General features: G+C 66.4%; 62 protein-coding genes (1 of these 62 only partly in view). 35 read left to right on the forward strand and 27 right to left on the reverse strand.

Annotated features, from left to right (window positions below):
- Positions 1–366 carry the beginning of an exodeoxyribonuclease VII large subunit gene (xseA, locus tag JOF57_RS02550; RefSeq protein WP_209913338.1) on the reverse strand. The gene continues 864 nt to the left of window position 1, outside the view, so 366 of the gene's 1,230 nt are visible here — the first part of the coding sequence; its start codon is at positions 364–366; its stop codon lies beyond the left edge, outside the window.
- Positions 363–923, reverse strand: a complete 561-nt coding sequence (locus tag JOF57_RS02555) for a lipid droplet-associated protein (RefSeq protein ID WP_209913340.1) — start codon at positions 921–923, stop codon at positions 363–365. The genes xseA and JOF57_RS02555 overlap by 4 nt, the downstream gene beginning before the upstream one ends.
- A gap of 54 nt (positions 924–977) precedes the next feature.
- On the opposite strand from JOF57_RS02555, the gene JOF57_RS02560 reads away from it, so the two are divergent.
- Positions 978–1,988: a 4-hydroxy-3-methylbut-2-enyl diphosphate reductase gene (locus tag JOF57_RS02560; protein WP_209913342.1), complete on the forward strand. Its 1,011-nt coding sequence runs from the start codon at positions 978–980 to the stop codon at positions 1,986–1,988.
- A gap of 36 nt (positions 1,989–2,024) precedes the next feature.
- Here the strand turns inward: JOF57_RS02560 and JOF57_RS02565 are convergent, their stop codons facing one another.
- The gene (locus tag JOF57_RS02565; RefSeq protein WP_209913344.1) at positions 2,025–3,215 is read right to left on the reverse strand and encodes a DUF6542 domain-containing protein; all 1,191 of its coding nucleotides are present in this window, start codon (positions 3,213–3,215) and stop codon (positions 2,025–2,027) included.
- Between the two features lie 84 nt (positions 3,216–3,299).
- On the opposite strand from JOF57_RS02565, the gene ychF reads away from it, so the two are divergent.
- The 4 genes from ychF (at position 3,300) to JOF57_RS02585 (ending at position 6,198) form a co-directional block, all read left to right on the forward strand.
- On the forward strand, positions 3,300–4,373 hold the full coding sequence (ychF, locus tag JOF57_RS02570; protein ID WP_209913346.1) for a redox-regulated ATPase YchF: 1,074 nt from the start codon (positions 3,300–3,302) through the stop codon (positions 4,371–4,373).
- A gap of 99 nt (positions 4,374–4,472) precedes the next feature.
- On the forward strand, positions 4,473–4,985 hold the full coding sequence (locus JOF57_RS02575) for an OsmC family protein (protein WP_407666529.1): 513 nt from the start codon (positions 4,473–4,475) through the stop codon (positions 4,983–4,985).
- A 270-nt stretch (positions 4,986–5,255) separates the two neighbouring features.
- Positions 5,256–5,615, forward strand: coding sequence for a DUF1801 domain-containing protein (locus JOF57_RS02580; RefSeq protein WP_209913350.1), 360 nt, complete (start codon positions 5,256–5,258; stop codon positions 5,613–5,615).
- Between the two features lie 88 nt (positions 5,616–5,703).
- Positions 5,704–6,198 carry a DUF2716 domain-containing protein gene (locus JOF57_RS02585; protein WP_209913352.1) on the forward strand — a complete coding sequence of 165 codons (495 nt, stop codon included), beginning with the start codon at positions 5,704–5,706 and terminating at the stop codon, positions 6,196–6,198.
- Positions 6,199–6,227: 29 nt separating this feature from the next.
- Here the strand turns inward: JOF57_RS02585 and JOF57_RS02590 are convergent, their stop codons facing one another.
- Complete coding sequence (locus JOF57_RS02590; protein ID WP_307869947.1) at positions 6,228–6,635, reverse strand: VOC family protein; 408 nt, start codon at positions 6,633–6,635, stop codon at positions 6,228–6,230.
- Positions 6,636–6,646: 11 nt separating this feature from the next.
- On the reverse strand, positions 6,647–7,054 hold the full coding sequence (arr, locus tag JOF57_RS02595; protein ID WP_209913354.1) for an NAD(+)--rifampin ADP-ribosyltransferase: 408 nt from the start codon (positions 7,052–7,054) through the stop codon (positions 6,647–6,649).
- A gap of 77 nt (positions 7,055–7,131) precedes the next feature.
- Here arr and JOF57_RS02600 point away from each other — a divergent pair, with 77 nt between their 5' ends.
- Complete coding sequence (locus tag JOF57_RS02600; protein ID WP_209913356.1) at positions 7,132–7,878, forward strand: class I SAM-dependent methyltransferase; 747 nt, start codon at positions 7,132–7,134, stop codon at positions 7,876–7,878.
- Positions 7,879–7,893: 15 nt separating this feature from the next.
- On the opposite strand, the gene JOF57_RS02605 is transcribed toward JOF57_RS02600, so the two are convergent.
- Positions 7,894–8,574 carry a guanylate cyclase gene (locus JOF57_RS02605; RefSeq protein ID WP_407666552.1) on the reverse strand — a complete coding sequence of 227 codons (681 nt, stop codon included), beginning with the start codon at positions 8,572–8,574 and terminating at the stop codon, positions 7,894–7,896.
- A 41-nt stretch (positions 8,575–8,615) separates the two neighbouring features.
- On the opposite strand from JOF57_RS02605, the gene JOF57_RS02610 reads away from it, so the two are divergent.
- Positions 8,616–8,786, forward strand: a complete 171-nt coding sequence (locus tag JOF57_RS02610; RefSeq protein WP_209913359.1) for a hypothetical protein — start codon at positions 8,616–8,618, stop codon at positions 8,784–8,786.
- A gap of 21 nt (positions 8,787–8,807) precedes the next feature.
- Here JOF57_RS02610 and JOF57_RS02615 read toward each other — a convergent pair whose 3' ends face one another.
- Positions 8,808–9,680 (reverse strand): alpha/beta fold hydrolase, encoded by an 873-nt coding sequence (locus tag JOF57_RS02615; RefSeq protein WP_307869948.1) that lies wholly within the window; start codon positions 9,678–9,680, stop codon positions 8,808–8,810.
- Between the two features lie 100 nt (positions 9,681–9,780).
- Here JOF57_RS02615 and JOF57_RS02620 point away from each other — a divergent pair, with 100 nt between their 5' ends.
- From JOF57_RS02620 to JOF57_RS02640, 5 genes are all read left to right on the forward strand, one after another.
- Complete coding sequence (locus tag JOF57_RS02620; protein WP_307869949.1) at positions 9,781–10,416, forward strand: TetR/AcrR family transcriptional regulator; 636 nt, start codon at positions 9,781–9,783, stop codon at positions 10,414–10,416.
- 123 nt (positions 10,417–10,539) lie between these two features.
- On the forward strand, positions 10,540–11,193 hold the full coding sequence (locus tag JOF57_RS02625) for an Rv1363c family protein (RefSeq protein ID WP_209913363.1): 654 nt from the start codon (positions 10,540–10,542) through the stop codon (positions 11,191–11,193).
- Positions 11,190–11,918 (forward strand): hypothetical protein, encoded by a 729-nt coding sequence (locus JOF57_RS02630; RefSeq protein WP_209913365.1) that lies wholly within the window; start codon positions 11,190–11,192, stop codon positions 11,916–11,918. Before JOF57_RS02625 ends, JOF57_RS02630 begins: the two co-directional genes overlap by 4 nt.
- Positions 11,915–12,820: an alpha/beta fold hydrolase gene (locus tag JOF57_RS02635; RefSeq protein WP_209913367.1), complete on the forward strand. Its 906-nt coding sequence runs from the start codon at positions 11,915–11,917 to the stop codon at positions 12,818–12,820. Before JOF57_RS02630 ends, JOF57_RS02635 begins: the two co-directional genes overlap by 4 nt.
- Positions 12,810–14,066 carry a WS/DGAT domain-containing protein gene (locus JOF57_RS02640; RefSeq protein WP_209913369.1) on the forward strand — a complete coding sequence of 419 codons (1,257 nt, stop codon included), beginning with the start codon at positions 12,810–12,812 and terminating at the stop codon, positions 14,064–14,066. Before JOF57_RS02635 ends, JOF57_RS02640 begins: the two co-directional genes overlap by 11 nt.
- A gap of 13 nt (positions 14,067–14,079) precedes the next feature.
- On the opposite strand, the gene JOF57_RS02645 is transcribed toward JOF57_RS02640, so the two are convergent.
- Positions 14,080–14,679 carry a TetR/AcrR family transcriptional regulator gene (locus JOF57_RS02645; protein WP_209913372.1) on the reverse strand — a complete coding sequence of 200 codons (600 nt, stop codon included), beginning with the start codon at positions 14,677–14,679 and terminating at the stop codon, positions 14,080–14,082.
- 24 nt (positions 14,680–14,703) lie between these two features.
- Between JOF57_RS02645 and JOF57_RS02650 the strand changes: the two genes are divergently transcribed.
- From JOF57_RS02650 to JOF57_RS02660, 3 genes are all read left to right on the forward strand, one after another.
- On the forward strand, positions 14,704–15,477 hold the full coding sequence (locus JOF57_RS02650; RefSeq protein ID WP_209913374.1) for an SDR family NAD(P)-dependent oxidoreductase: 774 nt from the start codon (positions 14,704–14,706) through the stop codon (positions 15,475–15,477).
- Positions 15,478–15,499: 22 nt separating this feature from the next.
- Positions 15,500–16,021, forward strand: a complete 522-nt coding sequence (locus tag JOF57_RS02655; RefSeq protein WP_209913376.1) for a DoxX family protein — start codon at positions 15,500–15,502, stop codon at positions 16,019–16,021.
- Between the two features lie 102 nt (positions 16,022–16,123).
- The gene (locus JOF57_RS02660; protein WP_209913378.1) at positions 16,124–17,863 is read left to right on the forward strand and encodes a DUF3556 domain-containing protein; all 1,740 of its coding nucleotides are present in this window, start codon (positions 16,124–16,126) and stop codon (positions 17,861–17,863) included.
- A gap of 12 nt (positions 17,864–17,875) precedes the next feature.
- Here JOF57_RS02660 and JOF57_RS02665 read toward each other — a convergent pair whose 3' ends face one another.
- Positions 17,876–18,667, reverse strand: coding sequence for a FadR/GntR family transcriptional regulator (locus tag JOF57_RS02665; protein ID WP_209913380.1), 792 nt, complete (start codon positions 18,665–18,667; stop codon positions 17,876–17,878).
- A 201-nt stretch (positions 18,668–18,868) separates the two neighbouring features.
- Between JOF57_RS02665 and JOF57_RS02670 the strand changes: the two genes are divergently transcribed.
- The 4 genes from JOF57_RS02670 (at position 18,869) to JOF57_RS02685 (ending at position 22,974) form a co-directional block, all read left to right on the forward strand.
- Entirely contained in the window at positions 18,869–20,029 is a 1,161-nt protein-coding gene (locus JOF57_RS02670) for a thiolase family protein (protein WP_209913381.1), read from the forward strand.
- A complete protein-coding gene (locus JOF57_RS02675) occupies positions 20,026–20,820 on the forward strand; it encodes a crotonase/enoyl-CoA hydratase family protein (RefSeq protein ID WP_209913383.1) in 795 nt (264 codons plus the stop codon). Before JOF57_RS02670 ends, JOF57_RS02675 begins: the two co-directional genes overlap by 4 nt.
- A gap of 3 nt (positions 20,821–20,823) precedes the next feature.
- The gene (locus JOF57_RS02680; RefSeq protein WP_209913385.1) at positions 20,824–21,966 is read left to right on the forward strand and encodes an acyl-CoA dehydrogenase family protein; all 1,143 of its coding nucleotides are present in this window, start codon (positions 20,824–20,826) and stop codon (positions 21,964–21,966) included.
- 135 nt (positions 21,967–22,101) lie between these two features.
- The gene (locus tag JOF57_RS02685) at positions 22,102–22,974 is read left to right on the forward strand and encodes a type IV toxin-antitoxin system AbiEi family antitoxin domain-containing protein (protein WP_209913387.1); all 873 of its coding nucleotides are present in this window, start codon (positions 22,102–22,104) and stop codon (positions 22,972–22,974) included.
- Positions 22,975–23,050: 76 nt separating this feature from the next.
- Here JOF57_RS02685 and JOF57_RS02690 read toward each other — a convergent pair whose 3' ends face one another.
- Positions 23,051–23,770, reverse strand: a complete 720-nt coding sequence (locus tag JOF57_RS02690) for a fasciclin domain-containing protein (RefSeq protein WP_209913389.1) — start codon at positions 23,768–23,770, stop codon at positions 23,051–23,053.
- A 280-nt stretch (positions 23,771–24,050) separates the two neighbouring features.
- Between JOF57_RS02690 and JOF57_RS02695 the strand changes: the two genes are divergently transcribed.
- Positions 24,051–24,572, forward strand: a complete 522-nt coding sequence (locus JOF57_RS02695; RefSeq protein WP_209913391.1) for a gamma carbonic anhydrase family protein — start codon at positions 24,051–24,053, stop codon at positions 24,570–24,572.
- Between the two features lie 20 nt (positions 24,573–24,592).
- Here the strand turns inward: JOF57_RS02695 and tet(V) are convergent, their stop codons facing one another.
- Complete coding sequence (gene tet(V) / locus JOF57_RS02700; protein WP_209915738.1) at positions 24,593–25,873, reverse strand: tetracycline efflux MFS transporter Tet(V); 1,281 nt, start codon at positions 25,871–25,873, stop codon at positions 24,593–24,595.
- Between the two features lie 77 nt (positions 25,874–25,950).
- Positions 25,951–26,754 (reverse strand): enoyl-CoA hydratase, encoded by an 804-nt coding sequence (locus JOF57_RS02705; protein ID WP_209913393.1) that lies wholly within the window; start codon positions 26,752–26,754, stop codon positions 25,951–25,953.
- A gap of 112 nt (positions 26,755–26,866) precedes the next feature.
- On the opposite strand from JOF57_RS02705, the gene JOF57_RS02710 reads away from it, so the two are divergent.
- Genes JOF57_RS02710 through JOF57_RS02720 form a run of 3 tightly spaced genes read left to right on the forward strand, consistent with a single transcriptional unit; the run spans position 26,867 to position 29,787 of the window.
- Positions 26,867–27,952 (forward strand): CaiB/BaiF CoA transferase family protein, encoded by a 1,086-nt coding sequence (locus tag JOF57_RS02710; RefSeq protein WP_209913395.1) that lies wholly within the window; start codon positions 26,867–26,869, stop codon positions 27,950–27,952.
- 53 nt (positions 27,953–28,005) lie between these two features.
- Positions 28,006–28,761, forward strand: coding sequence for a 3-hydroxyacyl-CoA dehydrogenase (locus tag JOF57_RS02715; protein WP_209913397.1), 756 nt, complete (start codon positions 28,006–28,008; stop codon positions 28,759–28,761).
- 12 nt (positions 28,762–28,773) lie between these two features.
- The gene (locus JOF57_RS02720; RefSeq protein WP_209913399.1) at positions 28,774–29,787 is read left to right on the forward strand and encodes an NAD(P)H-dependent flavin oxidoreductase; all 1,014 of its coding nucleotides are present in this window, start codon (positions 28,774–28,776) and stop codon (positions 29,785–29,787) included.
- Between the two features lie 69 nt (positions 29,788–29,856).
- Here the strand turns inward: JOF57_RS02720 and JOF57_RS31175 are convergent, their stop codons facing one another.
- Together JOF57_RS31175 and JOF57_RS02725 are read right to left on the reverse strand one after the other, a co-directional pair.
- On the reverse strand, positions 29,857–29,988 hold the full coding sequence (locus JOF57_RS31175; RefSeq protein ID WP_155915856.1) for a hypothetical protein: 132 nt from the start codon (positions 29,986–29,988) through the stop codon (positions 29,857–29,859).
- Positions 29,989–30,071: 83 nt separating this feature from the next.
- Positions 30,072–30,608, reverse strand: coding sequence for a DoxX family protein (locus JOF57_RS02725; RefSeq protein ID WP_209913401.1), 537 nt, complete (start codon positions 30,606–30,608; stop codon positions 30,072–30,074).
- A 156-nt stretch (positions 30,609–30,764) separates the two neighbouring features.
- Between JOF57_RS02725 and JOF57_RS02730 the strand changes: the two genes are divergently transcribed.
- Genes JOF57_RS02730 through JOF57_RS02740 form a run of 3 tightly spaced genes read left to right on the forward strand, consistent with a single transcriptional unit; the run spans position 30,765 to position 34,451 of the window.
- Positions 30,765–33,098: an MMPL family transporter gene (locus JOF57_RS02730; protein ID WP_209913403.1), complete on the forward strand. Its 2,334-nt coding sequence runs from the start codon at positions 30,765–30,767 to the stop codon at positions 33,096–33,098.
- 1 nt (position 33,099) lies between these two features.
- Positions 33,100–33,819, forward strand: a complete 720-nt coding sequence (locus JOF57_RS02735) for a TetR/AcrR family transcriptional regulator (protein ID WP_209913405.1) — start codon at positions 33,100–33,102, stop codon at positions 33,817–33,819.
- The gene (locus tag JOF57_RS02740) at positions 33,816–34,451 is read left to right on the forward strand and encodes a class I SAM-dependent methyltransferase (protein ID WP_209913407.1); all 636 of its coding nucleotides are present in this window, start codon (positions 33,816–33,818) and stop codon (positions 34,449–34,451) included. Before JOF57_RS02735 ends, JOF57_RS02740 begins: the two co-directional genes overlap by 4 nt.
- Here the strand turns inward: JOF57_RS02740 and JOF57_RS02745 are convergent.
- Positions 34,448–35,176, reverse strand: a complete 729-nt coding sequence (locus JOF57_RS02745; protein WP_209913409.1) for an NAD-dependent deacylase — start codon at positions 35,174–35,176, stop codon at positions 34,448–34,450. The genes JOF57_RS02740 and JOF57_RS02745 overlap by 4 nt on opposite strands.
- 36 nt (positions 35,177–35,212) lie before the next feature.
- On the opposite strand from JOF57_RS02745, the gene JOF57_RS02750 reads away from it, so the two are divergent.
- Positions 35,213–35,578, forward strand: coding sequence for an Rv1152 family transcriptional regulator (locus JOF57_RS02750; RefSeq protein ID WP_209915740.1), 366 nt, complete (start codon positions 35,213–35,215; stop codon positions 35,576–35,578).
- Positions 35,579–35,584: 6 nt separating this feature from the next.
- Here JOF57_RS02750 and JOF57_RS02755 read toward each other — a convergent pair whose 3' ends face one another.
- Positions 35,585–36,814, reverse strand: coding sequence for an Rv1453 family transcriptional regulator (locus tag JOF57_RS02755; protein ID WP_209913411.1), 1,230 nt, complete (start codon positions 36,812–36,814; stop codon positions 35,585–35,587).
- 100 nt (positions 36,815–36,914) lie between these two features.
- Here JOF57_RS02755 and JOF57_RS02760 point away from each other — a divergent pair, with 100 nt between their 5' ends.
- Both JOF57_RS02760 and JOF57_RS02765 read left to right on the forward strand, forming a co-directional pair.
- Positions 36,915–38,423 (forward strand): flavin-containing monooxygenase, encoded by a 1,509-nt coding sequence (locus JOF57_RS02760; protein WP_209913413.1) that lies wholly within the window; start codon positions 36,915–36,917, stop codon positions 38,421–38,423.
- A gap of 47 nt (positions 38,424–38,470) precedes the next feature.
- On the forward strand, positions 38,471–41,620 hold the full coding sequence (locus tag JOF57_RS02765) for a bifunctional cytochrome P450/NADPH--P450 reductase (protein WP_209913415.1): 3,150 nt from the start codon (positions 38,471–38,473) through the stop codon (positions 41,618–41,620).
- Positions 41,621–41,634: 14 nt separating this feature from the next.
- Here the strand turns inward: JOF57_RS02765 and JOF57_RS02770 are convergent, their stop codons facing one another.
- Positions 41,635–42,468, reverse strand: a complete 834-nt coding sequence (locus tag JOF57_RS02770) for a class I SAM-dependent methyltransferase (RefSeq protein WP_209913417.1) — start codon at positions 42,466–42,468, stop codon at positions 41,635–41,637.
- A gap of 84 nt (positions 42,469–42,552) precedes the next feature.
- Here JOF57_RS02770 and otnI point away from each other — a divergent pair, with 84 nt between their 5' ends.
- A complete protein-coding gene (gene otnI, locus JOF57_RS02775) occupies positions 42,553–43,338 on the forward strand; it encodes a 2-oxo-tetronate isomerase (protein ID WP_209913419.1) in 786 nt (261 codons plus the stop codon).
- 4 nt (positions 43,339–43,342) lie between these two features.
- Here otnI and JOF57_RS02780 read toward each other — a convergent pair whose 3' ends face one another.
- The 3 genes from JOF57_RS02780 to JOF57_RS02790 are packed head-to-tail and all read right to left on the reverse strand — an operon-like array spanning position 43,343 to position 45,706.
- Positions 43,343–43,858 (reverse strand): DUF1697 domain-containing protein, encoded by a 516-nt coding sequence (locus JOF57_RS02780; protein WP_209913421.1) that lies wholly within the window; start codon positions 43,856–43,858, stop codon positions 43,343–43,345.
- A 17-nt stretch (positions 43,859–43,875) separates the two neighbouring features.
- The gene (locus tag JOF57_RS02785) at positions 43,876–44,856 is read right to left on the reverse strand and encodes an alpha/beta hydrolase family protein (RefSeq protein ID WP_209913423.1); all 981 of its coding nucleotides are present in this window, start codon (positions 44,854–44,856) and stop codon (positions 43,876–43,878) included.
- Positions 44,857–44,875: 19 nt separating this feature from the next.
- Positions 44,876–45,706: a class I SAM-dependent methyltransferase gene (locus JOF57_RS02790; protein WP_209913425.1), complete on the reverse strand. Its 831-nt coding sequence runs from the start codon at positions 45,704–45,706 to the stop codon at positions 44,876–44,878.
- Between the two features lie 31 nt (positions 45,707–45,737).
- Here JOF57_RS02790 and JOF57_RS02795 point away from each other — a divergent pair, with 31 nt between their 5' ends.
- Positions 45,738–46,181 (forward strand): PPOX class F420-dependent oxidoreductase, encoded by a 444-nt coding sequence (locus JOF57_RS02795; protein ID WP_209913427.1) that lies wholly within the window; start codon positions 45,738–45,740, stop codon positions 46,179–46,181.
- Between the two features lie 46 nt (positions 46,182–46,227).
- Positions 46,228–46,401 carry a DUF5302 domain-containing protein gene (locus JOF57_RS02800; RefSeq protein ID WP_209913429.1) on the forward strand — a complete coding sequence of 58 codons (174 nt, stop codon included), beginning with the start codon at positions 46,228–46,230 and terminating at the stop codon, positions 46,399–46,401.
- Between the two features lie 98 nt (positions 46,402–46,499).
- Here JOF57_RS02800 and JOF57_RS02805 read toward each other — a convergent pair whose 3' ends face one another.
- From JOF57_RS02805 to JOF57_RS02820, 4 genes are all read right to left on the reverse strand, one after another.
- A complete protein-coding gene (locus tag JOF57_RS02805; RefSeq protein ID WP_209913431.1) occupies positions 46,500–47,822 on the reverse strand; it encodes an acyltransferase family protein in 1,323 nt (440 codons plus the stop codon).
- A gap of 82 nt (positions 47,823–47,904) precedes the next feature.
- Complete coding sequence (locus JOF57_RS02810; protein ID WP_209913433.1) at positions 47,905–49,536, reverse strand: monocarboxylic acid transporter; 1,632 nt, start codon at positions 49,534–49,536, stop codon at positions 47,905–47,907.
- Complete coding sequence (locus JOF57_RS02815) at positions 49,536–49,877, reverse strand: DUF485 domain-containing protein (protein WP_209913435.1); 342 nt, start codon at positions 49,875–49,877, stop codon at positions 49,536–49,538. The genes JOF57_RS02810 and JOF57_RS02815 overlap by 1 nt, the downstream gene beginning before the upstream one ends.
- A gap of 147 nt (positions 49,878–50,024) precedes the next feature.
- Complete coding sequence (locus JOF57_RS02820; RefSeq protein ID WP_209913437.1) at positions 50,025–50,321, reverse strand: DUF732 domain-containing protein; 297 nt, start codon at positions 50,319–50,321, stop codon at positions 50,025–50,027.
- Positions 50,322–50,419: 98 nt separating this feature from the next.
- Between JOF57_RS02820 and JOF57_RS02825 the strand changes: the two genes are divergently transcribed.
- Both JOF57_RS02825 and JOF57_RS02830 read left to right on the forward strand, forming a co-directional pair.
- Positions 50,420–51,001 carry an HhH-GPD-type base excision DNA repair protein gene (locus JOF57_RS02825; protein ID WP_209913439.1) on the forward strand — a complete coding sequence of 194 codons (582 nt, stop codon included), beginning with the start codon at positions 50,420–50,422 and terminating at the stop codon, positions 50,999–51,001.
- A gap of 110 nt (positions 51,002–51,111) precedes the next feature.
- The gene (locus tag JOF57_RS02830) at positions 51,112–51,261 is read left to right on the forward strand and encodes a DUF1059 domain-containing protein (protein ID WP_084622040.1); all 150 of its coding nucleotides are present in this window, start codon (positions 51,112–51,114) and stop codon (positions 51,259–51,261) included.
- 89 nt (positions 51,262–51,350) lie between these two features.
- Here JOF57_RS02830 and JOF57_RS02835 read toward each other — a convergent pair whose 3' ends face one another.
- Positions 51,351–52,325: an Rv1157c family protein gene (locus tag JOF57_RS02835; protein WP_209913441.1), complete on the reverse strand. Its 975-nt coding sequence runs from the start codon at positions 52,323–52,325 to the stop codon at positions 51,351–51,353.
- Positions 52,326–52,378: 53 nt separating this feature from the next.
- The gene (locus tag JOF57_RS02840) at positions 52,379–53,035 is read right to left on the reverse strand and encodes a hypothetical protein (protein ID WP_209913443.1); all 657 of its coding nucleotides are present in this window, start codon (positions 53,033–53,035) and stop codon (positions 52,379–52,381) included.
- Between the two features lie 296 nt (positions 53,036–53,331).
- On the opposite strand from JOF57_RS02840, the gene JOF57_RS02845 reads away from it, so the two are divergent.
- The gene (locus tag JOF57_RS02845) at positions 53,332–54,486 is read left to right on the forward strand and encodes a mannosyltransferase (protein WP_209915742.1); all 1,155 of its coding nucleotides are present in this window, start codon (positions 53,332–53,334) and stop codon (positions 54,484–54,486) included.
- Here the strand turns inward: JOF57_RS02845 and JOF57_RS02850 are convergent.
- Complete coding sequence (locus JOF57_RS02850; protein ID WP_209913445.1) at positions 54,455–54,748, reverse strand: 4a-hydroxytetrahydrobiopterin dehydratase; 294 nt, start codon at positions 54,746–54,748, stop codon at positions 54,455–54,457. The two genes, JOF57_RS02845 and JOF57_RS02850, sit on opposite strands and share 32 nt — an antisense overlap.
- Positions 54,749–54,766 lie beyond the last annotated feature (18 nt).

Raw genomic sequence — 54,766 nt, forward strand, 5'->3', positions numbered from 1 at the left:
ACGCAGCCGCTCGATCCGGGCCAGCAGCTCGCCGACGCCGACCGCGCGAATCTCACTGACCCGCAACGAGAATGTGCCGCGGCCCGTGTAGAAATTGGGCTTGCCGCAGATGATCACCTGGGTGCCCTCGGACAGCTTGACCGGGGCGTTGCGCACGAGATCGCGTGGGCAGGTCAGCGTCAGGGACATATCGGCCGCCGGATCCCGCAGCACCATGAAAACGGTTTTGGAATCCGGACGGATCTTGAGTTCGGTCAGCTGGCCCTCGACCCACACCGGGCCGAGCCGGTCGATCCACTTGGCGACGCGGGTCGCCACGGCGCGGACCGGCCAGGGGTTCTCCGGCGACTGGCCCGGTTCGGTCACTTCGCGGTCGCGCGGGTGATCCTGTTGGCGAGCAACGTGACGTACGGTGCACGGGCCCGGCCGGCCTCCTCAAAGGCCAGCAGCGTCTCAAGATCAGCCACGCGCAGCGAGGTCAACCGGGCGCGAAGCTGCGCCAGCGTCAGCGCGTCGTACCCGAGTTCGGCCGCGATGTCCGGCGCCGCTCCCGAGCCGGAGGCACGTGCGGCCTTGCCGTTCGTCGCAGCGGCGGCCTCGGGCTCCCCGGTGCTGTACAGCGCGAACCGCCCCTCGGTGCGCCGCTCGTCGTCGGCGTCGTCAGTGAGGCCGGAGTCGATGTCTTCGTCGAAGGTGGCCCACTCGGGCTGCTCGTCCTTGGGCGGAAAAATCTGTTCGAGCGTTTCGTCGCCCTTGACGACCAGTTCGGCGAGGTTCTGCTGGACGTGCATGAAAATGTTGGCCGCCTGGCTGGCCACCGTCATGGGGTACGTCAGGATGGTTTGGGGCAGCTTGCGCGTTTCCTCGATCGCGGTCGCAGCCGCGCCCACCAGCAGCCGGACCCCGTACGGTGCAGTTCCCATGGCCCACAGCCTACGGCTGGCTGGGTGCCGCGGTGGCCCCGTACCCTTGGAGACATGCCGCCGACAATCAACATGGGTATCCCGGGTGCCACGAGCTCGGTGAGGTCAGGCGGTTCGCAAGCCTCGGGCAAGCGAGTCCTGCTGGCCGAACCGCGCGGATACTGCGCCGGGGTCGACCGCGCCGTCGAGACCGTCGAGCGCGCCCTGGAGAAGCACGGCGCGCCGGTCTACGTCCGGCACGAGATCGTGCACAACCGGCACGTGGTGGAGACATTGGCCAAGGCCGGCGCCGTATTCGTCGACGAGACCGACCAGGTCCCCGAAGGTGCCATCGTGGTGTTCTCGGCACACGGCGTGGCACCGACGGTTCACGTCGAGGCGGCCGCCCGCAATCTCAAAACGATCGACGCCACCTGCCCGCTGGTCACCAAGGTGCACAACGAGGCCAAGCGGTTCGCCCGTGACGACTACGACATCCTGTTGGTCGGCCACACCGGGCACGAGGAGGTCGTCGGTACCGCCGGCGAGGCGCCCGATCACGTGCAGGTCGTCGACAATCCGGACGCGGTCGACAAGGTCACGGTGCGGGACCCGAACAAGGTCATCTGGCTGTCGCAGACCACGCTGAGCGTCGACGAGACCATGGAGACGGTGCGCCGGCTGCGGGAGAAGTTCCCGACGCTGCAGGATCCGCCGAGTGACGACATCTGCTACGCCACCCAGAACCGCCAGGTCGCGGTCAAGGCGATGGCGCCCGAATGCGAGCTGGTGATCGTGGTCGGCTCGAACAACTCATCCAACTCGGTTCGGCTGGTCGAGGTGGCTCTCGGTGCAGGATCCGATGCGGCTCACCTGGTCGACTACGCCGAGGACATCGATCCGGCCTGGCTGGAGGGCGTCACCACGGTGGGCGTCACCTCCGGGGCATCGGTGCCCGAGGTGCTGGTGCGCGGTGTGCTCGAACGGCTTGCCGAGTACGGCTACGGGACCGTGCAGCCCGTGACCACCGCCAACGAAACGTTGGTGTTCGCGCTGCCGCGTGAGATCCGTCCGCCGCGCGCCTGATCCGCGCTGCCCCGGTCGGGGGTCGGTGACCCGGTTTCAGTCGTCGTAGTCCCGGGAGTGACGTCCCCGGGACGCTGCGCCCTTTGGTGAGCGCGGGCGGGTCCGGTGCTCCACCCGGTGATCCTCGTCGTCAGAACCGCGGTACCGCACCCGCGACACCGGATGGTGCGTCGAACGGCCGGAACCGGTCGGCGGATCGAACGAGTCCTCGAACGGCTGATAGTCGTCGAATCGGCGGCGCTGCCGCTGCGGGCGCTCACGCGGCGAATCGAACGCGCCGGCCTCACGTCGCTCGGGCGGTGGTTGCTTGCGCGGCTCACGCGGCTGGGTGCGCACCCGGCGGGGCGGCTCACCGGCCCCGGGCTCGGCCGAGCGCGGGGGCCTGGGCCGCCGTGGCCGCTCGGGAATCCCACGGTCGAGTTCACTGTCGAGATCGCCGGCGGCTGCCCGGCTGGGGCGGGGGCGCGGCGGTGCGGTGCGTTTGGTCGGCCTGCGCTCGCCCCGGGCCCGTCCGGCGCCCGCTCCGGCCGCCGCAGCGGCGCCCGTACCCGGTTCTTCGGCCGGACGTCGCCGTGGCGGTCGTTCGGAGGGACGACGGCGCGGCGGGCCGTCCGCGGCAGGATCCTGCGCGGCGGTCCGGTCCCGGCGCGTCGATGCCACGGCGGGTTTGCGGAGCACCAGCCCGGAAAGTTTTGCTGTGACTGATGACACAATTCCCGCGACGGGTGTCGCCGTGGCCGTTTTGGCGCCCTTGGCCGTCCCGGACGCGTCGTCCACTTCGGTTTCGTTGCGCGACGTCAGGCCGATGTACCACCGGCCGAGGCCGATCAGCAACACCGTGGCCGAGAGGAACAGCATCAGCGGAAAACGTTCGATCAGGGGATATCCGCAGTTGATGGCCAGGTCTTTGACGCCCTGCAGCTCGCCCCCGTGGAACAGGAAATAAGACCCGGGTACCGCGACGAACAAAATCAGTGGGGGCTGGATCACCGCGGTGAACAGCCCGGCCTGCTGAACGGCCAGCACCGACCCGATGCAACCGAGGGAATAGCAGATCGCGAACACCGAACTGAGCTCTCGATCGCCCGAACCGGCGTCGAAAGCAAACCCGATCGCGGTAGCCGTGACCGCCAAAATGACAGCTCCCCACCACGGCACACCGGCGAATCGCGGGTGTACAGAGCGATGGTCAGCCGGCACTGCCGACTGTGCGCGCTGTCCTGACACACGTAGACCGTACCGGCTCTTTCTGGCCGCGTGCTGCCAGCTCGCGCGGGCGTGCCGGTCACACCGGCCTAGACTCTCTTCCCTGTGAGCCTGAACCTGGGAATCGTCGGTTTGCCGAATGTCGGAAAGTCGACTCTGTTCAATGCCCTGACACGTAACGACGTGTTGGCGGCCAACTACCCGTTTGCGACCATCGAGCCCAATGAGGGCGTGGTGCCGTTGCCCGATCCCCGGCTCGACAAGCTCGCCGAGATTTTCGGGTCGGAGAAGACCGTGCCGGCCCCGGTGACGTTCGTCGACATCGCCGGGATCGTCAAAGGCGCGTCCGAAGGCGCCGGCCTCGGCAACAAGTTCCTCGCCAACATCCGTGAATGCGATGCCATCTGTCAGGTGGTGCGGGTGTTCGCCGACGACGACGTGATCCATGTCGACGGACGGGTGGATCCGCGTTCGGACATCGAGGTGATCGAGACCGAGCTGATCCTGGCCGACATGCAGACGCTCGAGAAGGCGGTGCCGCGGCTGGAGAAGGAAGCCCGCACCAACAAGGAGCGCAAGTCGGTGCTGGATGCCGCGGTCGCGGCCCAGGCGGTGTTCGACGATGGGAAGACGCTGTTCTCCACCGGCAAGGACTGGTCGGTGCTGCGCGAGCTGAACCTGATGACCACCAAGCCGTTCCTGTACGTCTTCAACGCCGACGAATCGGTGCTGACCGATCAGGCCAAGCAGGCCGAGCTGCGGGAGTTGGTGGCCCCCGCGGACGCGGTGTTCCTGGACGCCAAGATCGAATCGGAGTTGATCGAGCTCGACGACGAGTCCGCCAACGAGTTGCTGGAGTCCATCGGGCAGACCGAGCGGGGCCTGGATGCGTTGGCGCGGGCGGGTTTCCACACCCTGCGGCTGCAGACCTACCTGACGGCCGGGCCGAAGGAATCGCGGGCCTGGACCATCCACCAGGGTGATACCGCGCCCAAGGCGGCCGGCGTGATCCACACCGACTTCGAGAAGGGCTTCATCAAGGCCGAGGTGGTGTCGTTCGACGATCTCGTCGAGGCCGGCTCGATGGCCGCCGCCAAAGCCGCGGGCAAGGTCCGGATCGAAGGCAAGGACTACGTGATGGTCGACGGGGACGTGGTGGAGTTCCGCTTCAACGTGTAGCGGGGCATGCGTCGAACTGCACGCAGTCCGCGCGGATTTCGTGCGCAAGCCACACGCCCGGTCCTAATGCCGTTTGCCGGTCGTTACTATCGCCTCCTTGTGGAGACATCGACCAATCAGCTCGCCGGGATAATCGCCGCCACCGCCGATGCGGTCACGGCAAACGAAGCCAATGCGAAGGTGGTTTTCCGGGCAGCCGCGCAGGCGCATGACGCGGTGGCCAGCACGGTCACGTTGGGGAAGTACCGCGTTGAGGTGGACGAGCCGCCGGCGCTGGGCGGGGAGAACAAGGCCCCGAATCCGGTTGAGTTCTACCTGGCCTCGCTGTTGTCCTGCCATGTCGTGACGTGGCGGTTCTGGTCGGAGAAGCTGGGTATCGCTGTGGACGACATTTCCGCGCGCGCCGAAGGTGACCTCGATGTCCGGGGCTTCTTCGGACTGGACGAGGGTGTGCGACCGGGTTTCGGCGAGGTCCGGGTGATGGTGACGGTGACCGGGCCGGAAACCGAGGAACGCTACCGCGAGCTGCATGAGGCCGTCGAGGCGCACTGCCCGGTGCTGGATCTGACCCGGAATACGACGCCGGTGCGCGCGACGTTGGAAGTCGGGTAGTCCTCGATCACCGACGGTTGTCGGTGCTCCGCCGAGCAATGAGCGGCTCCAAGGGCTTCGGTGAGGTGCGGGCCAAATTCGGGTGATGGCCCGTGTAGCGTGCGTGGGGTGGCGGCGATGTCTGCCACGTCTGCACTTCCAGGTGAACGATCACCTGAATCATTGCGGAGAGGCCTGAGCCGATCAGGACATGTCCGAAATGGGGTGCTGCGCCTTCTGGCGCACCAACTCCATTGCGCCGGTACAGCGATAACCGGCCGACGAAGGGACATGACAGTGGCTACGAAGGACGACAAGAACCTCAAGCAGGTCCTCGACAAGATCGCGGCGATGGATGAGCCTGCGCGGGGTGTCATGCTGCGCATGCACAACGTGATCCTCGCCGCCGCACCCGAACTCAAGCCGCGCATCTGGTATGGCATGCCGGGCTATGCCAAGTCGGCGAGCAGTCCGGTCCTCGTCTTCGTCCGGAACGACGAATTGATGAGCCTCGGGGTGAGCGAGAAAGCTACGCTCAAGCCCACCGGGGGCGAGGACGGACTGTTGATTCCCGCGGCCTGGTACTTCGATGGCCTCGACGACGTCACCGAGCGGCGCGTTGCCGAGATCGTCCGCGCCGCAACCGAGTAACCGATTGCGATCGCGTCGGCCCCGTTCGTCCCGCGCGATCGCTCGGGGTTCGGCGAGTTGTTCGCAGGGGAGTCGTTACGGTCATCACGTGGAAGACGACGTCTGGCGTGAGGTCGACTACGGCTCAGCGTGGAAGTCGTTCAACCAACGGTTCGCGTTCGAACCCGACTACTACGAACGCGACCGGCCGGCGATCCAGCTTCCACCGGGTGCTCTGGTCATCGATCTGGGGCCGATCTCCGGCCGCGGGGGTGCCCGGTGGACTGCCGGCGTGGCGGCGGTCAATGCCGCCGCATTGCGTTCATTCGTTTGGCTTGCAGAGGACGAGGAACTGGTGGCTCTCGACTGGCAGCACCCCGCCTACCGCTACTCAGCGGCACGTCAGGTCGTTGCGGATGCCCTTCCGGCCATTCCCGTGTATCCCGATGGCGACTACTACGCGCACATGACCTCGGACCTTCGCTGGGGAACGTTCGGACACCCCTGGCAGCAGACGCTGACCATCTGGGGTGACGAGCTGATCGCCAGTCTCGGTGCTGAACTCCTCACCTGGCTGCCACGGCACCGACAGAGCGTGGCGTAGGCCTGCGTGAGTGCGGTAGGAGTTCCGGTTCAACCTAGAGGGGCGGCACTGTCGAAGTACTGCACCAGACAGAACTCATGCCCCTCGGGATCCAGCATGTTCAGCACGACCCCCTCGTCGTAGTCATGCCGGAAGCCGGAGAAGCGTCCGCCCAGTTCCTCGACCTGATGACGTCCGGTGTCGATGTCATCGACCTCGACGTCCAGGTGGATGCGTACCTTTCCGGCTTTGGGTTCAGCGACGCGCTGGAAGGTGAGGCGGGGAAACCGGCCCGAGCGTGAGCCTACGGTCGCCCAGGCCGGATCGTCTCCGTGTTCGCTCGACGCGGGAATGCCGAGCACGGCGGCCCAGAAGGTTGACATCCGAATGGGATCGGCGCAATCGATGGTTATTCCGGACCAACGGTTGGCCATCGTCTCTCCCGGTGTTGTCGGCATTGCAGGGCGTCCTAGTTGATGATTTCGCCGCGCTCGGCGTGGATTTCGGCAAGCCGGGCTCGCCATGTCTGGAGAGCGTCGGGTGTCAGCCGCGTCCAGTCGGTGACCTCGCCGACGATCTGGAGTGGCTCGGTGCTGCGATAGGACCGGGTGGGGTTGCCGGGGAACTTCTTGTCGGTGACGTTGGGATCGTTCTCGAATTCCCCGGTCGGTTCCACGGCATAGACCCGCGGGGCCCCGTCGCCCGCGGCGAGTTCGGCGGCGAGGCCTGCGCCGTCGCGCAACGCGGTGAAGTAGATGTGGTTCATCACGATTTCGGGCCGGTAGTTGGAACGGAAGCCGGCGGTGAGGAGGTCACCCACCCGCAGTTCGGCCTTCGTGCCGTGGAAGAAAGGCCCGCCATCCAATGCCCCGTCCATCTCGACAGGTTACCGACGGTCGTGACGTTCATCCCCGAATCGGTCTCCTGAAGGAGCCGCCGACATACCATTTTCTGGTGGGTTTTCTCGTCCCGCCGGATGCCTATGCGCGCTTCATGGGCCGATACGCGGAGCCTCTTGCGGAGGTCTTCGCGGCGTTCTCCGGTGTGGGCGCGGGTGACAAGGTGCTCGACGTTGGATGCGGGCCGGGTGCGCTGACGGCGCATCTGCTGTCGGTCGGAGCTCGGGTCGCAGCGATCGATCCGTCGCCGCCGTTCGTCGACGCGATCTGTAAGCGATTCCCCGAGCTCGACGTGCGTCAGGGTGTGGCAGAGGAATTGCCTTATGACACGGCCGATTTCGATGCTGCCCTGGCGCAGTTGGTGGTGCACTTCATGGCGGATCCGGTGGGTGGCATCAGGCAGATGGCGCGGGTGACCCGGCCAGGCGGCGTCGTGGCCGCATGTGTTTGGGACGGGCCGACCGGTGCACTGGCGCCGTTCTGGGAAGCCGTTCACCGGATCGACGCTGACGCTGAAGATGAAGCGCTGCTCTCGGGGGCGCATCGGGGGCACCTGACCGAGATATTCGAAGCCGCCGGCCTGCACGATGTGGACGAGCATCCCCTTGAGGTGGACGTCGTGCATCCCAGCTTCGAGGAATGGTGGGAGCCGTACACATTCGGTGTCGGCCCAGCCGGTGACTACGTTCACGGCCTCGACGATGACGGTCGTGTGCATCTCAAATCAGTTGCCCGGAAACATTTGGGCGATGGCCCCTTCACGGTGACCGCCACCGCGTGGGCAGCCCGCGGGACGGTCTGATGCCGCTTGCCGGGATCAGTCGATGAGCACGGAGATCTCGTCCCCCAACTCGTATCCGGCGGCCAGCGGCAATTCGTCGCCACTCCAGAACGAGCCGGGATCGAACCAGTTGTAGTGCTTCTCGGTGGTCAGCAGGCCCATCTCCTCGAACGTGATGGCCACGGTCTCCGCGCAGTAGGCGGTCTCCAGCCCGACCTGACGGTTGCGTACCTTCTTGCGTTCGGCTGACTCACGAACCTTGTTGTGTACAAAGGGAATTCCCCGAGTGAAATCGCTGACGATCGGCACCCGTCCGCGCAGCCAGCGCCCGGTCAGCCGGGCCGTGGTGGGGAAAGCGGTGCCGTTCATGCGGGCGATCACCTTGAGGAGTTCGTCCTCCTGCTCGCGCGACGCGAACGGGGTGAGCTGACGCAACCAACAACGCTGCCCGTAGCTCTGTGCCCAGCGTTCGACGACCTGGCGGGCGTCGTTGAGTTGCACGCCCCGGTGGTTGGTGCCGGTCCACATGTCGAGCAGCTTGTCGCCGAGTTCGGCATGCCAGATCAGCGGTGGCAGGTCCTCGATTGCCACGGTCATCCCGACGTGATTGACGGGGCTGTTGGTCAGGGTCTGGATGGCCCGGTCGGGCCCGGAGCCGCCGCGGAACAGCCAGATGTCACCGGTGCGGGTGTCCTCCAGCGCCTTGGTCAACGACACCGTGTTCGCTTTCACGCCCGAAGCTTAGGCACACTGAGTGCATGCGGAGTGTCTGGAAGTGGATCGGACTGGCAGGTGTCGCAGGTGTCGTCGCGGGTGGCGTCATGGTCGCTCGCGATCAACGCCGCCGAAACGCCTACACTCCGCAGGACATCCGGGACCGACTCCACCAGCGGCTGGCCCAGGCCGAGCAAGCCGAATCGACGTCGTAGCCACGGCGTCGGGGTCGGGGCTCACCGCCCGACGAACTCCACGACGACCTCGGTGAACGCATCGTTGTCGTCCCCGGCCGCGGTGTGCCCCGCGTCGGACAACTCGACGAACTCGACGGCGGGCACCTTCTCCAGGAAGTCCTGCACGCCCTCGGGGCTGACCACGTCGGAGAGCTTGCCGCGGATCAGCAGGATCGGGATGGTCAGGTTTATCGCGGCCTGCTCGAGCTTCTCCACGCGGACGAAGGGGTCGTCCTCAGGCTTGGTGAGGAACGCCGGATCCCAATGCCAGTACCAGCGCCCGTCGCGCAGTCGCAGGTTCTTCTTCAGCCCCTCCGGGCTGCGCGGTTTGGTGCGATAGGGCAGGTAGGCCGCGACCGCCTCGGCGGCCTCGTCAAGAGAATCGAAGCCGTTCACGTTGGTGAACATGAAATCGCGGATCCGGGCGCTGCCGCTCTTCTCGAACCGGGGCACCACATCGACGAGCACCAGTTTGGTGACCAGTTCCGGTCCGGCCTCATGGGCGGCAAGGATGCTGGTCAGCCCACCCATGCTGGCCCCGATCAGCACCACCGGGCGGCCGATTTGGTACAGCACGTGCTGCACGTCCGCACAGAGCACTTCCACCGAATAGTTCGCGCTGGGTGAGCGGTCGCTGTCGCCGTGACCACGCGCGTCGAGCGCGATCACGTGCAGGCCGTCGTCGGCCAGGACCTGTCCGGTGTTCTTCCAGGAGAACCGGTTCTGCCCGCCGCCATGCAGGAGCAGGACGGTGGGGCGATCGGCAGCCGATGCCGCGTCCCGGTTCCATTCGTCGCCGACCAGACTCAGGTCATCGACTCCCCGGAACGTGATGGTGCGCGATTCGTTGTGCTCGGTTTTCCCGGTGCTCACGAACATTCCTCTCGGCAGGCCCCGGGAGGTCACGTTACCCAGGCGGGTTTTCGCCTCATCTGCGACCCGCTGTGGCGCGTTTTTCATAGAATCGTCAATCGTGCAGAGCGAGCCAGGTGAGGTGACGGGTGACTCCCGGGATCGCGACGCGATCATCGAGGCCGCCTTCAGTTGCCTGTCCGAGCCGCATACCGGTGCGGTGCCGGTTGCCGCGGTGTTGGCCAGGGCGGGACTGTCCACCCGGGCGTTCTACCGGCACTTCGCATCCAAGGACGCGCTCTTCCTGGCCATGATGCGGGGTGAAGGCGACTCGCTGGCCCGCCGCCTTGACCAGATCGCGGAGCACTACGACGGTCCTGCCGCCGATCAGTTGCGCGTCTGGCTGAGCCAGATTTTCGGCCTGCTGCAGGATGCGCGGTTGAACATGCACATGACGGTGCTCGATTCGGACGAGGTCCGCGCGGCCAAGGGTTATCGCGCCGCCCGCGAGCAATGGCATGACGACCGTGAGCAGTCGCTGGCGGTGATCTTGGGTCGGGGCCTGGCCGACGGGTCGTTCCCACTGGCCAAACCGGAACAGGACGCGGTCGCCATCGGTGCGGTCGTCAGCCATGCAATGTCGCGACTGTGTTCCGACGGCGAGTGCGAGGTCGCGCAGGCCGAGGTGGTGGACTTCGCGCTGCGTGCCGTCGGGGCGCCACCAGCCGTCAACGGGTCCCGCGGCGCCGAGACATAGCGATGAGCGTGGGCCGACGCGCCCCTTCCGGTACCGCTGATGATGGTGTGACCGGTGCCACGTACGTTGGACCGCACGCGTGCCTTCACACGCAATACTGCAGTGCCACCGAGGAGCAGATGTATGGCAGACGACAGCGCCGACGCCGAGCCGACCGAGGCCGAGGAGTCGAGCCCGTCCGCCCCAGAACCGGAGGCTGTCGAACAAACCGAAGAGCCTGACGAGGACGTCGGCGGCGAGGCCGCTGAGGAAGCGTCGGACGACGCCGAGCGCCCGGCCCCCGGGCGGCGCCGGTTCGTGCCCTCGTCGTCTGCGGCGGTGGTCGGTGGGGTGCTCGTCGTGGCGCTCGTGGCACTGACCGGTTGGCTGGGCTACGGCTACTACAAGGTCCACCAGGAACAGCAGCGGCGTGACATGTTCATGGAAACGGCGCGACAAGGTGCGACGAACCTGACGAGCGTCGACTGGGAGCACGCCGAAGACGACGTCCAGCGAGTGCTCGACTCTTCAACCGGACGGTTCTATGACGACTTCGAGAAACGTTCGAAGTCGTTCCTCGACGTGGTCAAGCAGATCAAGTCGAAGTCGGTAGGCACTGTCACCGCATCGGGTTTGGAGTCTTCCTCGGAGGACAAGGCGGAAGTGCTCATGTCCGTGACGGTTCGGTCCACGAATGCGGGCGTGCCGGAGCAGGCTCCACAGGTGTGGCGAATGGTGTTGACGGTGCAGGATGTTGATGGCAAGGCAAAGGTTTCCAACGTGGAGTTCATCCAGTGAGCGGCCGCCACAAGATGCCGCCGGCGGGGCGTCGTAAGGCCGCAGAGTCTGCGGACAGCGCCGAGCCGGTAGCCACTGAGCAGGTTAACCTTGAGAAGACAAGCCCCGAGCCGGTCAATCTTGAGAAGGCAAGCCCTGAGCCGGACGCCGTCGAGGAATCGGTTGAGGCCCTCGACGGGTCCGCGGCCGCCGACGAGGCCGACGAGGCCGACGCGCCCGCCGAGGAAGCTGAACCGTCCCGCAGGCGCTCGCGGGTCAGCCTGGCTGTCGTGCTGGCGGTCATCGCGTTGGTGTTGGCAGTGGCCGCCGGGGTGCTGCGATGGCTGACCGTGGTGCAGGACGAAAGTGACACGGCCCGAGTCGAATCGATTCAGGCGGCGACCGAGATCACGGTCCAGATGCTCTCGTATGAGACCGAATCTGTCGACGAGCAGCTCACTGCGGCCCGCGAGCGGATGACCGGGGAATTCCTCGGTACCTACACCGCGATGATCAACGAGGTGATCCCGGCCGCACACGCACAGCAGATCGCGGCGGTCGCCGACGTACTGCAGGTCGGGACGGTCAGCGCGAAACCGGACCGCGTCGAGCTGGTGCTGTTCGTCAACCAGAGCGTCCAGGTCGGAGATCACATGCCGGAGAAGTCCCCGTCGGTGGCAAGGGCCACGATGGTCAAAGAGGGCGACCGTTGGCTGATGTCCGAATACGAGTCGGTCCCGCGGTGACCGAGCCTCGCTGGATCGACGTCGCCACCCCCGCGGTACAACTCCGGGCGCTGGTGTGGGGGCCCGAGGACGGCCCGGTTGCGTTGTGCCTACACGGGTTTCCCGATACCGCCTACGGTTGGCGCAAGGTGGCGCCGGTTCTGGCGGAGGCCGGCTGGAAAGTCGTCGCACCGTTCATGCGCGGGTACGTGCCCTCGTCGATTCCCGCCGACGGCAGCTATCACGTCGGTGCATTGATGGACGATGCGCTGCGCCTGCTGCAGGCGGTGGGGCCGACCGGACGCGATGTGATCATCGGCCACGATTGGGGTGCCATGGCGGCCTCGGGTGTGGCCGCACTGCCCGACAACCCGTTCACAAAGGCCGTGATCATGTCGGTGCCGCCGGTGGCATCGTTTCAGCCCCTGGGTCGGGTGCCGGATGCCGGCAAGCTGTTGGCCCAGTTGCCCCGTCAGGCACTGCGCAGCTGGTACATGATGTATTTCCAATTACCTTGGCTACCTGAGCGTTCCGCGTCGTGGGTGGTGCCGCGGTTATGGAAGACGTGGTCGCCGGGATACGACGCGGCTGAGGACCTGCGCCATGTCGACGCCGCGATCGGGGCGCCGGACCGGTGGCGCGCCGCGCTGGGCTACTACCGGGCCACCATCCGGATGAGCAAACCCCCGGCGCAGTACGCCGAGCTGCACAAGCACTGGCTGCTGCCACCGGTGTTGCCGTCGCTGTATCTGCACGGGACCGACGATGGCTGTGCTGCACCGGATTACATCCGGTGGGTGCGCGAGGTACTGCCGTCGGGTAGCGATGCCCACGTCGTCGAATCCGGCGGTCATTTCCTGCAGCTCGATCAGCCCGACGCCACAGCCGCTCGCATCCTGGACTTCGTCGGACGTGCGGGCTAACCGACTCACCGCGGTCGATGCGCAGATGTTCTGGATGTCGTCCAGGATGCCCAACGACACGTTCCTGCTCTACGGATTCGACGGCGTGCCTGCCGACCTGCCGGCGGCACTCGGTGAGTTGGCTGCCCAGGCCCGGACCGCCCCGGACCTGTCGCAACGCATTGATGACACCGCGCGGCTGCACTACCCGGCCTGGGTGCCGTCGCGGGTCGACGAATCCCGGTTCGTAATACACGATCTCGACGATTCGAGCTGGTTGGGTTGCCTCGCGGCCGTGAGCGGGCTGGTGGACGATCAACTCGATGCGGGGGTGTTGCCCTGGCGGCTGCATGTCTTTCCCGGAGTCGAGGGGATGCCCGGTGCCGCCGGTGCGGGCACCGTCGCGGTCCTGCAGATCACGCACGCGCTCGGCGGAGGTGGGCGTACCTGCGGTCCGGCAGCCGTGATGTTCGGCCGCTCGGGAGCGGTCGCACCGGTGACCCCCGTCTACGGACATCCCGCGATGCTGCCTTGGCGCAGCATCGAAGCGGCCCGTGCGTACCGGCAGTTGGTGGCCGACACCGAGGCGGGGCGGGTGCCACCGGCCGCGGCGACGCGTCCACCGTTGCGAACCAACGACCGTCCTGAGGGCATCTTCAGCATGCGTACGGTCGTCCGTGACCGGGCGCAACTGTCGGGTGCCACCGTGACGGTGGGTGCCCTGGCCGGGATCTCCGAGGCGTTGGCCGGCCAACTCCGTGCGCTCGGGACGGAACCATCTTCCCTGGGCGCAGAGGTCACCATGGCGAAACCGGGTCCGCGCCAGGCCTACAACCATTTCGGCACGGTCGGTGTGGGCCTGCATCCGTCGCTGCCGGTGGGGCAGCGCCGTGACGCGATCGCTGCGGAACTGGCTGCGCGGCGCGAACGCGCCGCGCACCCGGCGATGCGGGCGTCGGAGCGTGCGTTCGCCGCCACCCCGGCCCCGCTGTTGCGGTGGGGGATAAGCCAGTTCAATCCCGATGCGCGGTCGGCGACCGTCACCGGCAATACCGTGGTGTCGAGCGTGAATTGTGGCGCCGCAGACTTCGGATTCGGCGGTATGCCGGTGCGCCTGGCGGCGGCGTTTCCCGGGCTGTCGCCGATGGTGGGGCTCACCCACTGCGTGACGGGTGTGGGGGACACCATCTCGATCAGCGTGTTCGCCGCGGAGTCGGCGATCGGGGATGTCGACGCCTACCTGGACCGACTCGAGGCGGCACTGTGAGGGCCTCGCGCGTCTAACGGCGCAGCATCGCGATGCCGACGTCCAGCGCGGACTCCAGGTAGCTGAGATCACCGGAGGCCAGCATCACGCTGACCCCGCCCTGAATTCCGGCCAGGAGCGCAGCACCCACCTCTTCGGCATCCAGGTCGTCGGCCATCTTCCCCTGCGACTGCATGTGCCGGATGCCCGCGGTGATCTCGTCATGCCATTGCCGTAGTAGGGCTTTGGTGACCGCCTGGGCGCCGGGTGTGGTGCGACCGATCTCCGACATCAGCAGGCTCAGGGGGCAGCTCTGTCCCTGGCGGCGGTAACGCTCGACCACGGCGTCGCGCCAGCGTTGCCAGGCGGCCCATGAGGTCAGCTCGCCGAGGTAGGGCTGCTGATCCTCCAGGACCATCTGGGCTTCGCGTTCGGCGACAGCGAGCAACAGTTGGTCCTTGCCGTCGGGGAAGTAGTGGAACAGTTGGCTCTTGGAGGTCTGGGTTTGGGCGCGGATGTCGTCCAGCGTGGTGGCGGCCACGCCGCGGTTGCGGACCACCGCCGCGGCACCCTCGATGATGCGGTGTCGGGTGGCCTCGCCCTTGGCGGTCAGTTTATGGACTTGCAGGTCCATTTTCATCGGCCTATATCTGGACTCATGAGTCCAAACGCTACGCGCTACACCCCTCTGAAGGGCCGCACGGCACTTGTCACGGGATCCACCGGCGGCCTCGGCGTCGCGATCGCCAAGGCCCTTGCCGGGCAGGGCGCCCTCGTCGTCGTCAGCGGCCGCAACAAGGAGCGCGGCAATGCCGTCGTCGCCGAGATCCGCTCTGCCGGTGGGCACGCCGAGTTCGTTGCCGCCGACCTCGGGGCCGGCGGGAATGAGGTGCGGCGCCTCGCGCAGCAGGCCGCTGAGGCTGCCGGCGGGCAGATCGACATCCTGATCAACAACGCCGGTGTGTGGGGGATGCCGGAACCCACCGGTGAGGTTTCCGAACCGGCACTGCTGCAGTTGTATCAGACGAACGTCATCGCACCCTTCCTGCTGACCGGCGCCCTGGCGCCGGCGATGGCCGAGCGCGGCCATGGTGCGGTGGTCAACGTCGGGTCGATCACCGGTTTGGTCGGGGGAGACAAGTCAGCTCTGTACTCGTCGACCAAGGCGGCCGTGCATTCGCTGACCAAGTCCTGGGCGGTCGAGTACGGCCCCCGCGGGGTGCGGGTGAACGCGGTGGCTCCCGGGCCGATCGCCACCGAACGGGCTGCCGACGTGGCCGATGAGATCGCTCCGGTGCTGGCCCGCATCCCGTCCCGGCGCATGAGTACCCCTGAGGAGGTCGCCGCGGCGGTCGTGTTCCTGGCCGGTGAAGGCGCCGGCAACATCCACGGGACGATCCTCAGTGTGGATGGGGGTTGGGCGGCGGCTTAACAGATGTCCTACATTCTGTTACATGGCTTCCTCCGCTTACGACACGGCGATCCTGCTTCTGCGCGTGGTGCTCGGCCTCACCATGGCTGCACACGGTTACAACAAGTTCTTCGGTGGGGGGCGGATCCCCGGCACCGCGGGATGGTTCGACAGCATCGGCATGAAGCCGGGCATGTTCCATGCCCGGGTCGCGGCCAGCACGGAAGTGGCGGCTGGGCTGGGGTTGGCTTTGGGGCTGTTGACCCCCGTGCCCGCGGCCGGGTTCGTGGCGCTGATGCTGGTGGCGGCCTGGACCGTGCACCGGCACAACGGCTTCTTCATCGTCAAGGAGGGCTGGGAGTACAACCTGATCCTCGCGGTGGCTGCGGTGGCGATCGCCGGTGCAGGCGCCGGTCGCTACAGCCTCGATTACCTGCTGTTCTCCAACTGCAGCTTCTACCACCTGCTGAACGGCTGGTGTGGGCTGACCATCGCGGTCGTGCTCGGCCTGGTCGGCGGTATCGGCCAGCTGGTGATCTTCTTCCGCCCGCCCGCCAAGTCGTAGCTCGTATTCCGGCGCTCCTCGTCACAAACCGGAGCTTCGGCGGTTCCGCTGACTGGTCAGAATGACTACCCCGGGACTAGAACACGTTCTAATCTGTGCAGCATGGGTTTTCTCAAACAGGAATCTCCGGAGATCGACTTCGAGCAGTGGAGCAAGGGCACTCGCGCGCAGAAGATCGAGCCGATGGCGCGGCACTGGGCCGAGGTCGGCTTCGGGACCCCGGTGGCACTGCACCTGTTCTACGTCGTCAAGATCCTGGCCTACATCCTCGGTGCCTGGCTGATCGCGCTCACCACCACCGGGATCGACGGATTCACCAACGTCACCTCCTGGTATGCCGAGCCGATCGTCTACCAGAAGGTCGTGTTCTACACGATGCTGTTCGAGGTCGTCGGCCTCGGCTGCGGCTTCGGGCCGCTGAACAACCGGTTCTTCCCGCCCATGGGATCGGTCCTGTACTGGTTGCGGCCCAAGACGATTCGGCTGCCACCGTGGCCCAACCGGGTGCCGCTGACCAAGGGTGACAGTCGCACCGTCGTCGACGTCGCTCTGTACGGCGCGCTGCTGGTGGTGTTGGTCATCGCCCTGTTCTCCCAGGGCACCGGTCCCATTCCGGCGCTCGGCAGCGAGATCGGCGTGCTGCCGGTGTGGCAGACCGCGGCGATCGTCGGCCTGCTCGCCGTGGCCGGCCTGCGCGACAAGGTGATCTTCCTGGCCGCGCGCGGCGAGGTGTACGGCTCGCTGGCGGTCTGCTTCCTGCTCAGCGGCGCCGACATCGTCATCGCGGCCAAGCTGGTGTGCATGGTGATCTGGCTGGGCGCGGCGACATCCAAGCTCAACAAGCACTTCCCGTTCGTCATCTCGACGATGATGAGCAACAACCCGGTGTTCCGGCCACGGTTCATCAAGCGCAAGTTCTTCGAGCACTTCCCGGATGACCTTCGGCCCGGCCGGCCGTCACGTTTCGTGGCGCATTTCTCCACTGCCATAGAGGGTCTGGTGCCGCTGGTGCTGTTCTTCTCCCATGGGGGTTGGCCGACGGCGATCGCTGCCTTTGTCATGCTGGTGTTCCACTTCGGAATCCTGAGCTCCATCCCGATGGGCGTGCCGCTGGAGTGGAACGTCTTCATGATGTTCTCCGTGCTGGCACTGTTCGTCGGACATGCCGGGATCGGGCTCGGTGATCTCACCAGTCCGTGGCCGATCGTGTTGTTCGCCGTTGTCGCAGGCATTGTGGTGCTGGGAAACCTGTTCCCGCGCAAGGTCTCGTTCCTTCCGGGCATGCGGTACTACGCCGGCAACTGGGACACCTCGCTGTGGTGCGTCAAGCCGTCGGCTGCGGAGAAGATCGAGAAGCACATCGTCGCGATCGCCAGCATGCCGGCCGCCCAGATGGAGCGGTACTACGGCAGCCCGGAGATCGCCCAGATGTACCTCTACATGGGATATGCGTTCCGCGGCTTCAATTCTCACGGCCGGGCCCTGTTTACCCTGGCGCACCGGGCGATGGCCGGCCACAACGAGGACGACTACGTGTTGACCGATGGTGAGCGGATCGTCTCCACGGCCATCGGCTGGAACTTCGGTGACGGGCACATGAGCAACGAACAACTCGTGGCCGCGCTGCAGAAGCGGTGCCATTTCGAGCCGGGGGAGGTGCGCATCGTCATGCTGGACGCGCAGCCGATCCAGCATCAGACCCAGCAGTACCGCCTCGTCGATGCAGCCACCGGGGAATTCGAGCGGGGATACGTCAAGGTTGCCGACATGGTGACGCGCCAGCCCTGGGACGACGAACTGCCGGTCTACGACGTGGAATCGGTGCCCGCCCCGCGATCCTGATCGGGAAGGCCGTCAGCGCATGACGTCGCGGACCTTGACGCTCTCGATGTCCTGCAGCATGAGGATCCGGGCAGTATCGAGATGTTTGCGCCAATGTGCCTCGGCGGCGTCGCCGTCGCCGGAGCGGATGATCTGGATCAGCTTGCGATAGGACCGGATGAGCTTGTCGTAGTCGGTCTTCGACACCGGCCTGCGCTCCTTGAACAGGAAGGCGTGGTGGCGCACGGTGATCTCGTGCAGCATGCCGGCGATGATGCCGAGGGTGGCGTTGCCCGACAGTTCCACGACACGGCGGTGAAAGTCGCCGGTGGTCGCGGCCAACTGATCCGACTGATGGTCGGCCGGGATGTGCTCGTCGAGCATCCGTTCCAGTTCTGCGAACGCCGCTTCATCGCCCTTCTCGGCGAGCAGGCGTGCGGCCATCGGCTCGATCGCGGCACGTCCCACCAGTAGATCGGCGATGTCGGCACCGGAGAGTTCGAGCAGTAGACCGGCCGGGCGGGCGACGATCTCGGGGCCCGGAACCCGCACCCGGGCTCCGGTGCGGGAGCCGCGTCGCACCTCGACCAGACGCTCGGATTCGAGCACCCGCACGGCCTCGCGCAGAGTCGGCCTGCTGACCCCGAAATGCTCCATGAGCTCGGCTTCGTTGGGCAGGAAGTCGCCCTCTTTGAGCTGGCCGTCGACGACCATACGCCGTAGTGTGCCCGCGACGAGTTCGGCGGTCTTCGGGGAACGGACCGGTGCCTGCGGTGCGATCGCGTCGGGGCCGATCATCGGCGCCAGCGGTGTGGTTCGAGCCACCAGACACTCCCAGGTAAGACAATTTTGTGCTGGCCGGGTGGTCAGCTGTACAACTCAGTAAACCATCTGAATACCGCTGGATCGTCGCGATCGACCCCTACCAACTAGTAGGTTGACCTAGTAAACCTACTGAGTTATTTTCACCTCGAGTGCCCCATCGGGTCCAACCGGGGTAGCGCCCCACCCTTCAAAGGAGAAGTCATGGCTGAAGCCGTCATCGTCGAGGCCGTCCGGTCACCAGTCGGGAAGCGCAACGGCGCACTGTCCGGTGTCCACCCGGCGGAGCTGTCCGCCCAGGTCCTCAACGGCCTCGTCGAGCGCGCCGGCATCGATCCCGCCCTCGTCGACGACGTCATCTGGGGCTGCGTCATGCAGGCCGGAGAGCAGGCCCTCGACATCGCCCGTACGGCCCTGCTGACCGCCGGCTGGCCGGAGACCGTTCCCGGCGTGACCGTCGACCGCCAGTGCGGTTCCAGCCAGCAGTCCCTGCACTTCGCCGTCGCCGGTGTGATCGCCGGGCACTACGACGTCGCGGTCGCCGGCGGCGTCGAGTCGATGTCACGCACCCCGATGGGCTCCTCGCTGGCCAACGGCGGGCACCCCTACCCGGAGGCCTTCCGGGCGCGTTACGACCACAAGACCCCGAACCAGGGTGTCGGTGCCGAGATGATCGCCGAGCAGTGGGGCCTGTCGCGCACCCAGCTCGATGAGTTCTCGCTGCGTTCACATGAGAAGGCCGCTGCCGCACAGGATGCGGGCGCGTTCAAGGATCAGATCGTGGGCATCAACGTCACGGACGCGGACGGCAACAAGAGCACAGTGCTGGAAGACGGCGGCATTCGCCGCGGCGGCACCGTCGAGTCCATGGCCGCCATCAAGCCGGCGTTCAAGGAGGACGGCGTGATCCACGCCGGTAACTCCAGCCAGATCTCCGACGGATCGGCCGCGCTGCTGATCATGTCTGCGGAGAAGGCAAAAGACCTGGGGCTCAAGCCACTTGCCAAGGTGCACACCGCCGTGCTCGCCGGCGCGGATCCGGTCATCATGTTGACCGCGCCGATCCCGGCCACGCAGAAGGCGCTGGCCAAGTCGGGCCTGAACGTCGACCAGATCGGTGCATTCGAGGTCAACGAGGCGTTCGCCCCGGTGCCGATGGCCTGGCTCAAGGACATCGGCGCCGATGAGAGCCGCGTCAACCCCAACGGTGGCGCGATCGCGCTGGGCCACCCGCTCGGTGGTTCGGGTGCCCGTATCCTGACCACCCTGCTGTACCACATGCGCGACAACAACATTCAGTACGGCCTGCAGACCATGTGCGAGGGTGGCGGCCAGGCCAACGCGACCATTTTGGAGCTCCTGTGACCGACACCCAGCCCGGCGCGCTCGTAGAGAAGCGCGGCAACGTCCTGCTCATCACCATAAACCGGCCCGAGGCCCGCAACGCGATCAACGGCTCGGTCAGCATCGCCGTCGGCGACGCGTTGGAGCAGGCGCAGAACGATCCCGAAGTCCGCGCCGTGGTCATCACGGGTTCGGGCGACAAGTCGTTCTGTGCCGGCGCCGATCTGAAGGCGATCTCGCGGGGCGAGAACCTGTTCCACCCCGAGCATCCGGAATACGGATTCGCCGGCTACGTCAGCCATTTCATCGACAAGCCGACGATCGCCGCGGTCAACGGCACCGCCCTGGGTGGCGGCACCGAACTGGCGCTGGCCAGTGACCTGATCGTCGCCGAGGAAAGCGCGAAATTCGGTCTGCCCGAGGTGAAGCGGGGCCTGATCGCCGGTGCCGGCGGCGTGTTCCGTATCGCCGAGCAGTTGCCGCGTAAGGTGGCGAACGAGTTGCTGTTCACCGGTGAACCGATGACCTCGGCCGATGCGCTGCGCTGGGGCCTGATCAACCAGGTCGTGCCCGACGGCACCGTCGTCGACGCCGCACTCAAGCTCGCCGAGCGGATCACCGGCAACGCCCCGCTGGCCGTGCAGGCCTCCAAGCGGGTTGCCTACGGCGTTGACGAGGGCGTCATCACCGGTGACAAGGACGGCTGGAAGCGCACCAACCGCGAATTCAGCACGCTGCTGAAGACCGAGGACGCCATGGAAGGGCCGCTGGCATTCGCCCAGAAGCGTGAACCTGTTTGGAAGGCAAAGTAAGCCATGAAGCGACAGATCTACACCGCGGAACACGAAGCGTTCCGCGCGACGGTCAAGGAGTACATCGAGCGTGAGCTCGTGCCCAACGCGGAGAAGTGGGAGACCGAGCGCATCGTCGATCGGTCGGCCTACACCGCCGCGGGCAAGTACGGCCTCATCGGTTTCAACATGCCCGAGGAGTTCGGCGGCGGCGGCTCGGATGACTTCCGGTTCAACGCCATCATCGACGAGGAGATCGCCAAGGCCGGCGTGCACGGCCCGGCACTGAGCCTGCACAACGACGTCGTCGGCCCATACTTCAAGGAGTTGGCCAACGACGAGCAGAAGCAGCGCTGGATGCCCGGCATCACCAACGGCGAGCTGATCATCGCGATCGCGATGACCGAGCCGGGTGCCGGCAGCGACCTCGCCGGTATCCGCACCTCGGCCGTGCGCGACGGTGACGACTGGATCATCAACGGCTCCAAGACGTTCATCTCCTCGGGCATCAACTGCGACCTGTGCGTCGTGGTCGCCCGCACCGACCCCGAAGCCGGCCACAAGGGCTTCACGCTGTTCGTGGTCGAGCGGGGCATGGAGGGCTTCACCCGCGGGCGCAAGCTCGACAAGATGGGCCTGCACAGCCAGGACACCTCCGAGCTGCATTTCGAGAACGTGCGGGTGCCCAGCGCCAACCTGCTCGGTAAGGAAGGCCGCGGTTTCTACCACCTGATGACCAACCTGCCGTCGGAGCGGCTCGGGATCGCCATCTCGGCGATCTACGGGGCGCGGGCGGTGTTCCAGGAGACCCTGCAGTACGCCAAGGATCGCAAGGCCTTCGGCCAGTCGATCGGCAGCTTCCAACACAACCGGTTCCTGCTCGCCGAGATGGAAACCGAGCTCGAGGTCACCGAGAACTACCTCGACCGCTGCCTGCAGGGTGTGGTTGACGGTGAGCTGACGGCGGTCGAGGCGGCCAAGGCCAAGTGGTGGGCCACCGAGGTCGCCAAGAAGGTCGTCGACCAGTGCGTGCAACTGCACGGCGGCTACGGCTACATGTTGGAGTACCGGGTCGCCCGTGCCTACGTGGACGGACGTATCCAGACGATCTTCGGTGGCACCACCGAGATCATGAAGGAGATCATCGGCCGCGAGCTAGGCGTCTAGTTCTTTCGGCGAACAGACACAAAACTGCCCATTTCCACGCGGAAATGGGCAGTTTTGTGTCTGCTCGTGAGGTTATCCACAGGGCTGGAAGGCGAATAGTGGCGACCGGCGAAATGCCCGCAAACAATCACCGGCATGATGCTCGACGAAGTGTTCGCGCTCAACAACGGCGTCGCGACCACGCAGCAACTGCTCGCCGTGACGACGTACCGGACACTTGCGCGGCGGGTCCGCGACGGTGAGATCTTCCGGGTGTGGCATGGCGTCTACTCGTGGGGCCCGCCGGATACCGTTCGCCGGCTCCGTGCACTCGACTTGCTGTCGGAAACTCCGATTGTGGGCTGTCTCGGTACCGCCGCCCAATTTTACGGCTTCGATACCGAGAACACGGTGCGGACCCACGTTCTCGATCCGGGAGTCCGCATGAGGCCCTCAGCAGACCTCGTGGTGCATCAACGAATTGGCGCTCCGCTCAAGAAAATCGATGGCCGATTGCTGACGGCGCCGGCGTGGACTGCCATCGAGCTGGCCCGGTCGTTGCGGCGGTCACGCGCGTTGGCCACTCTCGACGCCGCGCTGCGCAGCGGCACCTGTACTCCGGTCGAACTCGAGTGCGCGCTGAGGGAACAGCACGGCCGGCGCGGCGTGGTGAAGGTTCGCGAACTGCTGCCCAATGCTGACGCCAGGGCCGAGTCGCCGATGGAATCTGAGATGAGGTTGGTCTTCATCGATCGAGGCCTACCCGCCCCAGAACTGCAGCACGAGATCCTCGACCGACACGGGCAGTTGTGGAGGGTGGATTTTGCCTGGCCCGACTGCCGGGTGGCGGCCGAATACGACAGCATGGATTGGCACGCGAATCCGGTTGCGGTCAAGCATGACCGGATGAAATCAGCGCGGCTGCAGGAGATCGGCTGGACCAGCGTGCCGGCAGTGGTTGACGATGTACGGCGATATCCCGCTGAACTGTGCTCACGAATCAGGAGCCACCTCGAACTCGCAGCCTGACTGCCCCTGAGCAGACACAAAACTGCCCATTTCCACGCGGAAATGGGCAGTTTTGTGTCTGCTCGCGCTGAGAAAATCAGCCGATCGGCGCGTCGGCGGCCGGGGTGGCTGCCGGTGCCGTGGTGGTCGGCGCCGTGGTGGGCGTGGTGCTGGTGCCGCTGATCGTCGGCACCAGGGCCTCCGGCGGCGTGTTGGGGTCCAGCACGGTGTCGATCATGTAGATGCGGGCGTTCTGGGACTGGATGGGACCGCACACGAGCTTGGCGGTGTCGTTGACCTTGATGTCGCCGCCCTTGCCGGTCACCTTGACCTCGGCACCCTGCTGGGTGGGACGCTGGCCCTTGACGTCGTCGGGGCCGAGCAGCCCCAGGAACGCGTGGTAGTAGTCCAGGCTGGTCAACGCGGCCGGATCGGCCTTCAGGGCGTCGAGCTTGCCCGGCTCCAAGGCAGCGAACGCGTCGTTGGTCGGCGCGAAGATCACGTACGGGCCGTTGTCGAGCACCGGGATGATGTTGACGTCCGGGTTCAAGCCGCCGGACAGCGCAGCGTTGAACGTGCTGATGTCCGGGATGCTCGCCAGAACCTTGCCCGTCGGCACGTCAGCGAGCGCCTTCCAATCCGGCAAGGCCTTCTTGAAGTTGTCGCAGCCCGAGCCCTGCGGGTCGGGGATCTCCACCACGGGGGCCGCGGTGGTCGTGGGTGCCGGGTCGGCGTAGGCGGTGACCGCCAACGGCAGCGACGCCGTGATTGCGGCGACCGCCGCAGCGAAGCCCAGAGTCTTCGTGTAAGTCTTCATCGGTGGGTTTTCCTCCCGCTCATGCCTAGCCTGTAATCGTCGGCTGGCGGTGACGCGTTACACGGTGCCCGGCGCGACGATGGCGAGCGACCGCGGGCAATACAGCCTCACCGATCCCGCGGCGCCGCATCGGATGTTAAGGGTTACGACGCGGTTACGGCAAAGCCGAATTGTCGACGCGGCCCACCTCAGTGCCCGTGACCTGGTCTTTTCGGATACTCGGCCACAGTGCCGGGGCGAGGCGTGTGAGCCTCCCGGTCGGCTGTCTACCATGACCGGCATGCCAGAGCCGCTGATCGTCTCCGTCGCCGGTCATACCCCGCAGATCGACCCGGACGCCTGGGTTGCCCCCAATGCCAGTGTGATCGGACAGGTTTCGCTGGCCGCCGGCAGCAGCGTCTGGTACAGCGCCACGCTGCGCGCCGAGGTCGAGCCCATCGAGGTCGGTGCAGGCAGCAATATCCAGGACGGCGTGACCATCCACGTCGACCCGGGTTTCCCATGCCGGATCGCCACCGGGGTGACGGTGGGTCACAACGTGGTGCTGCACGGCTGCACGGTCGAGCAGGACAGCCTGGTCGGGATGGGCGCGGTGGTGCTCAACGGAGCGGTGATCGGCGCCGGCTCGCTGGTGGCCGCCGGTGCGGTCGTACCCCAGGGCATGGTGGTGCCGCCGCGCTCGCTGGTGGCCGGTGTGCCCGCCAAGGTGCGCCGCGAGCTCAGCGATGACGAGGTCGGCCACAACAAGCTCAACGCCGCGGCCTACACGCATCTGACCGGGTTGCACCGAGAGTCCGAGTGACCTGACCCCGCGCAGGGGTATCAGCGCAGCGGGTGCGCCAGCTCGTCGCGTGGCATCCGGGCCGCGGCCACAGCCACTGCGGCGAGCACGGCGGGTAACAGCCCGGACACCAGGAAGATGGACTCCATCGAGACCACCTTCGACAGCGGGCCGACGATCGCGAACGACAGCGGCAAGAAGGCCAGCGACACGAAGAAATCCAGGCTCGAGACCCGGCCCAACATTTCCGTCGGCACCCGGCGCTGCAGCAGCGTTCCCCAGATCACCATCCCCGCGCCGTCGGTGACGCCGACGCAGAATGTGGCCGCCGCCATCAACGGGAACGACGACGTCATGCCGACCATCACCAGCGGAACCGAGCCCAACCCCCACATGAGCATCATGGTGGTCAGGTAGCGCCGCGGCATCCGGCGTGAGGACACCGTCAACGCCCCCAGCGCGCTGCCGAATCCGAAGAACGCCAGGATGAATCCGTAGGCACGGGCGCCGTCGGCGAACCGGTCCTGGGCGATGAACGGCAGCAGTACCTCGATCGGCCCGAGGACGACGAGCACGAACATGCTGGCGAACAGCAGCGTCCACAGCAGCCACGGGGTACGCACCATGAACGCGAAACCCTCACGCAGGTCACGTAATACGTGCGGTCGATCGCTGTCTTCCGGTGCCGCAACCGAATCCACCGTCGGGCGGGTGGCGACCAGCAGGGCCAGGCCCAGGCCGAACAACACCGCCACGACGACCGCGCCCAATGAGGGGAAACTGGCGGCGATCACCATGCCCGCCATCGCCGGACCGACCGAACGCTGGAACACCGTGCGCACGACGCCTTCAACGCCGTTGGCCGCCAACAGTTGTTCGGGCGGCAGGATGCGCGGTAGCAGCGCGCTGTAGGCCGGGAAGAAGAATGCCGCGGCGATGCCGAGAATGCCCGCCGCGACGGCCAGGTGCCAGATCTTGAGCAGATCGAGCAGCCCCAGCGCCGCGATTGTCGAGACCGTCACCAGATTGACCGTCTCGACCGCGATGATGATCGTGCGCTGGTTGATCCGGTCGGCGACGATTCCGCCGACGAGGACGAACGCCACCAAGCCGACACCGAAGCAGGTGGCCACCAGTGACAGCGAGGCCGGATCGTTGTCGATCGCGATGACCTGTAACGCCATCACCACCGTCCACATGCCCTCGGCGAAGATCGACAACGTGACTGCGGCAATCAGCAGCCGGTATTCGCGGATGCGGAAGGGCGCGAGCACGCGCCAGCCGCCGGTCTGGTCGACCGGCGCCTGGGTGTCGTGGTGCATGCTCACAACATTCGATGGTGCCTGCCCGGAGCGGGTTCAGTCCAACGATTTTCGCCGGAGTGAGCCCGGCGGCGGGATCAGGAGTCGGTGAACTCCGGGCGCCGATTCTGTTGGAAGGCCTGAATGCCTTCGCGGAAGTCCTTGGACGCCAGCAGTTTCAGCTGACCCTCACGCTCGCGGGCGAAGGCGCCCTCGAGTTCGGTGAGTGTGGCCCCGTTGACGGCCTGCTTGGTCTCGTGCAGCGCGACGGCCGGGCCCGAGCGCAGCTTGGCGATGATCTTGTCCACCGCGGCGTCGAACTCGTCGGCCGGGTACACGGCGCTGATCAGGCCCCAGTCGTAGGCGTCGGTGGCAGTGAGGCGGTCGGCCAGCAGCGCCAGTCGCATCGCCCGGATCCGGCCGATGTTCGCGGCGACGAGAGCCGAGGCACCGCCGTCGGGCATCAGCCCGATCTTGGTGAACGCAAGCAGGAAGAAGGCCGCCTCCGAGGCCAGCACGACGTCGCATGCCAGGACCAGGGACACCCCGACGCCGGCAGCGGGCCCCTGCACCGCGGCCACGACGGGCTTTGGGAGCGCGACGATGGATGCGACGGCGCGGTTGGCGGCGTCGAGCACGCCTGCGGCGTCGTGGCTCTTGGCGTTCTGGTCTTCCTCGCTGAGGCCCGCGCCGGAGCTGAATCCGCGTCCCGCGCCGCCGAGGCGAACCACGCGCACTCCCGCGTCGGTGGCGGCCAGATCCATGGCATCGGCGATCGCCACGAGCATGTTCTGAGTCAGCGAATTGAGGCTGTCGGGCCGGTTCAGCGTGACCGACAGAACGCCGTCCTCGAGCGATACGGTCACATCTTTGACGTCGGGGTATTCGCGGGTCACGGTCATCTATGCACCTTAGGTCTGGCGGGGCAGGCTATGGCCATGCCGGTCGAGAAGGTTATACAAGTAAGCTATGTCACCGGTCAACCAAGGCCGACACGCGAAGGGGCGAAAGAGCATGGCAGGACCACTGCAAGGTTTGCGCGTTGTGGAGTTGGCCGGTATCGGCCCGGGCCCGCACGCAGCGATGATCCTCGGCGATCTGGGTGCCGACGTCGTGCGCATCGAACGGCCGGGCAAGGGCTCCGGTACGCCCAGCGCCGACACCATGTTGCGTAACCGCCGATCGGTAGCCGCGGACATGAAGAGCGACGAGGGCCGCGCGCTGGTGCTCAAGCTCATCGAGAAGGCCGACGTGCTGATCGAGGGCTTCCGTCCCGGCGTCACCGAGCGGTTGGGTCTGGGGCCCGACGACTGCGCGAAGGTCAACGAACGACTGATCTACGCCCGCATGACGGGCTGGGGCCAGGAAGGCCCGCGGGCACTGCAGGCCGGCCACGACATCAACTACATCTCCCTCAACGGCCTGCTGCACGCCGTGGGGCGCGCGGGGGAACGTCCCGTTCCGCCGCTGAACCTGGCCGGTGATTTCGGTGGTGGGTCGATGTTCCTGCTCGTCGGCATCCTCTCGGCGCTGTTCGAGCGGCAGACCTCAGGCAAGGGACAGGTGATCGACGCGGCGATGATCGACGGGTCCAGTGTGCTGATGCAGATGATGTGGAGCTTCCGCAGCCAGGGCCTGTGGTCCGACGAGCGCGGCACCAACATGCTCGACACCGGCGCTCCGTACTACGACACCTACGAGACCTCCGACGGCCGCTACATGTCGATCGGGGCGATCGAACCCCAGTTCTACGCCGAGCTGCTCAAGGGCCTCGGTCTGGACGATGCCGATCTGCCGGGCCAGAACGACATGGCCCGCTGGCCCGAGCTGCGCGAGGCATTCACCAAGGCATTCGCCGCGCACGACCGTGACCACTGGGCCAAGGTGTTCGCCGGGACCGACGCGTGTGCGGCGCCGGTGCTGTCGTTCGCCGAGGTGCTCACCGAACCGCACATCGCCGAGCGCAACACGTTCTTCGACGAAGCCGGCTACCTGCAACCGATGCCGGCGCCACGGTTCTCCCGCAGTGTCCCGGCGGTGCCGACGCCCCCGGGCCCGCGTGGAGCGGACACCGAAGCCGTTCTGCGGGACTGGGTATAGTCCCCAACTAACCAGTTGGTCGGCAGAAGGTCGGCCGGAGAGGAATGCGGTACATGGAGATCAAGGACGCGGTAGCCGTCGTTACCGGCGGTGCCTCCGGCCTGGGCCTGGCGACCACCAAGCGCCTGCTGGACGCGGGTGCTCAGGTTGTGGTGATCGACCTCAAGGGTGAAGAGGTCGTGGCCGAACTGGGTGACCGGGCCAAGTTCGTCGCCACCGACGTCACCGACGAGGCAGGCGTGACCGAAGCGCTCGACGTCGCGGAATCGCTTGGCCCGGTGCGCATCAACGTCAACTGCGCCGGTATCGGCAATGCGATCAAGACCCTGAGCAAGAACGGTGCGTTCCCGCTCGACGGCTTCCGCAAGGTGGTCGAGGTCAACCTGATCGGCACGTTCAACGTGATCCGCCTCAGCGCCGAGCGCATCGCCAAGACCGAGCCGCTCAAGAATGAAGAGCGCGGCGTCATCATCAACACCGCCTCGGTGGCGGCCTTCGACGGTCAGATCGGCCAGGCCGCCTACTCGGCGTCCAAGGGCGGTGTGGTCGGCATGACCCTGCCGATCGCGCGTGACCTCTCCCGTGAGCTCATCCGCGTGTGCACCATCGCGCCGGGTCTGTTCAAGACACCGCTGCTGGGCTCGCTGCCCGAAGAGGCACAGAAGTCGCTGGGCCAGCAGGTGCCCCACCCGGCCCGCCTCGGCGATCCCGACGAGTACGGCGCCCTGGCACAGCACATCATCGAAAACCCGATGCTCAACGGCGAGGTCATCCGCCTCGACGGCGCGATCCGCATGGCTCCCAGGTAATTAAGGACTGATATGGCATTGAAGACGAAGTTCACCGAGACGTTCGGGATCGAACACCCCATCGTTCAGGGTGGCATGCAGTGGGTCGGCCGCGCCGAACTGGTCGCGGGTGTGGCCAATGCGGGAGCGTTGGGGTTCATCACCGCGCTCACCCAACCCACCCCGGCCGATCTGGCCAAGGAGATCGAGCGGTGTCGTGAGCTCACCGACAAGCCGTTCGGGGTGAACCTGACGATCCTGCCGACGATCAACCCGCCGCCATATGACGAGTACCGCCAGGTGATCGTCGACTCCGGCATCAAGATCGTCGAGACCGCGGGCTCCAACCCGGCGCCGCACCTGCCGATGTTCCATGCCAACGGCATCAAGGTGCTGCACAAGTGCACCTCGGTGCGCCACGCGGTGAAGGCGCAGAGCCTGGGTGTGGACGGCATCAGCATCGACGGGTTCGAGTGCGCCGGTCACCCGGGCGAGGACGACATCCCGGGCCTGGTGCTGATCCCGGCGGCGTCGGCCAAGATCGACATCCCGATGATCGCCTCGGGTGGTTTCGCGGATGCGCGTGGCCTGGTGGCCGCACTGGCGCTGGGCGCCGATGGCGTCAACATGGGCTCGCGGTTCATGTGCACCGCGGAGTCGTCGATCCATCAGAACGTCAAGGAAGCGATCGTGGCGGGCACCGAGCTCGACACCGAGCTGATCTTCCGCAGCCTGGGCAATACCGCGCGGGTCGCGAGCAACTTGGTCTCGCGTGAGGTGGTGCAGATCCTCAAAGATGGCGGCCAGTTCGAGGACGTCAAGGATCTGGTGGCCGGCAAACGCGGCGTGAAGGTGTATGAGATCGGTGATCTCGACGCAGGCATCTGGTCGGTCGGCACTTCGATGGGCCTGATCAACGACATCCCCACCTGCGGCGAACTCGTCTCGCGGATGGTGTCGGAGGCCGAGGAGCTGATCAGTGGCCGCCTGGCGAACATGATCGGCGCCGGCGAAGCCGAGGCTGAGAAAGAAGCAGTCCTCGTCTGAGACGAGGACTGCGGCCCGAAACGGGCAAACTAGCGATGGGGAAACGCGCGCCGCGAGGCGCGCGTTTTCTCATACTGCGGTGGGCAACTCTTGGTAGTCGTCAAACTGCTCGGAGGTTTCTCCCTCGACCAGGACATCGCCGTGGTAGAGAGCTTCGAAGTCAACCTTGATGACATCGGCACTGGTGTCGTCGATCCACATGACACTGAGCGTATGGGTCTCTATTAAGGAATCTTTGAGTCACGGTTCGGAAAATGGTGGCAATCCTACTTTTCGGTAGGTTTCTAGCCAGTAGCGCTTGTGATGTGGATGGGGTTGGTCCCGTTCAATGCGACCCAGGTCACCACGGCGGCTGCGACGCCGATCACCAATAAGCCCACCGCGGCCCTGGCCGACACCCGGGACCGGCCGAATGCGCGGTCATCGACCGAGAACGCGCCGGCGCCGGTGAACAGCAGCGCCGCGGCGGCGAATGCCGCCAGGAACGGAACGTTGAACGGCTGGGACCAGAAGGCGTCTGCAGATACGTTCACGGCCCAGGCGTCGACCATCGCGCCGATCACCGCGCACGCGGCCAGCGGGGTGAGCACGCCGAGGAGCAGGCCGATGCCACCCAGGGTCTCGGCCGCGGTCACCATGAACGTGGCGAACCCGGGTAGCCGCCAGCCGCTGGACTCCATGAATCCCACGGCGGTGCCGAAGTCGAATGCCTTGATCAGGCCGGCCTGGAGCATGGTTGCGCCGATGGCGATGCGCAGGATGAGTAGTCCGGTATCGGTCATGCCGGCGGTTGCGGTTTCAGTGTCGGCGGTGAGTGTCATGCCTTATTAGACGCGCCGCAGCACCGGAATTCATCGCGGCACGTTTGAAGTGAACTCTTCGGTCACGGGATCCGTCTGTAGGGCAGGACCCACGTTGACGTCGGAAACTTACCGCTGTTAACTTAGCGGCGATACTCATCGGGGGAAGGACACTGAGTGCTGCACCGAATCGCGCATCTGGCCCTCGCCGCACCGCGGCGGGTGCTCATCGTCGCCGCACTGGCGATGGTCGCCGCCGGCATCTTCGGCGTTCCCGTGGCGAAGAGCCTGTCGGCGGGCGGATTCCAGGACCCAACTTCGGAATCTGCGCAGGCCACCCAGCTGCTCTCGGACAAATTCGCCCGCGGTGACATGCAGCTGATCATCAGCGTCACCGACGAGTCGGCCGGCGGCGTCCAGAGTTCGGCAGCGCGGGCGACGGGCACCCATATCGCCGCTGAGCTCAAAGCGTCTCCGTACGTGACCCAGGTCAGCTCGGCGTGGACCGTACCGGAACCCGCAGCAGCCACGCTGATCAGCAAGGATGGCAAGACCGGGCTGATCCTGGCCGGCCTCACCGGCGGGGAGAACGGCGCGCAGAAACACGCCAAGGAACTCGCCGGTCAACTCGTGCACGACCGTGACGGCGTGACCGTGCGTGCCGGCGGCGAGGCGATGATCTACGTCCAGATCAACGGGCAGAGCGAAAAAGACCTGCTGATGATGGAATCCATCGCGATTCCGTTGAGCTTCCTCGTTTTGGTGTGGGTCTTCGGCGGATTGCTGGCTGCCGCGCTGCCGCTTGCAGTCGGAGGCTTTGCGATCCTCGGATCCCTGGCGGTGCTGCGCGGGTTCACCATGGTCACCGACGTTTCGATCTTCGCCCTCAACCTCACCGTCGCGATGGGACTGGCGCTGGCGATCGACTACACCCTGCTGATCATCAGCCGTTATCGCGACGAACTGGCCGACGGTGTCGACCCGGATCGGGCTCTCGTGCGCACCATGGCGACGGCCGGGCGCACGGTGCTGTTCTCGGCGATGACGGTGGCGCTGTCGATGGTGGCGATGGTGCTGTTCCCGATGTACTTCCTCAAGTCGTTCGCCTACGCGGGTATCGCAGTGGTGGCACTGGCGGCGTTCGCGGCCATCGTCGTGGCGCCGGCCGCCATTGCGCTGCTCGGCGACCGCCTCGACGCCTACGATGTGCGCCGGTTCATCCGCCGGATCCTCGGTCGGCCCGAGCCCGTGCACAAGCCCGTCGAACAGACGTTCTGGTACCGGATGACCAAGCGCGTCATGCGCAGATCGGTTCCGGTCGGCATCGGGATCGTCGCGTTGTTGCTGCTGCTGGGCGCACCCTTCCTCGGTATCAAGTGGGGCTTCCCCGATGACCGGGTGTTGCCGTCCTCGGCGTCGTCCCGCCAGCTCGGCGACGAACTGCGCAACGATTTCGCGGTCGACTCCTCGACCGCGGTCACCGTGGTGCTGCCCGACGTGACCGCGTTGCCGCCGGCGGAACTCGACCGCTACGCCCGCGACCTGTCGCAGGCGGCCGATGGGGCCTCGGTGTCCGCGCCGGGGGGCACCTTCATCGACGGCGCCCGGGTGGGTCCGCCGACTTCGGGAACCGGAATAGCCGACGGCAGCGCATTTCTCACCGTGGGCAGTCACGTGCCGTTGTTCAGCGACGCTTCCGAGGCCCAACTCGACGCGCTGCGCGCGGTACCGGCACCGACCGACGTGCAGTTCACCGGCATGGCTCAGGTGAACCGCGACAGCTCGCACGCGATCACCTCCCGGTTGCCGCTGGTGCTCGGCGTCATCGCGGCGATCACATTCGTGCTGTTGTTCCTGCTCACCGGCAGTGTGGTGCTCCCGCTGAAGGCGTTGGTGCTCAACGTGTTGTCCCTGTCGGCGGCATTCGGCGCGCTGGTGTGGATCTTCCAGGACGGACACCTGGGTGCGCTCGGCACCACGTCGACGGGCACCTTGGTGGCCAACCTGCCGGTGTTGTTGTTCTGCATCGCATTCGGATTGTCGATGGACTACGAGGTGTTCCTGGTCTCGCGGATCCGCGAGTACTGGCTGACACCCGGACTGACCCGTACCGACGGCACGGAAATGTCTGCGCGCGAAAGGAACGACGAGAGCGTCGCGCTCGGTCTGGCCCGCACCGGTCGCGTGGTGACGGCCGCGGCGCTGTTGATGTCGATCTCGTTCGCCGCGTTGATCGCCGCGCAGGTGGCCTTCATGCGCATGTTCGGTCTCGGCCTGACCATTGCGGTTCTCGTCGATGCCACGTTGGTACGCATGCTGTTGGTGCCGGCGTTCATGCACCTGATGGGCCAATGGAACTGGTGGGCACCCGCACCGTTGGCCCGGCTGCACAAGCGAATCGGGATCAGCGAGTCGGGTCCGGACGATCTGGACCCTGGTGCGCCCGGTGACGCTCCCGGGGACGGCGGCAAACGTGAACGGGCCGGGGCCGGTGTGACGGACGTCGGCTAGCGTGGCGATCCAACCAGGTAAGCGACGTCGCGCCCCGCGTGGTTCCGGTGAGCTGCTGCGTGATGAGATCCTTGATGTCACAACCGAATTGCTGTTGGATACCGGCAATGCCAAGGCGGTGTCGATCCGCTCGGTGGCCCAGCGCGTCGGAGTGACTCCGCCGTCGATCTACCTGCACTTCGCCGACAAGGACACGCTGCTGGATGCGGTGTGCTCTCGGTACTTCGAGAAACTCGACCAGGAGATGCAGCGCGCTGCCGCCGAGCACACCTCAACCATCGAGGTGCTGCGCGCGCAGGGACACGCCTATGTGAACTTCGCCAGGCGCACACCCGAGTTGTATCGATTGGCCACGATGGGTGAGGGCAGACCCGGCAGCGATGTCGACACCGCGTTGAACAGTTCGGCGTTCCAGCACATGCGGGCGACCATCGCCGCACTCATCACCGAGGGGATCTACCCGCCCGGGGACGCCACGATGATGGCGCTCGAACTGTGGACCGCGGCGCACGGGGTGGCCGCCCTGCTGATCTCCAAACCGTATCTGCCATGGGGGGACGTCGAGGAGTTCACCGATCGCGTGCTGCGCGCGGTGTGCACCGGTCAGATCGTCTCTGGGATCATCGGAACCGATCTCGAACCCATGGAGACCATCGCCCGGTTGAAGGGACTGGCCGATGAACACAGTGCTGATGACATCGAAGAAGGGCACCTGCCGTGACTGACAAGACCGTGGACAACCCGTTCTTCGCCCGCGTGTGGAAGACGCTGTCGAGTTCGGAGCCCAAGGCACTGCGTCGGCTGCGTCGCGACAACCTCGCCGGACTCAGCGGGCGCGTCCTGGAGATCGGCGCGGGCACCGGGACGAACTTCGCCTTCTATCCGTCCACGGTCACCGAGGTGGTCGCCATCGAGCCGGAACGTCACCTCGCCGAAATAGCCCGCCGCGCGGCGGTTCAAGCCCCGCTGCCGGTGACCGTCACCAGCGACACCGCCGAGAAGTTCAGCAGCACAGAGCCATTCGACGCAGTGGTCTGTTCGTTGGTGCTGTGCTCGATCGATCAGCCGGACACGGTTCTACGCCAGTTGTTTTCGATTGTCCGGCCGGGCGGGGAGCTGCGGTACCTGGAGCATGTCGCCGGTACTGGCTGGCGGGCCGGGATGCAGCGCGTGGCCGATGCCACCGTCTGGCCGCGGTTGTTCGGCAACTGCCACACTCATCGGCACACCGAGCGGGCCATCGCAGACAGCGGATTTCAGGTTGAGGTTGCCCATCGTGAGCTCACGATGCCGGCCTGGGTGCCGCTGCCGGTGACGGAGTTCGCGATCGGGCGTGCGGTCCGTCCTGCCTAGCCGGCGTCGCGACTACCGAGGAGCGTAGGCAACCGTTGCAGCAGGTTCGGCAGCGAGCCGGCCGCGGTCTCACGCAGGGAAACCGTCGCGCTGTCGGACAGCGGTGTGCGCTCCGGATTGACCTCGACCACCACGGTGCCCGCCGCCAGGGCGGCCTCGGCCAGGCCTGCCGCCGGATACACGATCGAGCTGGTGCCCACCACGATCACCACATCAGCGTTGCTGACCGCCAGCACCGACCGTTGCCAGGCGTCATCGGGCAGGGGCTCGCCGAACCACACCACGCTCGGCCGGATCAGGCCGCCGCACGGGCAGACCGGAGGGGTGATCGTCTCGACCGGCTCCGGCATTGCGGGCAGGTCGCCCTCGAACCTCGAACCGCATGCATCGCAACGGAACTCGAACAGATTTCCGTGCAGGTGGTAGACGTTGCTGCTGCCGGCACGTTCGTGCAGGTTGTCGACGTTCTGGGTGACGACGTGGACTTCGGCGATGTCCTGCCAGGCGGCCACGGCCCGATGCCCGTCATTGGGCCGCACGTGGGACATCATGTAGTGACGCCACAGATACCAGGCCCAGACTTTCTCCGGATGCCGCTGCCAGCCTTCGATGCTGGATATCTCGTACGGGTCCACCTGTGCCCACAGGCCCGTCTCGACGTCGCGGAACGTGGGTACACCGCTCTCTGCCGAGATCCCGGCACCACTGAGGACAGTCACTTGCACATGACCAACGTAGTCGGTTTGGGTGATACTGAGGATGTGGTCGAGTTGGGGGATTGGGTCCTGATTGATTCGAGCGGGGAAAAGCCGTTGTTCGATCAACTCAGAATCCAGATTATCGAGGGCATTCGTCAGGGGCGTCTGGCACCGGGTGCCCGATTGCCTACCGTGCGTGAACTGGCGGGGAAGGTCGGGCTCGCGGTGAATACCGTGGCGAGGGCCTATCGCGAGTTGGAGTCGGCGGGGGTGTTGGAGACCCGGGGGCGGTACGGCACGTTCGTCGCACGGGCTGATCCGGCCGACACGGCGATGGCCAGCGCCGCGCATACGTTCGCCGAGGTCGCCCGTGGGCTGGGGATCGGCAAGGCTGACGCTCTGCGCTATCTGGACAACGCATTCGACTGATCGGGCTCAGCCCGTCGCTTTGCCGCGCCAACGGAGCACGTCAAGCGCGACTGCCACCGCGACGCTGTTTTCGGAAAGCGGGCGGGGCAGGAGTTCGTCGGCGCGGGCCAGTCGGCGCAGCAGCGTATTGCGATGCAGGTACAGCCGCGCCGCGGCACGCGAGGCGTTGCACTGTTCGATGACGAATACCCTTACCGTTTCCTGTAATTCACGGTCGGCGGTCTCGAGGCCGCCAAGGTTGCGGTTGACGAACTCGGCGGCGCGATCGGGGTCGGCGGTGGTCAGTGCCACCAGTTCGACATCGGCGAACTGCGCGATCTGATGCGTGGAGTGCAGTCGGGCCATCATCTGCTGAGTGGTGATCGCATCGAAGTGACTGCGCCGGAACCCATCCAGACCGTCGGCTGCCGGACCGATGGCGATCCGGACACTGGGCAGGTCTCCGGCGGCGCGGATCAGCGCCTGGAAGCCGTGCTGGACGTCGGCGCCACCCGCCGCCCACACCCAGCGGGTGGCGGTGCTGGCCAGCACGCTCAACGGCCGCTGATCACCGCAGTCCTGGCCGAATGCCTCGGCGGCCCGGTCCAACCCGGACAGGTCGCCCGCGGAGTCTTCGCTCCAGATCACCGCCGCGGTGTGGGTTCCGGTCAGCGCGTGGCCCAGACGCACCTCTGCACGCTGCCTGGGGATCGGGGCGCCCCCGAGCAGTAATGCGACGGTCTCGCGCCGCTCGGCGTGGGTGCCGCGGGTCAGGTCGTCGCGTTCCAGGTCGATCTGGGCGGCGATCCCGGCCAGCGTGGCGTCGACGAACGCGCTGATGGACTTTGAGCACACGTCCAACATCTCGTGCAGTTCGGCAGGGTCAGACGTGAGCTCGAAGGCGATCTCCATGAGCCGACGCCAAGCCACGCCCTCCCCGACCCGGTAGGCGTCCACGGGGAACTCGGTGATGCCTCGACGTACCAGTTCTCGCGCGATGCTCAGCGGCTCCGGTCCGGTGTTCGGTGGCACTGGGGCGCCTGGATCGCGCAGATTCGCCGTGCCCCAGAAGAACAGGTTGGCGTGGTTGCTGCGGACGATGGCGGCGGCGAGTTCGGGGTCGGCGGCGATTGTCGGATTGGCGGCCAGGACTGCACCGTCGTATTCGTCGAGCCATTCCGGGCGGGGGTTGAGGACAATCTGTGCGCATTGCCGGATCAGGTCCTGCACCCGCGGTGAGGGTGGCTGCCACACCATCACCCCAGGATAGTGCGATGGTGCAAAGTGCACCATCGGATAGGTGAAGTTTGGCACTTCCGACCTTGGGAGATGGTTGTCGGACCGCGACCATTGAGACATGAGCCACACCGAACACATCGACGTACTCATCATCGGCGCCGGCATCTCCGGCATCGGTGCCGCCTACTACCTGCAGCGCGAACACCCCGGCCGCAGCTACACCATCCTGGAGGCCCGTGGCGACACCGGCGGTACGTGGGACCTGTTCCGTTACCCGGGCATTCGATCGGACTCCGACCTGCACACCTTCGGCTACGAATTCAAGCCGTGGCGCGACGAGCATGCCATCGCCACCGCCGACAAGATTCTGGCCTACCTGCGCGAGACGGTGTCGGAGAACGGTATCGACCGCCACATCCGGTTCCATCACAAGGTGCTCGGCGCGGCCTGGGATTCCGCGACGGCCAATTGGACCGTGGACATCGAGCGGACCGGCAGTGACGGCGCGGACCCCGAACTCGTGCAGATCTCGGCGAACTGGTTGTTCTGCGGCGGCGGGTACTACCGCTACGACCAGGGCTACACCCCGCACTTCGAAGGGAAGGAGCGGTTCACCGGGCGCATCGTGCATCCCCAGCACTGGCCCGAGGATCTCGACTACAGCGGCAAGAAGGTCGTCGTGATCGGAAGCGGTGCCACCGCGGTGACGCTGGTGCCGTCGATGGCGCCGACCGCGGGGCACGTCACCATGCTGCAGCGTTCACCGACATACGTCATGCCGGTGCCGGCCAAGGACAAGTTTGCCAACACCGCCAGGCGGCTGCTGGGCGACCGCCTCGGGTACGCCGCGGCCCGCCGCAAGAACATCATCAAGCAACGCTCCGTCTACGTGCTGTGCCAGAAGTACCCGACCGCGGCCCGCTGGCTGATCCAGAAGATCAACGCGAGCAAGTTACCCACGGGATACCCCGTCGAGGAGCACTTCGCGCCCCAGTACAACCCGTGGGACCAGCGGTTGTGCGCCGTACCCGACGGCGACCTGTTCAAGGCCATCAGCAACGGCAGCGCCTCGGTGGTCACCGACCGCATCGCGACGTTCACCGAGAACGGAATCCTGCTGGAGTCCGGCCGCGAGCTCGATGCCGACATCATCGTCACCGCAACGGGTCTCAACATCCAGCTGTTCGGCGGGATGTCGCTGACCGTCGACGGTCAACCGGTGGACCTCACCGACGCCGTCGCCTACAAGGGCATCATGCTCTCGGGCGTGCCGAACTTCGCCTTCGCCTTCGGCTACACCAACTCGTCGTGGACACTCAAGGTCGGGTTGCTCTGCGAGCACTTCTGCCGGCTGTTGAAGCACATGGACGACAACGGTTTTGACGCCGTGCAACCGGAGTTCGCCGGTGGTCAGACCCGTCCCCTCCTGGACTTCGCGGCCGGGTACGTGCAGCGTTCGATCGACGAGATTCCCCGCCAGGGTGTCGACGGACCGTGGCAGATGACGATGAACTACACGCTCGACGCCGAGACGTTGCGTAACGGCCCCGTTGAAGACTCGGCTCTGCGGTTCGGATCGCGGCGTACGGCCGACGATCCCGACCGGGCGCCTCAGCTCGCTCGCTGAGACTGATTCTCAGGGATAGTTCATCGTGCGTGGCTAAGCTCGCGCCCATGGAGAAGTTCTCACCGGCACTACCACCGGACATCGACGATGTCCCCTCGGCGGTGGGCCTGGAACTGCCGCCGGGGCCGGTTGCCGGCCGGCCCTACGCGCTACCCGCGGACGTGCTCGCCGAACAGTGCGGGCCCCTGTACTACGCCGATTTCACCGGCAGCCGGCGGCTCTATGCGTGCTCGCTGTCGCTGGTCGACGAACTGTGCGACGAGACGCGTTTCACCAAAGGCATCACGGTCCGGCTGGACCGCTTCCGAACCCTTGTCGACAACGGTCTGTTCACGTCGTACCCCGGCGAAGACGGTTGGCAGCAGGCCCATGACGTCCTGATGCCCGGGTTCAGCTTCAGCGGGTTGCGCAGCTACCACCCGGCCATGCTCGACATCAACCGCCAGCTCATCGCGTTGTGGGATGACGCGGCCGGGAAGAGTTCGGTCGACGTCGCGGGGGACCTCGCGAAACTGGCCATGGACACCGTGGGTCTGGCCGGGTTCGGTGCGCGGTTCGACTCCTATCACCAGGACGGGCTGGCCGACATCCCGGCCAGCTTCGCGGCTGCGCTGGCACAGATCATCGCCCCCGGCGGTGGCGACCGGGCGGTCTTCGCCGCCGAACGCGACAATCTGTTTGCCTTCATCGACGAATTGATCGCGGGTCACCGCGCGGGTGCGGTCGATCTGGACGACCTGCTCGCGCTCATGCTCGAGCCCGGTGCCGACGGCACGCCCTCTCTCGGGCACGACAGCATCCGCAACCAGATCCTGACCTTCCTGATCGCCGGACAGGACACCACATCGACGCTGATGCCGACCGCGCTGTACAGCATCGTCAAGAACCCTGCGGTACTGCACCGGGCGTGCCTCGAGGTGGACACGGTGTTCGGACCGGACGACGACCACGTGCCCGCATTCGACGAGATCGGCAAGCTCACCTACATCCGCCAGATCATCGACGAAACGCTGCGCCTGTCCCCGCCGGTCCGCGAGTTCGACCGAATGGCATTGGCGGACACCGTCATCGGAGGCCGGTATCCGGTGCGCAAGGGCGAGGTCGTCACGGTGACGACGTCGGCCCTGCACCGGCAGCCCGAATGGGGTGACAACGTCGACATCTTCGACCCGGACCGGTTCGGGGCAGAACAGTCCGCCGGACGGCCGGTCAACCTGTTCAAACCGTTCGGCACCGGCGCCCGGTCATGTATCGGCCGTCAGTTCGCCTTGCACGAGGCGACGATGGCGCTGGCCACTCTGGTGCACCGGTACCGCTTCCTCGACGTCGAGCACTACCAGCTCCGCACCCACAGCGATCTGCTGCGCAAGCCGGTCGGATTCCACCTGGACCTGGTGCGTCGGACACCGTCGGAGCGCCGGCACACCGCGGAGGCCACCCCGGAGGCCGCGTCGACGGCACGGCCGCGCGCGGTGGCGGCGCCGGGCTCGAAAGTGACTGTGCTGCACGGCTCGAACCTGGGCAATTGCCGGGCGCTGGCACAGCAGCTGGCCGACGAGGCCACCGACCTGGGTTATCAGACCACCGTGGCTGCCCTCGACGCGGCAGCGGGAGCCCTGCCCGCCGAGGGGGCGCTGGTGGTGATCGCCGCGTCCTACAACGGGCAGCCCACCGACGATGCGCGGCGCTTCGTCGAATGGCTGGATGATCCGGGCACACCGGCACAACCGGCCATCCCGTACGCCATACTCGGTGTCGGAGACCGGAACTGGGCCGAAACCTACCAGACCATCCCCAAACGCATTGATCAGCGGCTCTCGGAACTAGTTGGGCCACCGGTGATTCCGCGCGGCGAGGCCGACACGTCGGGCGACTTCGCCGGGATCGTCGAAGACTTCTCCGCGGCCTTGTGGGATGCCCTGGCCCCCACCGGCGGCGTGCAGGCACCCGCTGACAGCGCCGATGACGAATCCCTGTATGAACTGCGCGCCATCGACGGACCGGTGACGTCGGCGATCGATGCCCGTTTCGAGGTGCGACCCGCGACAGTGCTGGACAACGTGGCGCTGGTCGACAACCGTGACATGGGAAATGACAAGCGGCTCATCCGGGTAGCGCTTCCCGATGACCTCGACTACCAGACCGGTGATCACCTCACGGTATTGCCCGACAACAGCCCCGAGGTCATCGACGAGGTCGCCGAACTGTTGGAGCTGCGGCTCGACCGCCGGATCTCGGTCAATCCGCGGCGCAGCACGCGCCGGGCCATCGCCATCGACCGCGAAGTCAGCGTGCGCGAACTGCTCACCCATTTCATCGAGCTCCGCAAGCCTGCCAGCCGTAGCCAGCTGCTGCGGTTGGCGGCGGCCAACCCGTGTCCCCCCGAGCGGGCGGCACTCACCGAACTCGCCGAAGATCCCGAGGTCCGTGCGCTCAGCGTCACCGAATGCCTGGCCGAGTTCCCGGCTACCGAACTGTCGCGCGCCGAGCTGCTGGAGTTGTTCGAGCCGATGGCGCCCCGGCACTACTCCATCGCCTCGTCGGCCCGCCGGGTCCCGCGTGAGGTCGAACTGGTGGTCAGCGTGCTCGAGGGTCCGGCACGTTCCGGATATGGCGTCTTCCACGGGGTGTCATCGAGCTATCTGGCCGATGCGGCACCGGGACAACAGATTCGGATGCGAGTCGATACCGCGCGCCGGGCGTTTCGCGCCGGCGCCGAGCCGGCGAAGAACGTCATCCTGGTCGGCGCCGGGACCGGGGTCGCCCCGTTCCGGGGATTCATCGGGGACCGGCTGGCGGCGCAGGCCGCGGGCGAGCCTTTCACATCGGCACTGTGTTTCTTCGGGGTGCGTCACCCGGACGTTGACTACCTGTTCCGCGACGAATTCGAGGCGGCCGAACGCGCGGGCGTGGTGCGGATGCGTCCGGCCTTCTCGCGGCGGCCCGAAGACGAGATCCGGTATGTGCAGGATCGCATCACCGCCGATGCCGAAGAGGTCTGGGCGATGCTGGGCAACCCGGGCAAGGATGCCCACGTGTACATATGTGGTGACGGAGCCCGGATGGCTCCCGCGGTGCGCGGGGCCTTCCGCGATATCTATCGTCGCTACACCGGGACAGACGAAGACGCCGCCGCGCAGTGGCTCAGCGACCTGGTGAGTTCAGATCGCTATGTCGAGGACGTGTGGGCCCAATAGGAGTCGGCGGGGGCCTAACCGAACTCCAGTAGACCCACCACCGGGCGGACGGGGTCGAAGATGGGCAGGTGTTGCGCCTGCAGTAAGGCGTTGAAGATCCTGCCACGGCCCGGCGGCATCGGCAGATCGCGCACCGTCCGCACCCCGGGGACGGTGTTGACGAGGTCGGCGAGCTCATCCGGGGACAGGCTGAACGGCATGGCAGGCACCCGGTAGCGCATCGAGGTTCGCATCCCCTTGCGGGTCAGGAAGGTGAACAACGCCGGCGGCAGGTCGAACATCATCTGTCCGCCCGGAAAGCGTTGTGCGCAGGCACGGATCAGCGACATGGACTCCTCGGGCTGCAGATACATCAGCAGGCCCTCGGCGGTGATGAACACGCCGTCGCTGGTGTCGACCTGGTCCATCCAGCTGAAGTCCAGTGCCGACTGGGCGCACTGCGTGACACGGTCCGGCTTCGGTAGCAGCTTGTTGCGAAGCTCGATCATCGGTTCCAGATCAACTGATAACCAACGGAACTGGTGACCGAGTCCGGCGGCGTCCAGACGGTAGAAGCTGGTCTGCAGTCCTTCGGCGAGCGCCACCACGGTGGCCTTCGGATGCTCGCGCAGATAGTCACCGGTGATCCGGTCGAACAGCAGTGAGCGCAGCGCCATGTCCTGGCGGCGGCTGGGGCCGAACTTGCCGAAGTCGAAATCGATCGAGTCGACCAGCTGCACCGCCATCGGATCATCGATCAGACCGTCGGGTCGACGTGCCTCATGTGCGCGCACCTGCAGGGTCAGCAGTGCGGTCTCCGAAACACCGGTGAGCGCGCTGCCGCTCACCTTGCCCGAGGTACCCGTCATGGGCGCGAATGTACCCGCGTTCTGCCCGGGGGCGCGCAAAGATGGCGTCAACCGCTGATCGGCTCAATTCGGAAGGAGCCTGCCGTGCCACGCTTTGCGGCCAATCTCTCCATGATGTACGCCGAGCACGCCTTTCTCGATCGCTTCGCCGCTGCGGCGGCCGACGAATTCACCGCGGTGGAGTACCTCTTCCCGTATGCGTACCCGGCCGAGCAACTGCGCGCGCGACTCGATGCCCACGGCCTGCGTCAGGTTCTGTTCAACGCGCCACCCGGGGACTTCGACGCCGGAGAACGCGGTACCGCCTCGCTGCCCGGCCGCGAGGCCGAGTTCCGGGACGGGTTCGCCCGCGCCCTGGGATACGCCGAGGTGCTGAACTGCCCACGGGTGCACGTAATGGCCGGCCTCGTCCCCGCCGGTGCCGGCCGCGAGGAGCGGTTGGCGGTGTACCGCGACAACCTCACTTGGGCCGCCGATCAGGCCGCGGGCCGCGGCGTCGACGTGCTGATCGAACCGATCAACCAGCGCGACATGCCCGGCTACCTGCTGAGCCGGCAGAACGACGCGCACCAGATCGTGGCCGCGGTCGGGGCGCCGAACCTCAAGGTGCAATTCGACCTGTACCACTGCCAGATCAGCGAGGGCGACGTGACGGTCCGGTTGCGCGCGGACCTTCCGACCGGTCGCGTCGGGCACCTGCAGATCGCCGGAGTCCCCGATCGGCACGAACCGGACAGCGGCGAACTGGCGATCGACTACCTGCTCGCTGTCATCGATGAGACCGGTTACGAGGGCTGGGTGGGCTGTGAGTACCGCCCCGCCGCAGGCACCAGCGCAGGACTGGGGTGGATGCGACGAGCACGCCGGTGACGTCTCAGCGCAGCACCTTGTCCAGGGTGCGCAGGTTTCTGGTGGTCGTGCAGGATTTGTAGCGCTTCTTGCCCATGGTCTTTCCGATCGCACTGCCGAGTGTCGCGGCCCGGGGCACCTGCCAATAGAGCACCCCGTCGCCGCGCTGCACCTTTTCGTCGTCTCCCGGGGACAGAGCCGCGAGTTCGTCGAGCATGTCGGCGTCACTGACGAACGTGACGTAGGAGTGGTGGTCGGGAACTTCCCGCTCGAATGGATAACCGGCGGAGATCTTCTGCAGGGTCGGCACGTCGTACACCAACACCCAGGCTTCGTAGCCGAACGCGTCGCGCAGGGCGTGCTCGGCCGAAGTGCGGACCGTCGTGACATTGGAAGTGCTGTCCAGCAAGACGTTTCCGCTTGCCAGGATCGTGCGAACCTCGGTGAACCCCGCCGCCTGCATGGCATTCGCCACGTCGGCCATCTTGAGGTTGACGCCTCCGACGTTGACGCCGCGCAGAAACGCGATGTAGCGGGTCACGGCCCCAGCCTAATCAGTCACTTCACCGGCAGCTGGTCCAGTTCAGCCTTCGAGGTTGCGGTGATGAGGTGGAGCACCCGCCGGAAGCTGGGGGAGCGCGTCGACATGATCGACGTGTGATTCTCACCCGGGAGCAATACGACGTCGGCCCGCCCGCCGCGCTTCTTGAGCGCTGCGACATAGCGCTGCGAATTGGCCGGTGAGACAACGGTGTCGAGGGTTCCATGGATCGCGAGCACCGGCACGCTCGGGTCGAGATTCTGGATCGGATCGACCGAGGCGTACCGCTGCGGCACCTCCGCCGGACGGCCGCCGAGCACCGCGACGATTCGGTTGTCGCCATGATTGGCGGCGTAGACCATGTCGAGCGGACCGGCCAGCGAGATGACCCTGGTCGGCCGGAAGCGAGGCTGGGACCCGACCTCATCACCGCGCAGATCCTGCCTGGTGCTGGCCCACACCGCCAGCTGGGCTCCCGCGCTGTGGCCGACCACGAGCGCATCGTCAATGGCCAGCTGCGGATACTGCAGGGCCATCTCGGCGACGTAGTCCATGGCGCGCGCCACATCGTCGAATGTGGTCGGCCACCCACCGCCCGATCCCAACCTCCGGTACTCGATGTTGTAGACGGCCATGCCGCGGCTGCTGAGCTCGCGGGCCAATCCGGCGAAGACCCCCGCGCCCATCGTGCTCTGCCACCCGCCGCCGTGGATGAGCACCACCAGCGGGATCGAATTGAACGCATGCGCGCCGGCGGGCAGGTACAGGTCGGCCCAGTTCTGGTCGAGGTCCCGCCCGGTGGGGTGCGCGTCGGGCAAGTAGTGGAGCCGGGTGACGCTCACGTCGTGCAGGATGAGCGCCTCGGGAACCACCGCGACCTCAGCAGACCTCTTTTCCGTCGTCGCTGCCGGCGTCGTTTCCGTCGTGCACGATGGAACGGCACCGGCGATCAGCACCGTGGCGAGCACCGTCAGCAGGCGGTGGTTCAGAAGTCGCATCTGGTTGCAGCCCGGCCGGTCAGAAGTCCAACACCGTGATGGACGGCCTGATGCGGTGGATCGCGCCGATCCGGTCCGGCCACGACTCGGCGGCCAACTTGAACAGGCCGCGTCCGGCCTGCATCGGCACGTCCCGGGCAGATCTCACTCCGGCGATGGCGCCCGGTCCGTTCCCTGCCATGGCCAGGCCCTCGTCGGCGGTCAGCGCGAACGGCATCGGCGGCGCGATGTAGCGGTCGGACAGGTGCAGGCCCTTGAGGGTGCGTCGGCTCACCCAGTGCGGAATCGAGTCGAACACCATCCGCCCGCCGGGGAACCGTGCCGCGCAGTCGGCGATCAGGGCGCGCACATCCTCGGGCTCCAGGTACATCAGCAGGCCCTCGGCAGTGATGAACACGCCGTCTTCTGCGTCGACCTGGTCCATCCAGCTGCGGTCGAGCGCCGACTGGGCCAGGGCGACGATGCGGTCGTCATGGGGCAATAGTTTGCCCCGGATCGCCATGACAGCCGGTAGATCGACTGAATACCAGGTTAATTCGTCGGCCACCCCGGCCTGATCGAGTCGCCAGAAACTGGTCTGAAGGCCCTCGGCCAATGCCACCACCGCGGACTTGGGGTGCGTCGAGAGGTAGTCGCGGGTCTCGAGGTCGAACGCGCGGGCCCGCAGGGCATGGGCCTGCGTCGGCCTGCCGAACTTGCCGTAGTCGTAGTCGATCGAGTCGTGCAGGGCCACTGCCCACGGGTCGCGGATCACGCCGTCGGAACGTCTGGCCTCGAGACCGCGGTTGCTCAGGATCCACAGCGATGTCGCCGAGACGCCGTCGAGGGTGTTGCCGTCAATCACACTCATCGAACCGATGGTAAAGACGTACGCTCATCACATGGGGCGCCAGGTTTTCGACGACAAGCTTTTGGCCTTGATCGGCGGTAACTCGATGGGAGTTCTCGCGACGATCAAACAGGACGGTCGTCCGCAGCTGTCGAATGTCTCCTACTACTTCGACCCGCGGGCAGTTCAGATCCAGATGTCCGTCACCGAGCCCCGGGCCAAGACCCGCAACCTGCGACGTGATCCCCGGGCATCCATCCACGTCAGTTCCGACGACGGCTGGTCCTACGCCGTTGCCGAGGGCGATTCGATACTCACCCCACCCGCCGCGGCGCCCGACGACGATACGGTCGAGGGGCTGATTGCCTTGTACCGCAACATCGCCGGCGAGCATCCGGACTGGGACGATTACCGGCGCGCCATGGTCGACGATCGCCGGGTGCTGCTCACCCTGCCGATCTCGCATCTGTACGGCATGCCGCCAGGTAAGCGGTAGGGCCTACCTGCGCTCACCGTCAGGCCGGTCGCGCTAGGCTGCCCCTATGGCGAGCGACGAAGTGCCGGAAGACGACAACAAGAAGAAGTTCCGCGAGGCTCTCGAACGTAAAAACGCCAAGGCGGCATCGGGGTCTGCCCACACCAACGGGGGATCAAAGCAGTCCAAGGCGCACGGCCCCGCCGAGGGCCGGCGGGAGTTCCGTCGGAAGAGCGGTTAGCAGGAACGCCTCAACGCCGAGTCTGCGGACAGATCGCGAAATTCCGCAGAATCGCGATCTGTACGCAGACTCGATGCCTTGTGCGCAGTCTCGATGTGTCAGTCGCGGGCCAGCGCGCGGGCCGCGACGAGGGCGGCCAGCATGACTGCCACGCAGTAGACACCCTGATCCTTCAGGCCCCAGGCGACCGAGGCCAGCGTCGCCGCACCGGCCAGGCACAGCAGCAGCCCCACCGTGGCGCTCCGGATCCCGGTGCCGGCCACCGCGCCGCCGTCCCACAGCGGCAGCGGCGAGTTCTCCAGCGGGCGCAGTGCGACGAACGCCGTCGCCACCAGTCCGGCCATCAACGCCAACTGCAGCACCGAGAGGGCCAGGAATCCTGGCGCGGACGGGTCGTAGCGGTCCAGGCCCAGGTAGTCGAACACCAGGTGCAGGCCCAGCAGCAGCGGCATGTGCCACAGGTACAGCGTCATCGCACCGGAGTTCCCGATCGCCGTCAGCCACCACACCCGCGGCCGCTGTGCCCACCGGTTGATGGCGGGGGCGGCGGCAATCGCGAACGCACACATCATGATTGCGTGGCCGGCCAGCAGCAGTGAGGGCGGCGTCATGTTCTTGAGCTGCTGGGTCTCGATGCCGACCAGGCTCAGCTCGTAGGGGCCGAAGTACAGCAGCGCCAGGTTCACCCCGAGCATGCCGATCCCGATCTTGCACGCGGCGCCGCTGGACAGCAGGTGGCGACGGTAGGCGACACCGAACACGCCGGGGATCAACCACACCACGGTGTTGAGGTAGCCCAGCGACGCGTAGCCGTCCATGTTGATGCGGATCGCGTCGATGACAGCGATGAACGCGTAGGTGCCGGCCACCGCGCCGATCACCTGCCCGGTCGTGGTGATGTGGGCCAGCAGTGGCACCGCCGCCAACACCAGGACGTAGGCGCCCAGGAACCACAGCAGCTGGATGGAGATGCCGGCGATGGGTTCGTAGACATGTTCCGGCAGGACGAACCGCAGCACTGCCAGGGTGACGGTCCAGAAGGCCAGGTAGTAGAACACCGGGCGGTACAGCCGGGTGCAGCGCTTCAGCAGCCACCCGCCCCACGACGAGCCGGGCGTCCAGGACTGCACCGAGGCGGCCACGCCGGCGAAGAAGAACAACGGCATGATCTGGAACACCCAGGTCAGCGCCTGAAAGACGACAGATGCGGTGAGCAGGTTGCTCCAGATGAACACGTCGTCACGGATCGTGCTGGTCGCCATGATCGTGTGGCCGAACACCACACCGATCAGCGAGACGATCCGGATGACGTCGATGGCGCGGTCCCGGCCGGCGGGGGTCTGGGCCTCGACCTCGGCGGGGGACGGGAACAGCCCCTTGGCCGGGGCTTTCTCGGCAGCTGTGTCAGCAGCAACGGTCATGGCTAGAACGCTATGGCCCCGCGGCTGCGTAGTCCCTAGGTAGAACCACCTAACTTCGATTGCGTCTGCTCGCGGGGAGAAACTAGTGCGCCACGGCCTTCTCGGCGCCCACACCGGTCAGCGACCGCACCTCCATCTCGGCGTTGAGTTCGGGGTTCCCGGTGTCGCGAGAGGTGAGCGTGCCGAGGATGCCGAGCGCGAAGGCCAGCGGGATGGACACGATGCCCGGATTGGCCAGCGGGAAGAAGTCGAAGTCCGCACCCGGAATCATCGCGGTCTTGCTGCCCGACACGGCCGGGGAGAACACGATCAGCACGATGGTCGAGATCAGCCCGCCGTACATGCTCCACAGTGCGCCGCGGGTGTTGAACCGCTTCCAGTACAGCGAGTACAGGATCGTCGGCAGGTTGGCCGCGGCCGCCACGGCGAACGCCAGCGCCACCAGGAACGCCACGTTCTGACCGTTGGCCAGGATGCCCAGCCCGATCGCGAAGATGCCCAGCACCACCGCGGTGATGCGGGAAACCCGGACCTGCTCCTGCTCGGTCACCTTGTGGGACTTGAGCACCGAGGCGTAGACGTCATGCGCGAACGAGGCCGATGCCGTGATGGTCAGACCGGCGACCACGGCGAGGATGGTCGCGAACGCCACCGCCGAGATGACCCCGAGCAGGATCACCCCGCCGAGTTCGAACGCCAGCAGCGGGGCCGCGGAGTTCACCCCGCCGGCCGCACCGAGGATCCGGTCCGGGCCGACAAGGGCGGCCGCGCCGTAGCCGAGCACCAAGGTGAACAGGTAGAAGGCGCCGATCAGCGCGATCGCCCAGACGACCGATCGCCGCGCTTCCTTGGCGGTGGGCACGGTGTAGAACCGCATCAACACATGCGGCAGTCCCGCGGTGCCGAGTACCAAGGCCAGCGCAAGCGAGATGAAGTTGATCTGTGAGGTCAGCGAGCCGCCGTACTGTGCGCCCGGGGCCAGCACATCGCGGCCGGCGACGCCCTGGGTCGTCGACCCGGAGATGGCCGATTGGGCCGACCCCAGGATCTCGGAGAAGTTCAGCCCGAACTTGCTCAGCACCATCACGGTCATCAGCGCGGCACCGGCGATCAGCAGCACGGCCTTGATGATCTGCACCCAGGTGGTGCCCTTCATCCCGCCGACCAGGACGTAGACGATCATCAGGATGCCGACGACGGCGATCACGATCGATTGTCCGGCCCGGCTGTTGATATCGAGCAGCAGGGCGACCAGGCCGCCGGCCCCGGCCATCTGGGCCAGCAGGTAGAACAACGACACCGTGAGCGTCGAGATGGCCGCGGCCAGCCGAACCGGGCGCTGCTTGAGCCGGAAACTCAATACGTCGGCCATCGTGAATTTGCCCGTGTTGCGTAGCAATTCGGCCACCAGCAGCAGGGCCACCAGCCAGGCCACCAGGAATCCGATGGAGTACAGGAAGCCGTCGTAGCCGTAGACCGCGATGGCCCCGGCGATGCCGAGGAAGCTGGCCGCCGAGAGGTAGTCGCCGGCGATGGCGATGCCGTTCTGCGGGCCGGAGAAGCCGCGGCCGCCGGTGAAGAACTCGTCGGCCGTGGCGTTGCGCTTGCTGGCCTTGATCACCACGATCATCGTGACGACGACGAACAGGCTGAAGATGCCGATGTTCGCAGCGGGGTTGCCGACGGTTTCGGCGGCGAGGGTGCTGACGGTCATCAGGGGCCCTCCAGCTCTTCGCGGATGGCGGTAGCTCGCGGGTCGAGCTCTCTGTTGGCGAAGCGCACGTACAGGCCGGTGATGAGGAACGTGGTGAGGAACTGGCCCAGCCCGATCAACAGGCCGACATTGATGTTGCCGAACACCCGGATGGCCATGAAGTCGTGGGCGAACGCGCCGAGGGCGACGTAGAGGGCATACCAGGCCAGGAAGAATGCGGTCATCGGAAAGACGAAGCGGCGCAGGCGGGTACGCAACTCCTGGAACTCGGGGCTGGCCTGCATGGCGAGGAACTGCTCCCCGGTGGGGGCGACCCTCTCGGGAAGATCGGTTTCGGACACCCGAGGACTCCTGACAGTTGACTGTGCGATAGCGGAGAACCTAATTGAGCGCCGGGTCACATGCGACGGGTATCGCGACTGCAACCTCGCCGGACATCGTGCGGCCTACCGTAGATGGCGGTGCGGCGAAACCGCAGCCAGCTCAACCTATTGAACCGGGCAGGCGTACTTTCTGGCCACGTCGTACACCCGCTGCTCGGAGCCGGGTCCGAAAACGCCTTGTGCAGCCAGTTCCAATCCGATGTAGCCCGGGACGCCGCCCATACACGCCTGATGAGCGACGCGCCACGCGGTGTCGGGATTCAAGTGGAATCCGTTGCGCTCCAGGCCCTGCATGTATTCGTCGAACGCCGGCGTGCCCTGGTCGGGGATGGCGTTGGCCGTGGCGGCCAAGGCGAGTGCGGTAACCACCGCTACAAAAAGAGGCGCAATCACACGTCTCATGTCCAACTCCTATGGGCATATTCACCGGTTAACGCGTATACATTCGCACACTCCACCGACACCGGCGTCAAAAACGTGTCTGGTCCTAGACTGGCGACGTGGGAAAACTGCAGCTAGTCCAAGATCCGGAGGCCGACGCCCTACTGGAGTCCAACCCGTTCGCGCTCTTGGTCGGGATGCTGTTGGATCAGCAGATTCCGATGGAGGTCGCCTTCGGCGGGCCCAAGAAGATCGCCGAGCGTCTCGGTGCCGTCGACGCCCACCAGATCGCCGACTACAACCCGGACGAATTCATCGCCCTGGTGTCGCAACCCCCTGCGATCCACCGCTTTCCGGGGTCGATGGGCAAGCGGGTACAGGATCTGGCGCGGGTCATCGTCGACGAGTACGACGGCGACGTGACGGCCCTGTGGACCGGTGGCGACCCCGACGGCAAAGAGGTGTTGCGCCGGCTCAAGCGACTGCCCGGGTTCGGTGACCAGAAGGCCCGGATCTTCCTGGCGCTGTTGGGTAAGCAGTATGGGGTGACGCCGGCGGGCTGGCGGGAGGCCGCCGGGGATTACGGCACTGCGGGCAGCTTCATGTCGGTGGCTGATGTGGTCGACCCCGGGTCGTTGCAGAAGGTGCGCACGCACAAGAAGCAGATGAAGGCCGCCGCGAAGGAAGCCAAGGCCGTCTAGGGCTGAGCGGTCATCGAGCGTGCGCTGAGATCGTGTTTCTGCCGCGCCCCGCGGCGATCTGATTGCACAGTCGGGGATCATGGCTGGGCGGCCTATGCAATGGTGAACATATGGCGAAGACACATCTGAACTGCCCGTGCGGAGAAGCGATCAGCGGGACCGATGAGGACGACCTGGTGGAGAAGGCTCAGACGCATCTGGCTCAGCAGCACCCCGGGCGTGAGTACGACCGCGAAATGATCCTCTTCATGGCTTACTGAGCCTCAATTTTCCTGCCCTGACAAAATTCCCGGTCGCCGGCCATGAGGCAAGCGACCGGGAATTTCGTTTCCCCATTCATATGGTGTGGTCAGGGAACCACCGTGGATCCGATGGTCGGCATGAACTGGCACTGCATCTCGGTTGTCGTGACCTGTCCGAAGACCGTGGTCATGATGCTGCCGGAGCCGGTATCGGCGATCGCGGTCAGCGTGGTCGGGCCCTGGGGGTTGAGGTCCGGACGCGGCTGCAGCGTCACGCTGCCGGACTTGCCCGTCGTCAGGTTCACCCACGTGGCGTTGAGCGGAAGCTTCTGCTCGGCGGCCGGGGCGGGAGTGCCGATCGCAGTGAACACGTACGCGGTCTGGCCTGGTTTCGGGCCGGGCAGCGGGATCGTGGCCGGGCCGGCCACTGAAATCGCCGTCGCCAGAACGTTTCCGCCGTCCTTGAGGCACCCGTTGCCGATCGACGGGTACATGAAGTCCTGCTTCGTGGGCGTATTGGGCCCGAATCCCGGGGCGGGCGCCGGGGCCGGCGCAGCGTCAGGGGCCGGGATCGTGACTGCCGCCGGAACAGCCCCGGGAGCGGGCGCCGCTTCAGGGGCCGGAGCCGGAGCGGGAGCCGGGGCCGGTACGGCTTCGGGAGCCGGAGCCGGAGCCGGAGCGGGCAGCGCCTCAGGGGCCGGCCCGGCCGCATGGGCCGGGTCGACACCCATCGGCAGGTGAGCGTCGCCGCCGGCGCCCAGAGCAGGAACATGCTCGGGCGCGGCGACGGGTTGTGCCGCGAAATGGTTGACCGCCGTCGCGACATTGCGGGATTCCGCTGATTCCGACTTGTTGGCAGCGAACGCCTGCGCGGCCGCCATCAACAGCTGTACGGCGCCCCCGGGGTCGGCTGCGGCCTGCTGGATGATCGGGCTCAGGTTCTCCATCGCCGGTAGCCCGGGCGCCTGCAACGCGTCGATCGGCAGCGGTGCCGGATCGGCGTTCGCTACGGCGCTGCTGAACAGCAACAGGGTGGTGGACCCGATTGCAGCGGCGGTGCCGAACATCGTTTTCAGGGACATACGCGGTGTCATGGCTTTCCCAATCGTTTCGGGCGGTCAGACCAGTTCGGGGATCAGGGCAGGCCGGCGGTGATCAGCGGCGCCAATGCCGCGATCTCGGGGTTGAACGCAGCCGGGGCGGCCGCGGCAGGAGCCGCAATCGCCGGAGCTGCTGCCGCTGCCGGGGCCAACGGGGCCGCCACAGTCGGCAGGGCGGCCTGGGCCGCGACCGGAGCCAGCGAGGTCAGATCACCCGGGATGTTCACCTTCTGGGGCAGCGAGAAGGGCATCCCGGGAATCTGCGGGATGGTGACCTCGGCCGAGGGAATCAGGGATGCCGGACCGGTGACCGGCGCCGTCGGGACGGTCGCGGCCGGAGCCACAGCCGGTGCGGTGGGCAAGCCCGGCATCAGCGATCCCAGGGGTGCATTGGCCGCTGCCGGGCTGACGGCCGTCGCCGCCTGCGGCAGCGTCACCGAGGCGGTCGCCGACGGAACCGGCGCCGGTGCGGCGGCGGGGGTGCCGGTCAGTGCGGAACTCACCCCTTGCAGCAGTTGCGGCGCGGCGGCCGGCACGCCGGCGAATTGGTTGACGATCGGCAGGTTCGGCGCGGGGACCGGGGCGGGAGCCACCGGTTCGGCGTTCGCTGTGGCGCTGAGGGCCAACGCGACCGGGACTGCGCCGGCGGCCGCGATCATGCTGGTGGAAAGTGCTTTCCAGGTGAAGATCATGGTTCTCCCAATCGGTTGCTTGCACGTCTGAAAGCGAAACTATCGAGTTACCGGTGGGACTCAAGTGACACGTGTGGCGTTTATTCAACCGTTACTGCGCTGATCGAATTCGTTATCGGGCAGTGCCCCGGGCGTGATGAAGCGCCCCGAATGTCACGCTGGAGTGACGCTCGGCAGTGAGAGCCACACTGGCGTGACAAAGCGGGCCGGCGTGCCGCGTCGGGCGGGTCGCTAGAGTCTTCTGCGTTAACACCGAACCGGCCACCCCCGTCTCAGCAACCGCGCGGCTCTACCGTCTGGCGCCGTTGTTGCTCATCCTCAGCATCGCGGCGCGCCTGGCCTGGACGTATCTCGTCCCCAACGGTGCCAACTTCGTCGATCTGCACGTCTACGTCGGTGGCGCCGCCATGCTGGACGGCCCCGGCGCGCTCTATGACTACGTCTACGCGGACCAGACACCGGATTTCCCACTGCCTTTCACGTATCCGCCGTTCGCGGCGGTGGTGTTCTACCCGTTGCATCTGCTGCCGTTCGGGTTGGTCGCGTTCTGCTGGCAGATCGGCATCGTCGCCGCGTTGTACGGCGTGGTGCGGATCAGTCAACGGCTCCTGGGGCCGGATGCCGACCGGCGTGTCGCCATGGTGTGGACCGCCGTGGGCATCTGGACCGAACCGCTGCGCAGCACGTTCGACTACGGGCAGGTCAATGTCGTGCTGGTGCTGGCAGTCCTGTACGCCGTCTACAGCAATCGTTGGTGGCTGTCGGGGTTGCTGGTCGGGCTGGCCGCGGGGATCAAACTCACGCCTGCGGTGTCGGGGCTCTACTTTGTCGGCGCGCGGCGGTGGGGCGCCGCGGTGTTCTCGGCCGTGGTGTTCTGCGGGACCGTCGCGGTCTCCGCGCTGGTGATCGGCGACCAGGCGCGCCGGTACTTCACCGAGTTGCTCGGTGATGCCGACCGGATCGGCCCCATCGGAACGTCGTTCAACCAATCCTGGCGTGGCGGGATCTCGCGGATACTGGGCCATGACGCCGGGTACGGCCCCGTTGTCCTGCTCGGCATCGTCGTCACCGCGGTCCTGGCCGTATTGGCATGGCGGGCCATCGGCGGCAGTGCCGACCGTCTCGGAGCGATCGTGATCGTCAGCCTGTTCGGGCTGTTGCTCTCGCCGATTTCGTGGACGCACCACTGGGTCTGGCTGATCCCGCTGATGATCTGGCTGCTGCACGGGCCGCTGGCCGACCGGCTGGGCGCGAGAATCCTCGGGTGGGTCTGGTTGGCGCTGACGCTGATCGGGGTGCCGTGGCTGCTCAGCTTCGCCCAGCCGACCATCTGGGAGATCAGTCGCCCCTGGTATCTGGCCTGGGCCGGCCTGATCTACATCGTCGCCACCCTGGCCACGCTGGCCTGGATCGCGACAACTAGTCGGACGGGCCGGCCAGAATCCGGTTGATCTCCTTGGCCATCTGGACGTCTTTCTCGGTGATGCCGCCGGCGGCATGCGTCACCAGGGCGAACGTGACTGTGCGCCAACGGATGTCGATGTCGGGATGATGGTCTTTCTGCTCGGCGAATTCAGCCACGCGGCGCACCGCGTCGATTCCGTCGAGGAACGTCGGGAATTTGGTGGATCGGCGCAGGGCGCCCGCCGCACGTTCCCAGCCGGGCAGATCGGGCAGTGCGGCGTCGACTTGATCGTTCGATAACACGGCCATATACCCGACGGTATACCG

Source organism: Mycolicibacterium lutetiense (genome assembly GCF_017876775.1).
In the GTDB taxonomy this organism is placed as follows: domain Bacteria; phylum Actinomycetota; class Actinomycetes; order Mycobacteriales; family Mycobacteriaceae; genus Mycobacterium; species Mycobacterium lutetiense.

Excerpts from the sequence above, each read along its gene's own strand:
- JOF57_RS31175 (WP_155915856.1), bottom strand. The coding sequence starts at position 29,988 with ATGTGGATCGACGACACCAGTGCCGATGTCATCAAGGTTGACTTCGAA.
- JOF57_RS02555 (WP_209913340.1), bottom strand. The coding sequence starts at position 923 with ATGGGAACTGCACCGTACGGGGTCCGGCTGCTGGTGGGCGCGGCTGCG.
- JOF57_RS02755 (WP_209913411.1), bottom strand. The coding sequence starts at position 36,814 with ATGGTGTGGCAGCCACCCTCACCGCGGGTGCAGGACCTGATCCGGCAA.
- JOF57_RS02685 (WP_209913387.1), top strand. The coding sequence starts at position 22,102 with ATGATGCTCGACGAAGTGTTCGCGCTCAACAACGGCGTCGCGACCACG.
- JOF57_RS02695 (WP_209913391.1), top strand. The coding sequence starts at position 24,051 with ATGCCAGAGCCGCTGATCGTCTCCGTCGCCGGTCATACCCCGCAGATC.
- JOF57_RS02655 (WP_209913376.1), top strand. The coding sequence starts at position 15,500 with ATGGCTTCCTCCGCTTACGACACGGCGATCCTGCTTCTGCGCGTGGTG.
- JOF57_RS02790 (WP_209913425.1), bottom strand. The coding sequence starts at position 45,706 with ATGAGTGTGATTGACGGCAACACCCTCGACGGCGTCTCGGCGACATCG.
- JOF57_RS02690 (WP_209913389.1), bottom strand. The coding sequence starts at position 23,770 with ATGAAGACTTACACGAAGACTCTGGGCTTCGCTGCGGCGGTCGCCGCA.
- JOF57_RS02835 (WP_209913441.1), bottom strand. The coding sequence starts at position 52,325 with ATGTCCCTGAAAACGATGTTCGGCACCGCCGCTGCAATCGGGTCCACC.
- JOF57_RS02765 (WP_209913415.1), top strand. The coding sequence starts at position 38,471 with ATGGAGAAGTTCTCACCGGCACTACCACCGGACATCGACGATGTCCCC.
- JOF57_RS02660 (WP_209913378.1), top strand. The coding sequence starts at position 16,124 with ATGGGTTTTCTCAAACAGGAATCTCCGGAGATCGACTTCGAGCAGTGG.
- JOF57_RS02625 (WP_209913363.1), top strand. The coding sequence starts at position 10,540 with ATGGCAGACGACAGCGCCGACGCCGAGCCGACCGAGGCCGAGGAGTCG.
- JOF57_RS02720 (WP_209913399.1), top strand. The coding sequence starts at position 28,774 with ATGGCATTGAAGACGAAGTTCACCGAGACGTTCGGGATCGAACACCCC.
- JOF57_RS02810 (WP_209913433.1), bottom strand. The coding sequence starts at position 49,536 with ATGACCGTCAGCACCCTCGCCGCCGAAACCGTCGGCAACCCCGCTGCG.
- JOF57_RS02590 (WP_307869947.1), bottom strand. The coding sequence starts at position 6,635 with ATGCCGACAACACCGGGAGAGACGATGGCCAACCGTTGGTCCGGAATA.
- JOF57_RS02610 (WP_209913359.1), top strand. The coding sequence starts at position 8,616 with ATGCGGAGTGTCTGGAAGTGGATCGGACTGGCAGGTGTCGCAGGTGTC.
- JOF57_RS02670 (WP_209913381.1), top strand. The coding sequence starts at position 18,869 with ATGGCTGAAGCCGTCATCGTCGAGGCCGTCCGGTCACCAGTCGGGAAG.
- JOF57_RS02725 (WP_209913401.1), bottom strand. The coding sequence starts at position 30,608 with ATGACACTCACCGCCGACACTGAAACCGCAACCGCCGGCATGACCGAT.
- JOF57_RS02580 (WP_209913350.1), top strand. The coding sequence starts at position 5,256 with ATGACAGTGGCTACGAAGGACGACAAGAACCTCAAGCAGGTCCTCGAC.
- JOF57_RS02795 (WP_209913427.1), top strand. The coding sequence starts at position 45,738 with ATGGGGCGCCAGGTTTTCGACGACAAGCTTTTGGCCTTGATCGGCGGT.
- JOF57_RS02680 (WP_209913385.1), top strand. The coding sequence starts at position 20,824 with ATGAAGCGACAGATCTACACCGCGGAACACGAAGCGTTCCGCGCGACG.
- JOF57_RS02645 (WP_209913372.1), bottom strand. The coding sequence starts at position 14,679 with ATGGACCTGCAAGTCCATAAACTGACCGCCAAGGGCGAGGCCACCCGA.
- JOF57_RS02770 (WP_209913417.1), bottom strand. The coding sequence starts at position 42,468 with ATGACGGGTACCTCGGGCAAGGTGAGCGGCAGCGCGCTCACCGGTGTT.
- JOF57_RS02710 (WP_209913395.1), top strand. The coding sequence starts at position 26,867 with ATGGCAGGACCACTGCAAGGTTTGCGCGTTGTGGAGTTGGCCGGTATC.
- JOF57_RS02820 (WP_209913437.1), bottom strand. The coding sequence starts at position 50,321 with ATGAGACGTGTGATTGCGCCTCTTTTTGTAGCGGTGGTTACCGCACTC.
- JOF57_RS02840 (WP_209913443.1), bottom strand. The coding sequence starts at position 53,035 with ATGATCTTCACCTGGAAAGCACTTTCCACCAGCATGATCGCGGCCGCC.
- arr (WP_209913354.1), bottom strand. The coding sequence starts at position 7,054 with ATGGACGGGGCATTGGATGGCGGGCCTTTCTTCCACGGCACGAAGGCC.
- JOF57_RS02800 (WP_209913429.1), top strand. The coding sequence starts at position 46,228 with ATGGCGAGCGACGAAGTGCCGGAAGACGACAACAAGAAGAAGTTCCGC.
- JOF57_RS02715 (WP_209913397.1), top strand. The coding sequence starts at position 28,006 with ATGGAGATCAAGGACGCGGTAGCCGTCGTTACCGGCGGTGCCTCCGGC.
- JOF57_RS02850 (WP_209913445.1), bottom strand. The coding sequence starts at position 54,748 with ATGGCCGTGTTATCGAACGATCAAGTCGACGCCGCACTGCCCGATCTG.
- JOF57_RS02560 (WP_209913342.1), top strand. The coding sequence starts at position 978 with ATGCCGCCGACAATCAACATGGGTATCCCGGGTGCCACGAGCTCGGTG.
- JOF57_RS02650 (WP_209913374.1), top strand. The coding sequence starts at position 14,704 with ATGAGTCCAAACGCTACGCGCTACACCCCTCTGAAGGGCCGCACGGCA.
- JOF57_RS02785 (WP_209913423.1), bottom strand. The coding sequence starts at position 44,856 with ATGCGACTTCTGAACCACCGCCTGCTGACGGTGCTCGCCACGGTGCTG.
- JOF57_RS02705 (WP_209913393.1), bottom strand. The coding sequence starts at position 26,754 with ATGACCGTGACCCGCGAATACCCCGACGTCAAAGATGTGACCGTATCG.
- JOF57_RS02830 (WP_084622040.1), top strand. The coding sequence starts at position 51,112 with ATGGCGAAGACACATCTGAACTGCCCGTGCGGAGAAGCGATCAGCGGG.
- JOF57_RS02805 (WP_209913431.1), bottom strand. The coding sequence starts at position 47,822 with ATGACCGTTGCTGCTGACACAGCTGCCGAGAAAGCCCCGGCCAAGGGG.
- JOF57_RS02760 (WP_209913413.1), top strand. The coding sequence starts at position 36,915 with ATGAGCCACACCGAACACATCGACGTACTCATCATCGGCGCCGGCATC.